Source organism: Pseudarthrobacter woesei (assembly GCF_055412745.1).
The window spans coordinates 57672-107844 of sequence record NZ_JBVAYU010000012.1 but is presented as its reverse complement, the minus strand read 5'-3'; the positions used below and the strand labels follow the sequence as shown (position 1 = coordinate 107844).

The following is a 50173-nucleotide window of genomic DNA, read 5'->3' as shown; positions in this document are numbered from 1 at the left end:
CGACTGGCAAAGGCAGGGCACGATGGGCGACGAGGTGGAAGCCGGCCCTGAACGCGTTCGCCATCACCTTCGAAGGAAGAATCAATTAAATGCCAGCCACGGATCCACCGTTAAACGGACACTCCCGGGCGGCGTTCTCAGACTGGGTCTTGAAGTCGGCCTCCGGCCCCGTGAGGAAGGGCATATGTCGCTGGTGCCGCGCAGGAGGCGGGTGGGCCCGGCATTATGACCATGAACTCTTCATTGTCATGTCTCATGACCTCGTGGACACTTCCTGTCTCATGACCTCGTGGACAGTTGATGTCTCATGGCTTCGTGGACAGTTCGTGCGGGGTTGTTGTCCTGGTGTCGGTTCTGCGTGGATAGCTGATTCGTTTTCGGCGGGCTCCGGCGGGGTCGGCGGCGATGCCGGAGGGCTTGCCGTGGCCGACGTAGGGTGTTCCTCCAGGCGGCCTGGGGTGGCTGATGATCTCGGTGCCTTGCGGCCCGAAGAACATGATGGTGGCGTCGTCGTAGATGACGTGGACGGTTGCTCCGGTGTGTTCTTTACCCATCTGGAAATGGGTTCCCAGGATCGTGGCGCAGCCGTCCTTGCGGACGATTCGTTGCATGCTGCGGCGGTCTGATCCTGGAGCCGCGTCTGGTTCAGGCGGCGTGGGCGCTGGGGTTTTGGGGGTGGCGCTCCAGGCCTCATGCGGGGTCGTGCCGGGTGCCAGACCCTGGTGTTCGCGTTCAGTGTTGTAGTAGTGATCGAACGTGTCGATCTGGGTCTGCAGGGCAGCCATCGAAGGGGCCGGCGGCTGCCCGTGCAGGTATCGGTGCAGGGTCTGGTGGAAGCGTTCGTTCTTGCCCTGGGTGGTGGGCTTGTAGGGCTTGCCGGTGATCGGCTGCACGCCCTTGGCCTTGAGGAATTCGACCAGGGCACCGGTGCGGCCACGCCGGGTCGGGTTCAGGGCAGCCCCGTTGTCGGAGAGGAATTTCTGCGGCACCCCATGGCGTTCGATGGCCAGGGCCACGACGGCGATCGCGGCGGCGCTGGTTTCCCCGCTGGCTACGAGGGAGGCCAGCGCGAGGCGGGAATGGTCATCGATGAGCTGGAAGACCGCCACCTTCGTCCGGTCGGCAAGCATCCACTCCGTCGAGTCGATTTGCCAGCACGCGTTCGGCTGCGGATAGACGAAGCGCTTGTAGGCGCTGCGCGGCTTCTTCCGTGGTTCCGGCACCACCACTCCGGCCCGGGAGAAGATCCTGGCCACGGTCGCCCGCGACGGCGGCGTGAAGCCCAGCCGGGTCAGCTTTGCCACCACCGACAGCGGACCGTGGTCGTGGCCGGCTTCCTTGAGTTCGGCCCTGGTGTCCAGCACAAGATCCACCATGACCTGGGTCGTCGCGGTGGGCATGGCCGACGGAACAGGAGGCCTCTTCTCCAGCGCTTTGACCGGCCCCACCCGCGCGGCCGCCGCACGGACCTGATAGAACCAGGCCCGCGAGACATCGTGTTTCCGGCAGAACGCGCTCACGGCACCGCGAGGGGCGTCCTCGGGCCATGTGGCCACAGCATGACGGACCTTGATATCCGGTTGGGGTTTGCTCATACGCAGCAGCAAACCCCACCCGAGTGTCAACGAGGTCCTGAGACAGAGTGTCTACGAGGTCATGAGACAGAAATGTCCATTAAGTCATGAGACTCCACACCATGAACTCTTCATCCGACCGGGTCCGACGACCGGGCGGCTGGCTGCCGAGCAACACGACGACCTCGAGGACTGGCTTGCCGGTCACCGGGAACGGGTGGAGGCCCGCGGTGAAGCTCTTCCTTTGCATCCGGTGATCGTGGAGTTCCAGGAACGGATTGCCGGCGATCCGGTCCGGCCAGCTTTCCCCGCCCCGTCGCAAACAAAGCTGACGCGGCCCGGGAACGCTTGGGGTTGACTAGTTCTTCCTGAGGTCGTTGAGGTGCTGTTGGAGACTGCGCCGCAGGGCCGCGTCGTCACCGGTACCGGGTTCTGCCATGGCGTCCAGCAGTTTTTCGGCCGTGGCCAGGACGGTGCGGCCGCGGGCGGTGAGCGTGATGATCGTGCTTCGGGCGTCGCTGCCGCGTTCTTTGCTCACGAGGACCAGGCTTTCAAGCCTGCATAGAACCTTGCCGAGGCTTTGCTTGCTGACCGACATGAGGACCGCCAGGTCGGAGATCGTGGCGGGCTCGAGATCGGCGACGGATTCCAGGGCCTCGAGGGAGCCCTGGGTCAGGTGCAGGTGCGCCAGTCGCCGGTTGATCTTCAGTTCCTCAAGTCTGGCTGTGACGCCGAGAATCCGGTAGGTGGGCCACGGAAGCGGCTCCCCTCCGTCGGCGTGGGCCATACGTGGGCTCCTTTGCATCGCTATTCACGCGGGGCGCCCTGCAACGCCGGGCTGCAGGTGCGGCGGAGCCGCCCCACGGATCAGTCCGAGGGGCGGCTCCGGATTACCACTGATTCCTCAGGCCTGCTGGACGTGGTCCTTGGCGTCCGCGGCGCTGACTTTGACGTCGGAGACGGCGCCCTGGCCTTCCTCCTGGACGTGTTCGGCAGCGTCGGCCGCGGTGGTCTTGACGTTTTCCATCGCTTCCCGGGCCGGTTCCTGCAGGCTCTGGGCGACGTCCTTGGCGGCGTCCGCCAACTGGGTCGTGACCGGTTCCGCCGCGGTCTTGAGCGCCTGTGCCGCCTCCCGTTCCTTGGCGCTGGCCGGTATGAGGGAGGAGACGAGCAGGCCGGCGCCGAAGGCGATCAGTCCCGCCGCAAGCGGGCTGCCCTGGGCTTTCACTGCGACCTTGTGGGATGCATCGCCGATTGCGGAGCCGGCGTCCCCAAGGGTGGATCCGGCGGCGGATCCGGCGTCACCGACCGCGGAGCCCACGCTGTCCACGGCATCCTCGGCTGTTCCCATGATTTTGTCCTTCACGCCGAAGACGGCGTCTTTGACCTTGTCGGTCTGGCGGTGGACGATGTTGGACGGGGTCACTTTGTCCGCGACCGCGTCCACGTTGGTGCCGAGGCGGGCACGGGTTGCTTCGATGTCGGCGCGGATGGCGTCAGGGTTTTCACTCATCGGTGGTCCTCGTTCGGTTTCAGGGTGGGTGGGATTTCCTGGAGGGTTGCTGCGGTCTGGGGCATGCCCTTGATCGTTTTGAGTTCCTTGCGGCCCCTGCTGGCCAGGATGGCCGCAACGATGCCCCAGAGGACGGCGACGATGACCGCGGACCAGCCGAAGCCGGTCCACTCCTCGCCGATGCCGTACCAAAGGGCGAGGGAGAGGAAGAGGAGCACGAAGTGCCCGGCGACTCCGGCTCCGGCGAGCAGGCCGCCGCCCTTGCCCGCGCGCGTAGCTGACTGCTTCGCCTCGATCTTCGCGAGTTCCACTTCCTGACGCATCAGCGTGGACATGTCGCGGGTGACATCTCCGAGCAGATCGCCTAACGAAGTAGCGTCAGCCTTGGCGTGGGCGGGGGTGGGGGGCGGCTCCGGTATCTGGCTGCTCACGGCCGGCGTCCTTCACCCTGGACAAAGGGATCGTTAGAATCACGCAGCGGAACCCCGGCCGGACCGTCAAACCCGGGTCGCGCGGTCTCGCCGTATACGGTTTCAGGGTAGACCGGAGCGGCAGAGGGGGTCCCCCCGTAAACGGGCGCGCCCGCCCCGTAGGCGATGCTGCTGCCCGGAACCGGGGACTGGACGGGCTGCGGGGGAAGGGCCGTGCCCGTTGTCGGAGCCGCAGTCGGGGCTCCGGCCTGAAGGCTTTTACCCAGACGTCCGGCGAGAATCCCGGTCCCGGCGGCAAGGAGGAGGAAGGCCCCGGGCCGCTGCCGCGCGAAGGACTTCACTTCATCCAGTACGGAACCCGGATCACGGTTCTCCAGCCATGACGCAACAGAGGCCGAGCGGTCCGCGGCCTGACGGACGATGTCCGCGGCGACCCCCTGCTCGTCCGGTGCCCCGGCCATGGTCTGCAGCTCTTCGGAGATCTTGCGGATCCCTTCGGCGGCCTTCTGTTGCTGGGTTCCGGCCTGGGCCGTGAGGTCGGACTTGGCCTGGTGCAAAAGATCCCTGGCGTTGGTCTTCACCTCTGAGGCAACGTTGGCGACCTCGTCCTTCGCCGTTTCCGCCACCTCCTGCACGGCGTCCCCCGCGTGCTTAGCCACACCCGCGGTCTCCTCCTTGGCCACACTGGTCTTGGACTCGGCCGCAGGAGCACCCGAGGATACTCCGGGTTCGTAGCCTGCCGGAGGGACCTGCGGGGTCACGTTCTGCCATTGATTCTCGGTCATCATCGCTCTCTTTCGTTGAAGGGATAACCGCTGTGAGGATTCAGCACTCCAACAATAGTAAGCATGATTACCATTTTTAGTAAGTACCCTTGGTAATTTCTTGTCGACGCTTTCACAGCAGTGTGGAGCGCGCGCCGGCGAGGGATCTGCGTGCTTTCGCGCCGAGGGGGCTCTCCAGCGGGCCTGCTGCGGCCCCGGGCGCCACGACTTTTACGATTGGCGGCGGCCCCGGTGTCAGCCGGAGGCACCAGCAGAGGGTGGTACCGGGATCGCCCGGTCCCTGGACCAGGGCGGGAGGACCTGACTTGGCGGCCCGGTTCATAAGACACCAGCGCTGGAACTCGTTCCACAACTAAGGCAGCCTGGAACGCTTGCATCGACGGTGAATACCTCTTCGTCGTCTGAGGGACTTTTCCCGCAAGCGGGTCCGGTCCGGTCCGGGCCAACAGGGTAGCCTCAGGTGTTTCGATTTTTGGTGTGTCCCGGAAAGTACGGTCCCTACCCCAGTATCGGCAGAGCGGCAGGGGCGCTTTCAACCTTGACCAGTGTGTTCGCGTCCACGGACTTCACTTCCCCGTCGATCTGGTAGGGAAGCGGCTTGAGTGTGGTGAATTCGTAAGTGCTCACACTGGGCTGGTCACCCAGTCCCTGTGTGGTGGCGCGCAGGGCCGTCAGCAGTACCCGCCACTTGGCCATGTGCGGAAAGAGGACCACCTCGAATTTTCCGTCTGAGGGGTGACTGTCTGCGTCGCTGAGTGTGGCGTACTTCGCCATCTCGGGAATGTTGGCGAAGACGAGGCTGTCGAGCTTCCGGCGTTTTCCGTCTGTCTGGCGTATTTCGAACGGTTTGAACTTCGCGAATGACCGGATCACGGAGACCATTTCCTTGATGGCGCCCTTGCTGCCCTCTTCAATATCGATCGCCATCACCGGTGTCAGACCGAATCCGATGTAGGAGTGCGCGTAAACCGCCGGCGCGTCCTCTCCCGGTCCCGTGTGGATCCGCAACAGGTCGATGTGCCGCACGTTGCCCTCGGCGATGGCTTCTTCCAACGGCTTGGTGCCGGTGGTCCGCCGGTGATCATTGGCGTTCCCTGCCGCCATGACAGCACACACCGCATCCGGGTTCCCGCCCTGCACAACACCGTTGACGACTTCGTTATAGCCCCCGTCGCCGCTGACGGACACGACAAGAACGTGGCCGCCGGCGCTGGCGGCCTCGCGGGCCAACTCAACGGCGTGCCCGGCATGACTGGTCGGTTGAAGCCTGAGATCCACCGTGTAGGTCAGGAGCTCGGTCAGCCGGTCCCGGAGTTTCTCCGCGAGCTGGGGCGCATCCCCGGTGCTGTTGGGATTGAAGATAATGACTATTGATTCGAACATCCGTGCAGAATCCATGGTGTGCTCCTGGTTCATAACTGGCGGCTGCCTGAAGGGCGCCGGATTCGGGGAGACGCGCGGATGAAATCCTGGCTGATTTCACCAGATGTTGCCGTAGCGGCCCTCGACCGTGCCTCGGCGGGGGCAGAGCGCTCATGCCAGTCGCGTGCCGGCCTGACTCCCCCAACGGTGCAGCTGTTCAGCTGTTCAGCTGTTGCCGGCGTAAACGAGGCTGTCGGGATCCGCTTGGCTCGCTGGAGCATCCGCGAGCCCCTGCGGGGACAGGTCAAGGTCGTTCAAGCTCGGTCGTTCCCCTGCTGCTGCCGGGCGTGCGGCCTGGTGTGCATTGTCGCTGTTGGTCACGATGTCTCCGTGTTCTTGGTTCACTGCAGAACCGAATAGGAGCCAGCCCGTCATGAGTGGGGTATCTCCATCTGAAATCCGCACCGGCACCGCAGAACCCGGGTCCGGAGATAGACACTCAGGAACTCCGTCGGCCCGGCCTGAGTGGAAACCGGCCAGTGCACGCCCCGAAGCTCGGGGTCTGCAGGCGACATAGGCTCCTGGCAGTGGACGTAAGCGGCGCCCCGGTGCACGACGTCGCCGTTGTCCTCGTTCCGCTCCGGGAGTGCCGCGATGAAGGCTGCGGTGGTCGCCAGGACACGTGAACCGCGGCACTGCGTGCAGGTGATGGCGGCGGCCAGTGTCTGCTGCTGCGCGTTCAGGGTGGTGACGGAGTCAACAAGGAGGTGCCCGTCAGTGTCGCATTTCGGACACCAGAGGCGCCGGCCGCGGGGCTGGTGGGAATCCCGCGGCAGATATGTGGGGGAGGTCGTCGACATCCGGATCAGACCAGACCCGCGTAGCTGGCGAGCATGTAGTCCGCTGCGGCCGGGCCCTTCATGCGGAGGCCGGTGCGCTTGGGATGGATCCGTTTGATCTTCATGGCCGCCCAGAAGGCTTCCTCTGACCGGGGCGCCGCCTGGGCCAGGAAACATCGTCGGCTGTAGAGACCATAGAGGCGGTTGCGCCAGAGGGCGCGCTCGGCTTCAGGGTCGCGGGTGGTGGCTTCCTGCCGGAACTGGTCGTACTGCGAAGCTGCCATGGGTGGCTCGTTTCCGCTCGGTGCGTTTCATGCCGCCGTTCGGCTACAGCAGCTAAAGCTTCAAGGCCGTGCACAGGGCGCAGAAGCAGGCTCCCGGACGGATGCAGACTGCAGGTCCGGGGATAAAACTTTTCGGGTCGATGGATCCTGGTGCGGCCGCCCTTCCGGGGGCGGCACCAGGATCCATCGTTGTTCGGCAGCACCCGCAGCCGAACGCTGCGCAGGTGTTATACGTGGTTGTGGCTGTGGTCGCGGTTGCCGGCCTTGGCCAGGCCTCGGGCCACCATGAGACCGACGGTCAGCCAGGTAATGAGCTGCATCGCGTCATGGGCGTTGAAGACATCCACACCGTTCTCGCTGCGGTCGTCCCCAACAACGGCAGCGGTGATGATGGTGGCGAGGACGGCGGCGACGTACACGGCGAGCTCAAGGGTCCTCGCGGAGATCTTCATGTCGTTCGCGTTCCGGGTCGTGTCGGTTCGGGCGTTCTGGGGGTTGTTCGCAGTCATGGTGTGTCCTGGGGTGAGAGGAGGGGTGATGTGAGGCCGGAATGGCCGAGCAATCAGGGTTCCGCTTCGGAAACGGTGATAAACACCTTCCTACAACGTAGACTCTACCTGTAGACTACATAATAAGCAAGCTTGCTTACTTTCCTCTGAAGAGGGCTTGACCACAGCCACAAGAACGGAAACCCATGTCACCCGAAGAGAATCCGGTGCCCATAACGGGCGGCGGCCGGAAGAAACGGCTCAGTCGGGAGATTGTCCTGTCCGCCGCCCTGGCGCTCGTTGACGCGGAGGGACTCGATGCCCTCACCATGCGCCGGCTCGGGCAGGAACTCGGGCGGGATCCCATGGGCCTTTACCGCTACGCCGCAAACCGTGCAGCCCTGCTGGACGGGGTCTCGGAGCTGGTCCTGAACGAACTGGCCATCTTCCCGGATGACCCGGACTGGCAGGCACAGCTCCGGCGCATCGCCCACGACCTGCGCGAGATCGCGCTCCGGCACCCCAACGTCGTTCCCCTCCTCGTGACCCGCCCCCTGTCCACGCCCCTGGGCCTCCGGCCGCTTGGAACGCTGCGGCCCCTGGAACAAATCCTGTCGCTGCTGATCGACGCCGGATTCGCCCCCGCAGACGCCCTCCATGTCTACCGCGCCTACTACGGGTACCTCTACGGCCACATCCTCAACGAACTGCAGGAGCTGATCGTGGACCCGGACGAAAACGAAGCCCTCCTCCGCCTCGGCCTGCACCGACTGCCGCCAAAAGACTTCCCAAGGCTCCGCGCCCTCGCCCCGGTCCTCGCCGACTACGACGGCGAAGCCGAACTCGACCAGGGAATCAACATCCTCCTCTCAGGCCTCCCCGCGCGCCTCTCCCCCGGGCCTGACCAGCCAACTCTCTGAAAGGCACCAACCATGTTTCTACTCTTCGGCCTTAAAACGCTCCTTCGCGACCTGCCTGGACGGATGGCGACGTGCCAGTACTGCGGCCAATTCGTCCACCATCAGCTGCAGGAACGCGCCACTAAACTCACCCTGTTCTTCATTCCCGTCTTCACAACGTCCAAAACCTTCAACATCGCCTGCACCAACTGTGGTCAGAGCTCCACGATGAAGTCCAGGCAGAAGAACGCCCTCCTCAGCTAGCAGTGCCGCCCATCGCTGTCGACGATCCGGAACCCCGCAAGCTGGCTCCACCGCTTTGAGACGATGGAGCCAGCCTTGGCGGGATCGGCATGACGCGCACGCCGGTTGGCCTGCCCCCAACTTTGGTTGCCCGGGCCATTCCCCTGGCCAGAGTAAGCCGGGCACACCCGTCAGGCAATAGCTCTCATATGACTCGAAATTTCATCGCCCCTATGGTCTCTGGGTCCCGCCGCATCCCCCATTTGCGACAGTACGACACAACCGGAATGCCCCGCGCGGGCCTCCCCGGAGGGTCGCGCGGGGGCATTTGCATATGACAGTCTGGGTCAGGACCGTTGTGACGGCTTGAACCACGACCCCGGAGTTCCGAGAGGAAAGCTACTCCTCTGACAGGCGTCGCTCCTGACGGCGTACGACCTTAGCGAGCACCAGAGCCTAACGCGGGACAGGAAAGCGGCCATGACAGGACACCAGGGAACTACAACATAATCCGGCGTGGCCGACTCTCATCCCCACATCGACGCTTCGGAATAGTCACACTCCAGACCCGGCAAAAAACAATTCCAGTCAGCACCGAATCATCGCCGCTTGATACAGAGGAGTGCCGTTAATGGGATAGTCCCTTTCAGCGGGTGGCAGTAACACGGTCCCGGGTGAGCAGGAATCCGAGGGCGATCATGCCCACCCCAAGGAAGAGGTGGAGCCAATTATCGGCTGTGTTGAGGGGGACGAAGTTGGCGGCCGAGTCGGAATTGCCGGTGATCAGGCCATAGATCCACAGGACCAGGTAGATGGCGCCGCCAATGATGAGGTAATTACGCGCGCCACCGGCGCTGCGTGCCGCGGCGAGTCCGGCAGCACCGAAGAGCAGGTGGACGATGTTGTGCAGGATTGATACCTGGAAAACCCCAAGTAGCATGGCCGTGGAACCGTGACCGGCCACGGCCATGGTGTCGTACTGGCTGGTGACGCCGGGAACGAACCCGAGGACACCGACAAGCAGGAACACCGCTCCAACGACGGTGGCAGCTTTTTGGACAGTTGTTCGCGACCCGGCGTAACCCGCGACCCGCGGAGATGAAGCGGTCATGGCATCCTCAGATTCTTGTATCGGTTCCGAGGCTAAATCTGGAGCTTCAGCCCCGCTAATGATCCGATAGTAGCCATGCAGACTTGCTTTGTCAGCATGGCCACAACTCTTTATCCGCGTCGCCTGAGGATGCTTACGCCCGCCCTGACAAGCACCCGGCAACCCTGTCCTCCGGTGGGATTCTCCTGGCCCCACCCCGGACCGCTGGCCGGTCCTCCGGTTCGGGACCTTGGCAAGGCAGGGCGGGCACGGAGCGAGGAAGGACGCCGCTGCCGTCATTCGTGAGGTTCGTTATTGGTTTTCGGGTGGATCGAGCCGCTCCGCGCAGGTAGCCAGAAGGACGACTTCCAGGCCCCGGATCTGTCCCAGGCCCCGTCCAGCATCCGCTATATCTTTCCCGGATCGATGCCCCGATAGACGCCGGAGAGCACGGTGAGGGTTTTCCAAAGCCCGGCCGAAGCCCCTCTCCCCGCAGGGAACAAACACTGGCCCGGCGACAGGATAATAAGTACCCTTGCCATTGGGGGCCTTTGACGGCCTCAACGGCGGGCATATCCGTCCGCCCAAGCCCCGGTCATTCAGCGCACCACCGGTGACGCCGAGACCCCGGAATACGAGGAGATCATCATGGCAGGGAATCTGTTAGCCCGTTCGGTCCACGATTTGTCCGCCGCTGCGTGGTTCGGCGGTTCCCTGATGGGAGCCATCGGCCTCAATGGCGCCACGGCGGAGGCGAAAGATCCGGCGGAACGAACCCGCCTCTCCAGCCTGGGGTGGGCTAAGTGGGCACCCGTGCAGGCCGGTGCGTTCGCAGCCCACGCCCTGGCCGGCCTGGCAGTCATTGGCGGGAACAAGGAACGCGTGGCCGGCCAGGCCGGTGTTACCGGGCTTACCGTCCTCAAGACCGCCGTGACCGTCCTTGGGGCTGCGACCACCCTGTACGCCGGAATCCTGGGAAATAAAGTCGGCGAGCTCTCCGACGCCGGCGCCGAAGGAGCCACGGAACCACACCCCGGGGCACCCGAGGAGCTCAAGACAGCCCAGAACCAATTGCGGGTCCTGCAGTGGAGCATCCCTGCGTTCGCCGGCACCGTCATCGTGCTCGGAGCCCGGCACGGCGAGATGCAACGCCCCGGAAATGTCTACCAAGGCCTCCTCAAAAAACACACCTAAGAAGAACTGCCGTCCGGGATCTTGGCGGCGGCCGTCCACGGACAGACAGCAACGGCCACGCCGGAAGGGCGCCTCCACCCGTCCTGTGAGGCTCAACGGGCTTCTTGTCTTGCGCCTCCAAACCATCCCTGCGCCGGAGAGCCCGGCGGCGACATGTCAGGCGAAATCAAGCCTAAGTGGACAGCGGGCTTACGCCCGGGAGGGAGCGGGATGAAAACTACCCTGAGCGGTGCAGCCGGTGTGGCGTTCGCAGCACTGTTCAAGGTCCTGAAGACCCTGCGGCCCGACCGGCCTATCCACCCCGCGGGCGTGGCCCTCACCGGAACGATCGAACGATCCCCCGGGACTACCGGCAGCGGGATCCGGTGGATCGATTCCCCCGGCAGCGAAGCCGTTACAGCAAGGCTGTCCCGCTCCATCGGCACGCCCCCCGAATGGCCGGACATCCTCGGCCTCGCCATACGCATCACGACCGAAACCGGCCATGCCGATCTCCTCTTGGCCTCCACCGGAATGTCACGGGCGGGCCGCTGGTTCCTCACCCCGCACCAAACCGCCAGCACCAGCGCCTTCACATCTCTGATGCCCTACAAAGGAACAAACGGACCAGTCCTGCTTGCAGCACGCCCCGCCTCGACCACGCCGCGGCTTTCCTCCTCACCCCAGGCCTTCAGGAACGCCCTGGGCACCGGCACCTGGACCCTCAGGCTTTACCACGCAACACCCGCCGGGCCCTGGACCCCGTTCGGGACCCTCACCCTGGCCATCGACCCCGATACAGCCGACACCCGGACCCGATACGACCCCACCACCCACCCACTGCCCGACGCCGGAACCTACAACTGGGCCAAAAACCTCCGGGCACCCGCCTACACCACCGCCCGGACACCCCCACCACGTCCGCGGCACAACCGCATGGGACATTCCTAGAGCCCGCCCAATCATCCCGCTCCACACCGCGCCAGCCGCGAAGGTCCCTACACGGCTCGCCTCCGAGACCGCGAATTGACTTGAAGCCCAATCCAAATAGGCTGGAGCGGTCCGTCCCCCTCAAAAGGACGGACCCCGCCCGGTCCAGGCGTGCCGCTCAAGCGCCACACCTCAACCGGCGCGGCGCGAGAAAGGTCCCCTGCTGCAGCAGCGCGGCACGGGGCTTTTTCGCCAGCTACCGCGAAGGATCCTGCGTAGCCGTAGCTCAGGACCCGTCACCTGCTCTTCAGCTTTCCTTGAGCCGCCGGCCCCCGGGAAGGTTCTCACCCCAGGACGGGTACATCGCACCGTCATTGTGTTCGACTTCGCGGCGGGCCGTCTCGGCTTCGATGGCTTTCGCCACGAAGTGACTCCAGGTGTTATCCCCTTCGGCGTAGCTGGTCGCCCGGTACGCGGCCCGCGCCCGGTTCCGCAGCGTGGCGGGGATACTCACCGTCATATTCGCTTTTTCGGTTTCCTTGGGTTCATCCTTCCTTGGTGTCACCGGTCGGTGTCCGGGCAGCATCCGTGCCAGCGGAGCCTCTGCGGCCGATACTGCTGTGCGTCGTGGCGGCAAACCCAGTGCGGGTCGACTGGGTGTCGGTTCGGCGCTCACGCGCTGACCTCCTGGGATTCAGCGACGGCGATACGCCGGGTCACTTCCGTGGCGACTGCGTGCAGGTCTTCGGCCACACTGGAAGCCGACTTTGGTCCGGCATTGCCGGCCTTCGCTTCACCACGCAGGACCTCCCACCATTTCGGCCCCTTACTGAGCTCCCGCTCGAGCTCGTGCGCCAGCAATCCACGCTCACGGCACGCCTGAGTCTGGCCTCTGCCTGGCGGATGCTCATCGGGAACAGCACTTCGTCTGTGCCAAAATCGGCGGTTAGATGGTCACGGGTGACCTTGTGAACCTGCTTGGAATTCGTCCCGGTGCCGACGAGAACGACGCCCAGCAGGTCCAGAGAGGGATTGAGGCCGACGACGCTGTCCATGCGGTGCCGCGACAGCGGCGACACCCTTACGGCTGGACATGTCCGTCTTCAGCGGTACCAGTGCGTAGCGGGCAGCTGCAACCGCCGCAGCCTGCAGGGGCTCATTTCCGGGCGGGCAGTCCAGCAGAACCAGATCGTACTCCCCCGCGACGCTGGCAAGCAGTTTGGCCAAGGCCAGCTGCGCAGCGTCGCGATCCTTCTGGGCTTTGGCTCCAAGGAATGCCGCGGCATCGTCGAGATGGGGGCCGCCGGCAATGACATCAAGATTGGCTCGGACGCCGGTCAGGAGGTCGGGTTCTCCCCCGAAGCATAGCGAAGCCGCCAGACTTCTGCCGCCATCACCTTTGTCGGCATAACCGAGGTCCTCGGCGAGGTTTCCCTGAGGGTCGAGATCGACGAGCAGCACACGCGATCCACCCTCGGCGAGGAGTCCACCTACGTTGGCCACCAGGCTTTCCAGGTCTCCCTGCGGTTGCGGCGGAACTGCTGGCGGGGTTGCAGGGGCGGCCGTGATGACGCTGCGGGTCCGCGTTTTTCCGGCCGATGCCGGCTCGAGGCGCCGCTGTTCCGGATGCGTGAGTCCTTTAACCACCGAACACGACCGTGAAGTCGTCCGCGTCATACCCGGGCGTCAGCTTCGGCTCCGGCCGCGGTGCGGCAAAGTGCTCCTGTACCTTTTGGAAGACCTCGTCAATCCGCGGCCGCAGATACGGTGCCATTGACGACACCCGCCGGTGGCGGGTCACGGCCATCACCTCGGGCAATGTCAGATTCGGGTCCGTTACCATCCGGTCGATGGTCGTGTGCCGTAGATCATGCAGCGACCAGTCCGTTCCCAGCGCCGTGTTCGCGCGCTGCAGGACCCTGCGCGCCGCGTAATAATTCAACGGCCGCGGCTTCCCATGCAGGGCACGCCAGATCGGCTCGCCCGGTCCAGGGGTGCCGTGCTCATGGAAATATGCCACCAAGTGCTGCAAGGACTCCGGAGAGGCGGGAACCGGTTCCAGGGTCCTGGACCCTTTTGAAATAACCCAGACCCGCTGCATGGCCCAATCCACCTGATCACCCCGGACACCGAGAAGCTCGTTCGCCCGGGCACCCGATGACAGATAAAGGCTCACGAGCGCCCGGTCCCGGCTTGTCCGTAAGGCACCGATCAGCTCATCAACCAGATCATCCGGAATGGACCGCGGCGCCAGCACGGCCGCCTTCTGCCTTAACGGCGCACGACGCATTCCCGGGGTCTCCTCCAGCGGGCTGCGGTGCGCCAGTCTCGCCCGGCGGCCCGGACTCTCCGGCACCGGGTTCGTCACCGGCCCGCGGCCAAAGCGGGCATGGAACGCGTAAAAAGAGGCCAGAACGGCCAGGGCGTGATTGATGGTCGCCGGCGCATACCCCTCACCCAGCGGCCGCTTCCCGGTCCGCGGATTCATCAACAGGGACCCGCTCCCCCGCCGCTGAGGATTCACCGCCGAGCGCATCCAGCCCACCATGACCTCGACCTCCAGACGGCCTGCCTGATCCCACGGGAGCCCGATGAGCTCCAGCACCCGCCACCAGCGCAGCAGGTCATTGCCATACGAACGCACGGTCACCGGGCTCATGTCCGTCAACACGAGATCGCGAAGAAGCACCGAGAAAACCTCGATCTCGCGCCCCGCCTCGTCGACCACGGCGTAGGGCAGCAGGCCTGCCGCGTTCTTCCGGACAGCGCCAATGCCGGGTAACTCGATCTGACCCTCGAGCAGCTTCAGCCGCATTTCGTCCACGATGACCACCTCTCCGGAAAGCCTGGGTTCAGTCTCCCAGAAGTTCAGTCAACAGGACGCTTTCCATCTCGCGGTTATTGGCTATCAGGGTCTTCCGCTCGGCTTTCTGTTCCTCGGTCATCGGGCCTTTCTGGGCCTGGGTGCCGCCGTCGTAGCGTTCGTACTTCGGGGTGAAGCCCCGGTCCTTCCAGCCGGTGATGACGGGGTTGGCTTTGTGCTGGCCCCGGTAGTCGGTGCTGATCAGGTAGGCGTTGGCGTCCTCGTCGGTGGCCGGTTCCCCGTCGGCCCGCTTCGCGGCCGAGACGTACAGGTTCTCTTCGTTGGCGTAGTGCCCGGCGTCCTCGACGATGGTCTTGCCCTGGGCTTTCAGCTCGGCGGTCAGCGCCGCGAGGGCGGCCGCGCGGTCGCGGCGGTCCCGCAACTGTTGGGTGACGTGTGCCAGCATTTCCGGTTCATCGGCGATGACCGATTCCAACTCCTCCACCGCGTCACCGTCAGTGGCAAACTCGGCCAGAATCAGGGCCGCTTCAATCGTGTACCCCTTGCCCAGGGCGGCGGCTCCGGCGGTCGAGGATTTGGCCCTCAGTGCCCCTTCCACGGTGGTCTTGGTGCGCCCGGTCTTCTTCGCGATCACGGCGGCTGACACTCCGATCAGGGACAGCTGGTGGTAGGCGTCGGCCTCGTCCGCTTCGGTCAGTTCGGCGCGCTGGATGTTGTCCACGACCTGGGTCACGATACGTTCGGCTTCCTCGGGGGACTCGATGATCATCACCGGGATGCTGGTGCGTCCGGCTTCAACGGCGGCGCGGGTGCGGCGCTGTCCCATCAGGTCGTGCACCACGCCGTCGTCTTTGCGGTGGGCGATGACGGGTTCCATCACGCCGTGCTCTTTGATGCTGGCAATGAAGTCAGCGGTCAGGGCGGCGTCTTTGCGGACGTTGGTGTCCACGGTCAGGGTGGCCGGGTCGAGCATTTCGAGGGTGGGTGTGGTGTTCATGGTGTTGCTCCTTTTTGCAGAGGATTCCGGTGGGTGGGCGGCTCAGGTGACCGGCCAGCTTCCCCTCTCCCCCCGTTGTTTTTTGGTTGCTGGCAAGCTCGCTTGCTCGGCGGCCGACGGAGCCCTGTCTACCCGCAGGGCAAGGTGCGGGAAATTCCCTCAAGGAAATCAGCGACGCAGGAGCGCCGGAGGGACATTTCCTGGACCGCAGGCCCCGACGAAGGAGGGGCTAGACGGGGTGGAGCGGACGCCTAGAATCCGAAGGACAGCAACCAAAAGACGGTAATACTGGAAAAGGTCTTGAGCCGGCGTGACTCAGCAAAAAACTGACGTGCCTGGCGGCACTGTCTTACCGACGATCTGTCCGCCGGCTCAAGGTCCGTCAAAGGGGTGTGGAGCCAGGCGGACATGACTTCATAGGAGCCTGACACGACCAGTCCCATTACCGTTTTGTCTGCCCACCTGGCTCGCGCCCCACTCACCAGCCATCAATCTAACTGGGGGCAACTTCCATCTTGGCAACCGATCTAATCACCGTCATCGCCGGTATCGATACTCACGCCGACACACACCACGTGGCCGTCATCAACGAGCACGGCAAACCCCTCGCGGACAAGGAATCCCTGGCCGTCGGCTCCGGATACCGGAAGATCGTGGATTTCATCACCAGCCACGGCACAGTCACCGCCGTAGGGGTCGAAGGAACAGGATCCTACGGGGCTGAAATCGCCAGGACCCTGCGCGGTGAAGGTCTTTGTGTGCTGGAAGTGAACCGTCCAAACCGGGCCGTGCGCCGGCTGAAGGGCAAATCCGACCCGCTGGACGCCTACCAAGCCGCCCAATCAGTCCTCGACGGCCGGACCAAATCCATCCCGAAAGCCAAGGACGGTCCCGTTGAATGCCTGCGAATCCTGCGCGCCGGCCGCACCTCTGCCGTCAAGGCCCGCACCGCAGCCATCAATCAGATCAAGGGCCTGCTCGTATTTGCCCCGGATAAACTCCGGGCGAAATACCGCGGGCTTGGAACCTCTGCGATGCTCACAGCCCTGCAGCGTGCCAGACCTTCGGGTCACATGGCTGATCCCGAGTACGTGTGCCTGCTGACTTTGAAGTCTCTGGCCACCCGCTGCCAGTCGCTCGCGGCAGAGATAGCCGCCGCGGACGCGGCGCTCCAGGAAATCCTCGATACCTACGCGCCGATGCTCTGCGACCTGCCAGGTGTCGGAACGGAAGTAGCAAGCCAACTCCTGGTCACCGTCGGAGACAACCCCGACCGCATAGGAAATGAGGCCCAGTTCGCCGCCCTGGTCGGGGTCGCGCCGATACCAGCATCCTCGGGCAAAACCACCCGTCACCGGCTCAGCAGAGGAGGTGACCGCAACGCTAACCATGCCTTGTATCAGGTCGTCCTGGTCCGTATGGCGTCGTGTCAACGGACCAAGGACTACGTGGCCAAACGCACTGCGGAGGGCAAGAGCAAACGGGAAATCATGCGCTGCCTCAAACGCTACGCTGCCCGGGAAATCTACCGCCAGATCACCAACCCCCAAGCAGCCCCAGACAACACCGACCTGCGACAAAAGCGCACCACACTCGGTCTCACCATCACGGTCGCAGCCAGCGAACTTGCCCAGTGGCCCTCCAAGATTTCCCTCCTGGAACGGGGCCTGCTCCGCAACGACACCCTCGCCGCGGACTACCGTCAATGGCTGACCGAGCAGACAGCTGCAAGGATGCGCCAACAAGACTGCTAAGGCCGGCCTGCTCCAAGATCCATCTCAGTCTTTCCCCTCCCCGGGGTCGGCCCGGCCGATGCCTGACGTTGGCGCCCGCCGCGCAGCTCGGCGGCGGTGTGCTGGTGGGTTGGGGCGTGGCCGTTTCCCTTCAGGTTGGGCTGCCCTTCCCCGGTGTTGATCAGATTGCGCAGGCTGCCGCCCAGGTAGCCGCCCCACGCGTTGGAGCACACCTCGTAGCACTCATACTGCGGAACCAGGCCGACGTGGGTGAAGTGGACCTCGGTCCCGCCCTCCATTTCAGAGATCTCGAAGACGACCCGGGTGTCCTTCCACTCGGCCTGGTCTTCGACGAAGTTGAAGTAATTGTCCAGGACGAGCCATGCAACTCTCCGGCCGGGCACGAGTTCCGTGACCCGGATGCAGCAGCGGTGCACGTCCTGGTAGTGGTAAGTGAATTCACCACCGACCTGGTCGGTGACGCCCTCGACCTCTTGCGACCACCAACCGCGGACTTTTGTGATGGCCTCAAATGCTTCCTGCGGAGTCCGCTCCACGGCGAAAGTCGTGGTGAAGTCCAACATCTCGTTACCTCATTCTCGAGTGCGCGCCCACATTTGGGCATGGTTGGGCACGACCGCCACGGATGTGGCGACGTTCAGCCGTGAGGCGTCAGCCTTCGCGACTATGCTGGATTGCTTCGGCGATTCCCTTGATGCGCTGCAGCCTGGCGTCCCAAGTGGCCCCGACCGATGACAGTTGCGCGACAGCTCGGGCGAGCTGGGCTTGGCTCACCTCGTAGATTCGCTCCCTTCCCAAACTCGTGACGTGGACCATTCCGACGCGGTGGAGCACGGCAAGGTGTTTGGCGACCGCCTGCCGCGTGACCGGCAGCTGCCTACTCAGCGTGGTTGCTGTGCCGCCGCCGTCGTTCAACAGCAGGTCAAGCATCCGTCGCCGAGTCGAATCCCCCACCGCCGACCAGAGATCGTCGTCGACGGTCACGCTCATGGCGCCGATACCAGCCGGCCGACGTAGGAAACGAGTCGGGGCAGGAAGTAGTCCCAGCCGCGGACGTGATCCCGGTAATGCTCCTCGAGCACGGCCAACTCCCAACACTTCTCCCTGAACCCCGTCTCGGTAAAACGCAGCCGCGTGCCCCTACCCGACGGGATCAGGTCAAAGCTCACCAGGAGCGAGTTGGAAGGCGTCGCGGTCTCACCGTCGTCGTACACCCACCGGAAGGAGAAGCGGCGAGACGGGCTGGCTTCCACCACCAGGAGAGTAACGATCTTTGCCCCCGGCGCAGACCTATCGCCAAACGAGATGACCCCCGTCGCCCCGGGCACCGGTTCGAGCTCGGCCTCATCCGGCCACCACTCCCGCAGGTGCTCAGGCGTGGTGATGACCTCGTACACCACCTCAGGCGTGGCTTCAATGTGGATCTCCCGCTCGATGCTGCCGTACTCCATCCTGCGCTCCTAACTTTTAGCAACCTTTTGTTGCACAAACTATAGAGCACCGCTGAGGTATGTGCAACGATTGGTTGCTCTTTTTAGTCACCAGTGGAGAGCCAATCTTCTGAGGCAAACTCAAGCGCCCCAGTGCGACTCCTTGGAGTCGGACCCCAGAACTGTTACTTTACTTGACGGCTAATTAACTGAGCGGTAAAATACAACAGTGAAGAGATTCCGGATGATGTCATGACAGCGGCAGGGAGTCAGAAGCTCGACGCGATGTTCAGCGCGCTCTCCGATCCAACGCGGCGGGCGATCGTAGCCCGGCTCGCCGTCGGCGACGCAACAGTCAATGAACTGGCGGAACCGTTCAAGCTGAGCCTGCCGGGCATATCCAAGCACCTGAAGGTGCTTGAGCGGTCGGGGCTGATCAGCCGGGGCCGACACGCTCAGTTCCGCCCCTGCCACTTGGAGTTGCAGGCCCTCGATGCCGCTGCCGGTTGGATCGAAGAGAGTCGGCGTCTTTGGTCGGAGCGCTTCGACAAGCTCGACCAACACCTCCGCACCCTGCAAGAACCACCGATTGGAGATCCCCATGAATGAGAACACCCTGCGTTTCACCCGCACCTTCGAGGCGCCACGGCAGCTGGTTTTCGACTGCATGATCGACCCCGAACATCTGACTCACTTCTGGGGTCCCATTGGAGTCACCACACCCTCGGAAACAATTACCGTAGACGCCCGCGTCGGCGGGGTCTTCACGACCATCATGGTCAACGGCGCCGACGGCAGCACCTACCCAACCAGTGCAAGATACCTTGAGGTGAGCCCACCAGAGCGGTTGTCGTGGATCGAGGACCGATCGGGGATGACCGTGACCATCACCTTCACCGAACTCGGGAACCACCGAACCCAAGTCGACATAGAACAGACCAAGGTGCCGTCACCGATGATGAATGCCGATGCCCAGGCCGGATTCCTCACGTCCCTGGACCGGTTCGACGCCTACCTCGCTCAGCTGACCCGAGCCGATCGATGAGCGCGGGCAACGACCTGATGGCGACCATCGCCGCCGAGCGGCGGGCCTTCAGCAATATCCTGGAAGCCCTGCCCCAACAGGACTGGAACACCCCCTCGCTATGCACGGGCTGGCGGATGCGCGAAGTTGTCGCGCACATGACCATGCCCCTGCGCTTTTCGACCCCGCGGTTCATAGGCGAGATGCTCCGTTCTCGCGGCAACTTCGCCCACATGGCCGATCGAGTCGCCCGCCACGACGCCCAGGAACCCATCAGCACACTGCTCCACCGGTGGCGGACGAATGAGGACACCCGGTGGAAGCCCCCGGGTGGCGGCCTCAAAGGGGCCCTCACCCATGACATCGTTCACGGCCTGGACATCACAATCCCGCTGGGTATCAGACACTCAGTTAGTGAGGCCAGCTTGCTCACGGTCCTCGACCAGGCAACCAGCCCGCTCAGCCAGAAACATTTCCGGCTTGACCTGACCGGCATCCGCCTTGAGGCCGACGATCTCGACTGGGCCTTCGGAGCTGGCGAGCCGCTCCGCGGTTCCGGCCACCACCTCCTGATGGTCCTCATGGACCGCAAGCTGCCCACCGGCGTCCTCGCCGGCCAGGCAAGTGATCGGTTCACAACTGCCTGATCCAGCCCCGACCACCCTCGCTGCACAGACACTGTCGACGCGCGGACGTTAGGCGGTAGGAGATCCGCTCCCTTAGGACGGCAGCCCTCCCGAACTTCATGACCCCGCTGCCCCGAGGAATTGCCGACCGTTCAACCCCGCGTGCTGAACAGTTTCAGGATTAGGGCTTTTCCGATTTGACGCCTATAGGAGCATCGTCGTAGACAAACAGGGCCAGGGTGGGCCGGAGCCCTGCGACGGACAGCACTGGACCCAACAGCCGGCCGCGCCAGCGGACGCCCTCCAAATCGGTGCCCGCAAGTGATGTCCTCCCCGGACCGAACGGAACGCCAGCCCTTCGAACGGAACACAGGGGGCTTGAAATCCTAACCCTAAGCATGCTTACTATGGAGTCATGGCCGGATTGATCGGCTGCCAACCAGATGGTTCACCCCGTGCTACCCTTCAATCCGGCGGAACGGGCCGACCTTGGTTGCAGGGTTCTTCTTTGCATCATTGGCCCGCCACGTTGCTGGACCGGGTACTTCCGTCCTGCTGGCATCGGAATCATCCTTCCCGATTATCGAGGTCGCCATCAAACTCGGCGCGGTGCATCTGGTCTGGACATCATTATTCGCGGGCTTACCACGACCCTGCGGAGGCCGTGCCCGCATTGCGCGCCATGTCGTGGCCAAGATTCAAGACACGGAGCGACAAGTCCTCCGGCTGCGAGTCCGCTGCCGTCCAGTCCTCCGACGTCGGGTCCCCCTCCGAACCGACCATGGGCGCCGCCACGCGAGTATTTTCTGTAGCACCGGGCCCCTCCGTAGGACGCGGATCCGAAGGCTGCGCTCCCGGGCAGCTTCGGAGAACAGCAGACCATAGACCTTCCACTGTTCCCACGGCCGCTGTGGCGCCCGTTGGTCCCGACACCAGCCAGCCGTCGCTGGTAGCGGCCACTTTCGGGGCCCCGGGCCACGTTTGGCAGACGCTGTTGATCGTTTGGGCGACAATGAGATGCTGCCGCATCGTTCGGTTCGGCCCCAGTACGGGGTCGCTCACAACACTTCGTCCGCACGCGCCGCACATGTGGGGTGTCCTTTCCTAGGGCATGACGTCGCCGGAATTTGGCCCCAGCGTCTGACCGACATACAGGTTGCCTCCCGGATCGCTGGCGAGAAGCAGCGCCGTCGGCGCCACCTCGGCCGGAATGCCGAAGCGCAGCAGCGGCAGTCCTGCACGCTTCGCCGTTTTCCAGTCCTCGGAGATTCCTTCAACCAAGGGCGTCTCAATAGGGCCTGGGGCTATGCTGTTGACCAGCACGTTGTCTGCGGCGGTTTCCAGTGCCAGAGCCTTGGTCAGTCCTACCACCCCTGCTTTGGCGGCGCTGTAGTGGCTGAGCCCGGTTCCGCCCTTGATGGCCAGCTGGGAGGCGATGTTGATGATGCGGCCCCACTTCTGCTGCCGCATTCCCCCCACCACCTCCCGGCAGCACAGGAAGACGCCCGTCAGGTCAACGGCAATCGTCTCGTTCCACATGGCCAAGGTCATTTGCTCCAGCGGTGATTCGGTCAGCAGGCCCGCGCTGTTCACGAGAATGTCGATGCTTCCGAGTTGCGCCCGTGCGGCGGTGAAGGCCGCCTTGACGCTCGCTTCGTCGGAGACGTCGACGGCGATGTTTCCCTCCTCGCCCGACCGGTCGAGGACGGCCACTCTGTCGCCGTTGGCGATAAAGGCTTCGGCGATGGCCTTGCCTATGCCGCTGGCTCCGCCTGTGACCACTACAGCGCGACCCGCCGCATTTCGGGAGGCGTCAGGGTTGTTCATTCTCGTCCTTCCAAGGCCGTTCAGGCGCGCATCTTGATGGTGAGACCGCCGTCGACGATCAGGGACTGACCGGTGACGTAGGAGGCATCATCGGAGGTCAAGAAGCCGATCACGCTGGCGACCTCCCCAGGCCGTCCGACCCGGCCCCAGGGTATTTCCAGCCCGGCGCGTTGCAAGCCGTCAGGACCGAGCGAGTTCACCGGGTCCAGGGACTGGGGCGTCTCAATGAGTCCGGGAATCACGGCGTTGGCGCGGATGCCGCGCGGTCCCAGCTCGGCGGCGACGCTGCGGATCAACCCGAGCACGCCAGCCTTGGCGGCCGCGTAATGGGCATGCTCCTCCCACCCGTAGACTCCTCCGGCAATGGAGGACACGGCAACCATCGATCCACCGCCGGTCATCCGCGCGGACCCGGCTCGCAGGGTCCGCAGTACGCCGGTAAGGTCGACGTTGAGCATGTCATCCCAGCGCTCATCGGTCATCTCCCCCAGGGGCGAGTTGCGCAGGATTCCTGCGTTGGCCACCGCGTAGTCCAGACGCCCGTACTCCGCCAGGGCGCGTTCAGCGAACGCATCAACGGACGGTGTGCTGCGGACATCCACTTCGTGGACAACTCCTTGGCCGCCTGCGTCCTTCACCAGACGGAGGGTTTCTTCCGGGTCGTGCGGGTCACCGGGAAAGGTGCCCATCACCGAATGCACGCCCCGGTGGGCGTAGTGGACCGCGAGCGCCCGTCCAATGCCACTGGCAGCTCCGGTGATTACGGCCACCCTGGTTTCCGGTGTCATGCTTCGACTTCGTGCGGGTGGTCCTCGAGCAGGGCTTCAACGGGCGGCTTGGCGGCGATCATCAGGAGGCCGGAGAACAACGTTCCGGCGGCGCCGACCCACAGGGCTGCAGCGCCAGTTCCCGCGCTGGCTGCGGCAGCTGTGAACAGTGCACCGCCGAGAATGATGCCGGGCTGGCTCATCGCGCCGATGAAGGCGGTGCCCGTGGCTCGGCAGCTGACGGGGTAGCACTCGGCCATGAAGTACTGGATTGCAGCGTAGGGTCCGACCAGGAAGAACAGTCCGGCTCCATAGGTGACGATGATCATGAAGGGGCTCGTGGCGAAGGGGCTGAGCATGATGCTGAACGAAATGCCGGAGAGAATCCAGCCGCCGATGATGGTCCGTTTGCGGCCGATCTTGTCACCGAGCCATCCGTGGAAGACGTAGCCGAAGTAGGCCAGCATGTTGATGACGATCAGCATCCAGAAGGCGTCGGAGAGTTCCACGCCCTTGGCGTTCTTCAGGACGGAGCTGCCGAGGATGCTGAAGATCATGATGCCGAAGAAGTTGAAGATCCAGGCCAGCGAGAAGACGATCGTGTTCCGGCGCAGGTGCGGTTCCCAGATGCGCTTGAGCGGGGCCGCCGAAGAGTGTTCGACGCCGTAGGAGCGGGCCAGTGCGTGGGCTTCCTCGGTCTTGCCGCTCTTCTCAAGTTCGGTCAGCTTGTGGTGCAGCTCGAACTGAGGTGTCTCCTTTAGCTTCTTGGCAATGGCCCAGACGATGATCACGGCCGGAATAGTTGCCATGAGATAGAGGGCGCGCCATCCGAGGGACGGGAGGAAGGCGAGGGCAAGGGCACTGGCGAGCAGGAAGCCCAGCGGCCAGCCGCCCTGGATGAAGGAGTAGTGGAATCCGGGGCGCTTGCGCTTATCGGCGACTTCGGTGACCTGGTAGACCTCGTTCATGTAGGTCGCGTTGACGGCCTGCTCCGAGAATCCGAGCCCGCCGAAGGAACGCACCAGCACGACCAGGCCGTTGCTGAGGAACGGGATTCCGGTCGGGATCAGGGCCGTCAGACCGGAGACAACCGCGGTGCCGCCGACGGTGACCATCATGCCTTTGCGTCGGCCGAGCCGGTCGATGACGGGGCCGACGCCGAAGCAGACGATCGCGGTGCCGACGGCGATCCAGGTGTTGATTGCGTAGGCTTCAGTTTCGGTCCAGCCAAACTCTTCCTGCATGGCCGGCAGGAGGGTTCCGAAAAGTCCGTAGTCGAACACAGCTACGGTCCAGGCCAGCAGGGCCAGCACGGTGGCGGTGGTCGTGTGGCGCTTGGAGAATACCGGGAAGCGGCGTTTCTCGTTGGTGGCGGGTTTAGTCAGGTCGATGGCGGGCTGCTGAACGGTCATTACTGGTTTTCCTTTCGGGGGCTGCGGGCGAGGAAGGAGTCCGCGATTTGGTCGAATGTGAGCCAACTGACGCCTTCGTGGGAGTTGATGTGTTCGATGAGGCGTTCGAGCATGAGCAGGACCTGGGGGCGGCCCGAGACATCCGGGTGGATGGTCATGGTGAAGACGGCCTGGTCCATTTCGCGGTACACCCAGTCGAACTGGTCGCGCCACATTTGTTCGATGTCCCTGGGGCTGACGAAGCCGTGGGAGTTCGGGGAGGCCTTGATGAACATCATGGGAGGAAGGTCGTCCAGGTACCAGTTGGCCGGGATCTCGACAAGGTCGGTTTCCTTGCCCCGGACGAGCGGCTCCATCCAGGTTTCTGCGGCTCTGGTGTAGTCGATCTTCTTCCAGCTGTCGCCGACACGCACGTAGTAGGGCTCGAAATCGCGATGCATCAGGGAGTGGTCGTACTTGATCCCGCGTTCGAGGAGGATCTCGTTGGTGACCGGGGAAAATTCCCACCAGGGTGCGACATAGCCGGTGGGGCGACGGCCGGAAACCTTTTCGATAAGTTCGATCGACCGGTCCAGGATGGCCGTCTCCTGCTCGCGGGTCATGGCGATGGGGTTTTCATGCGAGTATCCGTGCACGCCGATTTCGTGCCCCGCGTCCACGATCATGCGGGTCAGGTCCGGAAAAGTCTCGATCGAGTGGCCGGGCACGAACCACGTGGCGGGAAGGCCGTACTTCTCGAAAAGGCGGATAAGGCGGGGGCCGCCGACCTCGCCGCTGAACAGGCCGCGGGAGATATCGCACGGGGAATCCTCGCCCCCGTAGGAGCCGAGCATTCCGGCTACGGCGTCCACGTCGACGCCGAACGCGACTTGGATGTCCTTAGTCATGAGATTTACCTTTCACTGCGCTGGTTGTTGAGGTTTTGTGTCGTTGGGTTTTGGTTTTGGGGTGGAACTAGTGCGGGAGCGTGCCCCGGCGGGCGAAGGTTTCCGCAATGCGGGCCGCGGGGGTGTCCAGCCGGAGCAAAAGGCTCAGGAGGATCAGCGACTGGGATGGTCTGAGCAGCCCGGAAGGTATCGCACCGGCCGCGCGCAGATCGGCACCTCCGCCGTCGCCGTACCGGGGAACGACGGCGCCGGCCTCCACCCGCGTGCTTGTCACCACCACGACGCCGTCCGCGGTAGCGTCCGCGATGTCCCGGCACAGCGCGCGGTTGGCGTTGCCCGTTCCCGTTCCCTGGAGCACAACCCCTGCCGCCCCGGCCTGCAGGGAAGCCCGCAAGAGGGTCGAATCCGCTCCGGGATAGGAAGCAACAAGGTCCACACGCGGCGAACCGGCGCCGACGCCCGGCAACGGCAACGGGACAATGCCGGGCCGTGCTGCGCGCATGCTGACCTCGCCGGAGTCGGACAACGAGCCTGCGGTTCCGAAATCCGGGTTGGCGAAGGCATCGAGCCGGGTTGTGTGGCTCTTCCGGACGCCTGCCGCCGGGAAGATCGTCCCGGCAAACGCCAGAAGTACGCCCTTCCGGCGTGCCTGCGGGGAACCGGCGAGGGAGATCGCGCGCGACAGATTTCCGGGACCATCCGGCATCCGGGAGTCGGCCGCCTGCTGCGCTCCGGTGAACACCACGGGACGGGGATCGTCGTGGGTGAGGTCCGCGAGGTACGCAGTTTCCTCCATCGTGTCCGTACCGTGGGTGACGACGACCCCCAGAACGCGCGGGTCGGCCAGCGCCTGCCTGATGCTGGCGCAGATGGCGATCATGTCATCGACCGTCAGCAGGTACGACCCCTTCCGGAGAACATCGACCACGCGGACCGGATGAGGGGCCGCAACCCCCAGGCTGGCGAACACCTGCTCTCCCGTGTCCGCCGCCACGGCGGCTCCCCCGGCCTTCGACGAGCGGGAGGAAATGGTTCCCCCGGTCGCCAATAGCACAACGTAGGGGGCGCCCAATTGTGTGACAGTCATTTGAACTCCGTTTGTCCTGCATCTGTTGCCAGATGCGTACCCAATCGATTGGGTCATGGGATAAAAAGTACCTTTGCGATGTTTCCCGAAGACGCTTCCGGTGTTTCGACGGAGATAACTTTTCGCCGTCTGGCACCGGAGCCCCACCAACCCAATCGATTGGGTTGGTGGTGAAAATGACTATAGAATGTGAGGTGCGCCACGTCAAGGGCTCCCCAACCAGAGCTCGGCACTTTATCGGGCAGTCTTGGTGATGTCTTCTTTTTGAGCTGAGGCAGGGAAACGCATGGAAGAAACCACCGCCGGGGAACGCACGGTGACATTGAAGGATCTGGCGAGCGAGCTCGGCATCCACCCCTCGACCGTGTCCAGGATCCTTCACTCTGACTCCGAGGTGGCGCGGAGCGCGGCCTCCGTTGCAACTGCCGAACGCGTGCGTGATCTGGCCCGGAAGCGGGGCTACTCCCCGGACCCCCAGGCTGCCGGTTTGCGGACACGGCGCACCCACCTCTTGGGTGTCATCGTGCCCCGGCTTTCGGACCTCGTACTGGCCATAATGTACGAGGGGATTGACGAGGCCGCGGCGGAGTTGGGCTATTCGACGTTTGTTATGAACTCCCGGGACGACCCGGAGGAACAACGACGGAAGACGGACACTATGCTGGCCCGGCGCGTGGACGGGCTGATCATAGGTGACGCACATCTGGACAGTGGCCTGTTGCGGGAGTTGTCAGCCCGGAAGGTGCCGTTCGTGCTCATGAACCGCCGCGTCCCCGGCTACCCGTCTGCCACCTGCGACGACGTCCTTGGAGGCGAGCTTGTGGCCGACCACCTGTGGAGCCAGGGGCATCGGAACGCCGCTGTCATCGCCGGCGAGCCCTACGCCAGCACGGCTGTTGACCGGACGGCCGGCTTCGTGGACCGCTGGCGTTCACTGGGCGGAAAAATCCCCATTAAGGCCGTGGTGTGGTCCCGTTTCGATACCGCCGGCGGACGGGAAGCGGCTGAGAATATCCTGACTCACTGCCGCCCACGTCCGACGGCGCTGTTCGCTGTCAATGACTTTGCGGCAATCGGTGCCATGGGAGCACTAAGGTCCCATGGCCTCACTGTTGGCGACGACGTTGCGGTAGTTGGATTCAATGACACCTCGCTGGCCGCGGAGCTTCCCATCCCGCTGACCTCCGTCCGCTCGCCCATGCTGGACATCGGGCGGACAGCGGTGCAACTCCTGAAGCGCGTGCTGGACGGCGAAATCGTCAAGCCCGTCAGACTGGAACCGAACCTGTGCGTGCGGGAAAGCAGCGCCCGAGGCAACACGGGATGATAGTCACCTTGAAGTTCCTCAGCCCGAGTTCCCGAGCACGGTTCCCCTGCGGGATACCTCATTTCGATGCCGCGACGATGCCCAAGGCGAGCAAGCAAGTGGCGCGCACTTCGCCGTCGGAGAAATCCAGTTTGAGGAGCTCCTCGATTTTCCGCAGCCTGTAGCTGAGCGTGTTCCGGTGGATGAAGAGCTCCTCGCAGATCTTCGCGGAATTCCCGCTGAGGCGCAGATAAGCATCGAACGTCTCCCGCAACGCGCTGCCGCCGTCGGAGGCCAACGGGGCCAACAGCCGCTGGCACATTGCCACCAGGCCCGGGCTGTGCAACCCCCGCACAATGCCGGCGAGATCGGCCAGCGGCGCCTGATGCACGCCGGCCGGCCCAACGTTACGGCGGGCAAGCTGCAGCGCCAGCGGCAATTCGCTGAGGCTCAGGGATTCGGAGACGACGACGGACAATTCCGGAGCGTCCCGGCGGTCTTCCCGGGTCCTGTTGCATGCCTCGCGTCCGTGTCGACGGTCGAGATCACCCGGTCCGGGGCGACTTTCCGGGCGATCCGCAACCGCCCGTCGGTGCCGTCAGAGCCGTCCGCGGGCTCGACGTCCTGCCCGGCCACCAGCGCGAACAGCGCGTACGCATCCGCTGCCTTACCGTCCAGAGTGTCCGGATTCACCGCGGCCAGCAGGGCTATCGCGTCCGTGACCAGGGCCGACACCAGGGCATTCCTGGCCTCCTCGTCGTCCCAGGCGATATCGGGTTTGCCGGTGCGGGTGTAGTCATAACCCGTGGCATGAGCGGCGGTCAGCTCCTTGCCGCCGGGCACGTCGCGGCCGAACCGACGGACCGCGGCAATCAACTGCGGGACCGTGTCCTGCCGGGCCACCGCGTCATCGAGGACCGTCGAATCCACAGCGCGACGGCAGTGGCCCTTGAGCACACCCGTGGACGCGACGACATCGGCGATCGCGCCCATGACCCGGTGCGGATCCGAACTCGCCGCGAGCCGCTTACGCCAATACGTCAACGTAGTCGGGGGGAACGCGGTCTCGTTCAGGCGATATCCACAGGCGGCTTTCCACCGGGGGTCATACGTTAACGCCTCCGCCGTTTCCCGGTCCGAGAGCCCCTGCAACGCTTGAAGCACCAGGACCGAGCCGATCACCGGCGCCGGTACCGAGGGGCGGCCCCGACCCGAAGGGAAAGATCCTCCATCATCGAGTCCGGAAAAAACGCTCCCGATGATCGGCCAGGAACGCGAAAACGCTGCCCGGGACCAACAACTCCCCGGCCAGCGCCTCCACGTCCAAATACCCGCGATGAGTACCCTCGCGACCCTGCATGAAACCAGTCATAAATCACCAGATCCAAAAGTCCCACGGGCGCGCCTTAACCCAGCAGATTATTCAGCGCACTCCTAGGCCAACCCGTTCAGACCCTCACAGCGGATCTGAACGGGTTTCCCTACCTCACGGGCCACTTCCAGTAGCGGTCGAGCGACCAGGAGAACCGGGCATGGCAGCGGGCTTCAACCCGGTGCCGAGCTGCTTTTCATCCTTCTGCGCCTGGCGTGGGGCGAACGGACCGGGCCGTCAGCGGGCCGTCGGAGTTTCGTCAACGTCCGGCGCTGGGGATGCCACCGCCGTGGCCACTATTCGTGGTCATCGGTGACCAGCAAGATCTTGCCGGTCCGGTCCGCTTCCTCGAACCGATCCTGGGCTTCGAGGGCACGGTCTAGGGAGAAGGTGCTGTCCGTTGTCGTGCGAATCCTTCCGGCGCTGACCAACGGCCAAACGATCTCCTGGACCTGACGCATGATCTCGCTCTTCTCCTCGACCGGACGCGGGCGCAGCAGGGTGCCGGTCACCCAGCCGTTCTTGCCCATAAGCCGGTTTAATGGCAGGGTGCCGGCGGCACCACTTTGGAGGCCAATGACAACCATGCGCCCGCCCCGAGCCAAGGCCTCGACATTCTTCTCGAGGTACTTCGCACCGACGACGTCGAGGATGACATCTACCCCTCGCCCGCCGGTGACATCTTTCACGCGCTCGACGAAGTCCTCCTCGCGATGGTTGAAGGCCGCCTCCGCGCCCATCTCGAGGCACAGCTCGACCTTCTCCGCACTGCCGGCCGTGGCCAGCGGCCGGGCCCCGAGCGCGGCCAGCAACTGCAGGGCGAAGGAGCCGACCCCGCCGGTCCCGCCGTGGACGAGAACCCACTCCCCGCTCTTCACCCCGGCCTGCATCACCAGGTTGGACCAGCATGTGGCAGCCACCTCGGGCAGGCCGGCGGCATCGGTGAGGGAGACGCCGTCAGGCACGGTAACGATCTGTCCCGCCGGGACGACCACGTATTCGGCATAGCCCCCGCCGATCAACAAGGCGCAGACGGATGTGCCGAACGCCCAATCGTCGACGCCGGCCCCGGTCTCCTCAATCGTCCCGGAAACCTCCAACCCCGGCCCCTCGGGAGCACCCGGGGGCATCGGGTAGTTGCCGGCCCGCTGCACTAGGTCTGCCCGGTTGATACCGGCCGCGGCTACCCGGATCAGGACCTCGCCGGGTCCCGGAGTGGGGATGGGCTCCTCGACGACGGACACGACCTCCCGTCCGCCGGCACCCGTGTACGCGATGGCCCGCATGGTGGGGCGGGTGGTTTTCTGCATCTCGATGGTCATCATTCCTCCGTTGATTTCGAGGGCACCCGACCGGGTGCCGGATGGTTTGACCTACATGTTCCCCGCCCAGGGTGGGACTGGTATGCCGCGGCCGCCGTATTAGGTTGCCGGTGCTGTTTCCCTGATGCCCCGATCGATCCGTCCGAGGTTCTCGGTTGATGTGGGGCGTTGCCGGGGCAGGAAGCTTGCCAGTACCGCAGCAGTAAGGGCTGCTGCGGTGGCAATCCAGAAGATGTGTTCAAAGGCCCGGAAGGACGGGTGCTCTGTTCCCTCAAGGGTCAGGGTGGTGGAGGCCAGAAGCACGGCTCCTGCTGCGCTGCCGACTGTCGTTCCGATGATGCGCAGAACGGCATTGAGGCCGTTCGCAGCGGCGGTAACGGTCATGGGGACGGATCCCATGATCAGGGTCGGCATCGCGGCATAGGCGATGGCATTGCCGGTGCCGATGACAGCGGCCCCCAGCATCACCATCCAGAGCTCCTCGGTCAGGAAGAGGCGGCCGGCGTATCCGGCGGCAGACACAAGGGCGCCGATGATCAGGGCCGTCTTGGCGCCGTAGCGGCGGGTGCCCAGGGCGGACACCGGACTGATGATCATCATGGCCAGCCCGGTGGGAACCATGCAGAGACCGGCGGCCATCACGCTCAGGCCGAACCCGTACCCGGCCGCCTCGGGCATCTGCAGTTGCTGAGTGGTGGAGAGCAGGTTGGAATACATCGAGTAACCCACGAGCACCGCCACCATGTTGGTCAGGAGCACGGGCCTCCGGGCGGAGGTTCGCAAATCGAGCATCGGCTGGCTGATTTTCAGTTCGACCGGAACCCATACTGCCAAGCCGACGACGGCGGTTGCGGCCGCTATCAGCGTTGGTGCACTGGTCCAGCCCCAGGTGCCGCCCTTGGTCAAGGCAAGTAGCGCCGCGGTCAGGGCGATTGAGAGCAGGATGGCGCCCCCGTAGTCGAACCTGCCCGGGGTGCGCGCGCGAGATCTCGGCATCACCAATGGCGTCAACGCGATCAGGACGATGCCGGCTGCGGCGGCGCTCCAGAAGATGGACTGCCAGCCGAGGAGCTCATACAGCACACCGGCCAGTGGAAGGCCCAGCGCGCTCCCGAAACCCAGGGTGGCGCTGATCATCGCGACGGCCGGGGCAAGTCTTGTGCCGGGCAGCTCTTCCCGAAGGATGCTGATGCCCACGGGCACGAGCGCTGCTGCGGATCCTTGGAGCGCCCGGCCGGCGATCATGGCCGGAAAACCCAGATCCAGCGCCGCCAATGCTGAGCCGACGGTCATCATGATCAGGCAGGCGAGCATGATCCGGCGCTTGCCCACCATGTCTGCCAAACGGCTCAGTACCGGGGTGGCCACCGCGCTGGCCAGCAGTGTGGCCGTGAGGATCCAGGAGGCGTCCTCGACGGTGATTCCGAGCAGGCGCGGCAACTCGGGAAGCAGGGGAACGACCGTGGCCTGCTGGAGGGTGACGGTTGTGCCGCACAGGCAGAGCACCGGCACAAGTAGTCTGCTGACAGCCCTGGGCTTGGATGCTCTGCCGTTCCCGCGAAGAGGCATTCCCTTGGCGATCAGCGGGCGGTGGGGCTCTGTTGCTTGTCGGCATGCTGGGCAGCCGGCGCCCCCTCACTCGGTCCCGGTGATGCCGCGAGGAGCGCTGCAGGCTCACCGCCGTCGGACGTAGCCTGCGGATCTTCCTCCTCCGCCACCGGTGATTCCGGGGAAGCCTTGGTTCCGGCAATGCGGCGCCGGAACCCGCTGACGGCCTTGATGGCGATGCCGGCGAGGATCAGGCTGAAGATGATTGCCGCGGCCGGATCGGTGACGAAGATGTCCAGGCTGCCGCCGGAAATCAGCATGGACTGGCGGAAGGATTTCTCCAGGATCGGGCCCAGGACGAACGCCAGCACCAGCGGGCCGGCGTCGAAGCCTGTCTTGGACATGATCCAGCCCAGGACGCCGAAGGCCAGCACAATCCACATGTCAAAGGACGTGTTGTTGATCGAGTAGACGCCGATCAACACGATCAGCAGGGAAAAAGCGACCAGGATGCCCTGGCGCACGCGCAGCAGCTGGATGAAGATGCCCACGAGCGGAATGTTGAGGATGAGCAGCATCAGGTTGCCGATGTACATCGAAGCGATTACGCCCCAGAAGAGTCCGGAGTGATCGGTCATCAGCCGCGGGCCCGGGGTGATGCCGTGCATCAGCAGGGCGCCGAAGATCATTGCCAGCACCACGTTGGAGGGAATACCAAGCACCAGAAGCGGAATGAACGCCGTGGTCGAGGAGGCGTTGTTCGCCGTTTCCGGTCCCGCCACGCCTTCGATGGCGCCCTTGCCGAACCGGCTGGGGTCCTTGGCCCGGCGCTTCTCCAGCGCGTAGGAGGCCAGGGAGGAGATGACACCACCGCCGCCGGGAAGGATGCCGATAAAGAATCCGAGAACCGAGCCTCGGCCGATGGCACCGGCGGAGTCCTTCATGTCCTTCCGCGAAGGCCAGATGTTCTTGATCTTGGTTTTGATGATCTGGGCTTTTTCGGTCTGCTCGAGGGATCGCAAGAGTTCAGCGACGCCGAACAGGCCCATTGCCACGGCCACGAAGTCCAGGCCGCTCAGCAGCGGCGCCTGACCAAACGTGAAACGTGCCGACCCGTTGATCGGATCCTGCCCGACCGTGGATAACAGCAGGCCGACGGCGGCCATGCACACGCTCTTGATTGCGGATCCGGTGCCCAGGGACGTGACCAGGAACAGGCCCATGACCATGAGGGCAACAAAGCCGGCCGGACCCATCGACAAGGCGATCTTGCCCAGCCCGGGGGCCAGGAACGTCAGGCCGATGACGGCCACGGTGCCGCCGATGAAAGAACCTATGGCGGCGATGCCCAAGGCCGCACCGGCACGGCCCTGTTTGGTCATCTGGTACCCGTCGAAGGTGGTCACCACCGAGGCTGCCTCGCCCGGCAGGCGCAGCAGCACGGAGGTGATGGTGCCCCCGTACATCGACCCGTAGTAGATGCCGGCCAGCATGATGATCGAAGCGGTCGGATCCATCGTGTAGGTGATGGGCAGCAGCAGCGCAATCGTCGCGGTGGGGCCCAGGCCCGGCAGGACACCGATTGCGGTCCCCACCACCACCCCGATCAGGACGAACAGCAGGTTCACCGGGTCTAAGGCGACCGAGAAGCCTTCACCGAGGTTGCTCAGGATATCCATGTCAGAGTCCGTTCTAGACGAAGGCGTCAAGCGCCAGGTCGGCGGGGAAGGGTACGCCGAGAAGCCGGTCGAAGATGACGTAAAGCACTGCCGGGCCGGCCACAGCGAAAACTGCCGTCCAGCGCCACGACTCCCGGCCGAAGACGCGAAGCCACAACAGGAGCATCAACACGGCAGGGATGAAGAAGCCGATCAGTTCGAAGAGCACCACGAACGCGGCAAGGCTGGCGATGCCGGCCATTACCGACACGCTCCTGCGGCCCCAGGCCTCCAGCGGCTCATGTCCCGGCCACACGATCAGTGCCGCGGCGCCGAGGATGATGGCCAGCGAGATGACGAACGGCCAGAGGCCCGGGGCAGGATTGTGCAGGGTGCCCAGCTTCAACTGCCATGACCCGGACGCCGCCCCGAGGCCCAGTGCGAGCAGGACGAGCGGAGCGATTCTGCGCTGCCAGCGCAGGGCGCCGGTGCGGGGCCTTCCCGGTTCCCGGATTTCGGCGGCCGCTTCCACGGGAGAGGAAACCATGGGTTCACCCTTCTTCGTGCCAGCCGTCATGGCCGGCGGTTGAGTCTTTGTTTTTTACTTCGCCAGGAGGGGCTCGTAGCGGGTGCGCATGTCAGCGAAGACCTGCTTGGTCGCTCCTGCGTCGGAGAAGCTGTTCGGCACGAACCGGTCCCCGATCTGGCTGATGACCTTGGCGTCCTTGCTGCAGGTTTCGATACCGTCTTCGAGCTTGTCGGACACGTTCTGCGGCAGGCCCTTGGGGGCGAAGAGTCCGTAGACCGAGGTGGTCTTGACGTCGAAGCCGGCCTCCTTGGTCGTGGGAGCGTCGGGGAAGGCCTCAGAGCGCGCTTCACCGGCAGCAGCGAGCGGGACGATGGCGCCGTCCTTCACCTGGGCCTCAACGTCGACGTAGTCGTTGACGAATCCGGCGTCGATATGGCCGCCCAGCAGGTTGGTGATGAGTTCGGCGCTGCCGGAGGTGGGAACCAGGGCGAACTCAATGCCGCTCTCCTTCTGCAGGCGCTTGAGTTCAACGGCCAACGAACTGGTGGCCCCGGGAACACCGACGGAGATCTTCCCCGGGTTCGCCTTGGCGGCGTCGAACAGCTCCTGCAGGCTCTTGTAGGAGGAGTCCTTTGGCACAGCGAAAAGGGTGGGGATCGCTGCCATGGTGCCGAGGGCCTGGAAATCGTCCTGGGAGTAGGCCAGGTCGTTGCTCATCGGGTTCAGGACCATAGGCCCGTTGGTGCTAAGGCCTACGGTGTAGCCGTCGGGCTTGGCGCCGGCCAGCTTTTGCATGGCCACTGCACCTGCTCCACTGTCAAGGTTCTCCACCACGAAGGTGCCGCCCAGCAGCTTTCCGAGGCAGGCCCCGTAGGCACGGGCTGTCGTGTCGGATGGACCTCCCGCAGCGTATGGCATGACGAACGTAATGGACTTGGTCGGGTAGCTCTCGGTCGATGCTTTGGAAACACCGGAGCAGGCAGTAACGGTAAGGGCAAGGCCGGCGACAGTGACGGCAGCGGAGAACACGCGAGTCTTGTTCAAGGTAACCTCTGATGGTTTCGGGCTGAAGTTGAGAGTGCACTCCGCAAGGAGTGTCCTCTCAGTAAACAGGAATGTGATCCCGGGCACAACTACCACGGGTGATTTTAATCATTCATTGCGAGATGCGGACTCGAGCCGGGAGACGCTCAGCGCCGCCCGGGGTTTCATGAAGGCGTCCCACAGCGGCCCCGTTGAGAGCCACCGCAGAGGATCCATCAGGGCCAGGCTGCGCGGGACGAATACCTTGCGCTGCCTCGCGGCCATCGCGCCGACGAGCAGGTCGGCGCAGGTGTCCGTGCTGGACACCACGCTGAAGGGCCACGGAAGGGAGCGGCTCTCCCCGGCCCGGCTTCCCGCCCCGGAAATCATGCCGGTGCTCACCCATGCCGGATGCGCGACGCCCACGTCAACGCCCTTATGGGCCAGTTCCAGCCGCAGCGCCCCGCCGAAGGCCTCCACGCCCGCCTTGGAGGCGGCATACGCGTTAGCCCGCGGAACATTCTTCAACGCGGCAGCCGAACTCATGAGTAGGTAATAGCCCCGATTTGCGGTGACCTCCTCCAGAGTAGCCTTGACGGTCCTGATCACTCCGCCAAGATTGACGTCGACGATCCGCAGCAGGTCCTCGGCGCTGGAAGCGGCTACGGTGGAGGCACTGCCGATCCCGGCGCAGGCAAAGACGATGTCCAGCCGACCGAAGTGCTCCACTGTCCGTTGGGCCGCAGTCTGTAAGGACACGAGGTCCGTCACGTCCGCTGCCGTGGCCAGGTGGCCGTCACCCAGCCGGGCAACGAACTGGTCCAGGGCTGGCTGGTCGCGGTCAACGAGGGATACGAATGCTCCTGCGGCGGCCAGGCGCTGGGCCGTGGCCGCGGCGATACCTCCGGCACCGCCAGTGACCAGTACCACCTTGCCCAGCAGCCTGTCCGGCCCCGGAAGCCGGCCCGCCCCTCTCCCGCCCGTCTTCGGAGGATTCAAGGATTGGAATCTCATCCCATGTACGACCCTCCGTTGACGTCAACCGTGACGCCCGTGACGAAGCCGTTTTCGGCCGCGGCCAGGTATTGGACGGCCTGGGCGACATCACTGGCATGCCCCAGCCGGCCTACCGGGATGCGGCTGAGATAGTTCTGGTTGACTTCATCGGAGACGCCGGCGGCCATGCCGGCGTCGATCCGTCCGGGTGCGATGGCGTTGACGGTGATGCCGTATGGTGCCAGTTCCCGGGCGAAGGAGCGGGTCAGGCCCAGCAGGCCCGTTTTGGTCGCGGCGTAGTGGACGCCGCCGAGCCTGCCGCCATCACGTCCTGCCAGGGAGGACATGTTGACGATCCTGCCGAAGCCGGTGTTCTTCATGTGCGGTACCAGCGCCTGGATACCCAGGAACGGGCCCGTGAGGTTCACTGACAGAACGCTCGTCCACTCGTCCAGGGGGACTTCATCACCAGGGATCTTTTGTCCATCCCGTTTCGGGGAGATGCCGGCATTGTTGACCAGCACGGCAGGTGTTTCCGGGGTGGCCTCCACCGCCTCGGCGATCCGCTTCCAGTCGCCGGGCTCGGTGACGTCGCAGTGCATTATCTGCAGGGATCCGCCCTGCGGATCCAGGTCCGCCCGGAGGCCGGCCAGTGCGGACTCCGAGGCATCCACGGCGATCACCCGGTCCCCGCTGGCCAGGAATGACTCCACGATGCTGCGGCCGATGCCCCCGGCCGCGCCGGTAACGACGGCTGTTCGGTGGTGCTGCTTACTCATGCTTTCTCCGTTCTTCGTTGAACGGGAGGCGGCCTTCTTCTCAGGCAGTCTTCCCGTGGGGCAGTTAGCGCATTCCGGCAAGGGCTTTTTCCCGGGCTTCGTCCGGGGCTCCGGCCAGATAGGGTTCAGGGTCAAAGGGTGCGTTGACCTGGCGGAAGGTATAGGCCGGTTCCGGCCACAGGGTGGTCAGCCGCCCGTTGCGGTGGTCAACGTACCAGCTGCTGCAGCCGCCGTCGAGCCATACAGTGCCCTGCGCCAGCTGGTCCACACGGTCCATGAAGGCATCCTCCGCTTCCCTGCTCACCTCCAGTGCCGGCACCGCGGCCTGATCGCGGAAGTTCACCGCACCCATGATGTAGTCGATCTGTGCCTCGGCGATGTAGACGGCGGAGTTGTGGCCCAGCCCGGTGTTCGGCCCGTTGATGATCCACAGGTTCGGGAACCCGTGCACGGCCGTGGTGGCGTAGGCCTGCATGCCGTTGGCCCAGCGTTCACTGAGCGGCTGGCCGTCGCGGCCGAAGATACGGTAGGCAATGGGCAGATCCGTCGCTTCAAAACCGGTGCAGGCAATGATGACGTCCAGTTCGTGGCTGCCCCCGTCCCCGCCGAGGACACGGTTGCCCTCCATACGCGTGACGCCGCCGGTTTCCAGGCGGACGTGGTCCTGCGTGAACGTGGAGTAGTAATGGCTGGACTTCAGGACCCGCTTGCAGCCGAACGTGTAGTCCGGGGTCAGCTTGCGGCGCAGTTCCGGATCCTCAACCTGCCGGTGCAGATGGTCCAGGGCAACCTGGGCTGCGGCGTTGACCAGCGTCGGGGTGCCCCGCCGCTGGGCGTAGCGCTCCTCGTTGGACCAGAACATTTCCTCGCGCAGTTCCTGCATCACCTCGGGCATTTTGCGGAAAAGGCCCTTTTCCTCGTCGGTGTAGGACCGGTCCGGACGCGGCGTCACGTACGGGGCGGAGCGCTGGAACACAACGACCTCCCCGGCGATCTTTGCCACTTCAGGCAGGACCTGGACGGCCGTGGCTCCCGAGCCGATGATGCCCACCCGTTTGCCCGTCAGATCAATCCCGTCATTCCATTGGGCTGAGTGGAACACTTCGCCGGAGAAGTCACCCAGTCCCTCGATGTCGGGCATCTTTGGCTCGGACAGATGCCCGACGGCGGTCACCAGGGTTTTGGCTGCAAACTCACCCTTGGGGGTGCTCACTTTCCACAGCGCTTCCCCCTCATCCCAGCGGGCATCGGTCAGTTCGGCGCCGAACACGATCCGTTCAAGGAGGTTCTCTTCCCGGGCGACGCTGCGCAGGTAGTTCAGGATTTCCTGTTGGGGGGCGAACATCCGGGACCACTCAGGGTTGGGGCGGAAGGAAAACGAGTACAGCAGAGACGGCACGTCGCAGGCGGCGCCGGGATAGTGGTTGTCACGCCAGGTTCCGCCCACGTCCTCCGCCCGTTCAAGAATGATGAATGACCGCTCGCCCTCGCGGGCCAGTTTCGAGCCCATGCCGAGGCCTCCGAAGCCGGTGCCGACGATGATGACATCGACCGGCGAACCGGACGCGGGATGTCCCATAGGGGTACTTTCCACTGTTCCTCCAATGTGTGTGTTGTTGTGTGCTGGTCCCGAAAGGCTAGACAAAGAGTGCTTCCCGGATCCCGCCCGCAGGAGCAGCGGCGGGGTCCGTTACGAATTCGTTGATCAGCTGGAACAGCTGGGCCGGGCGCTCCTGCGGGACGGCGTGACCACTGTCGATGACCGCGTAGCGGGCGTTGGGAAGTCCTCCGAAGAGGAGCTGGGTCTGCCGGGCCGGCACCATCTGGTCGTGGGCGCCGGCGATGACCAAGGACGGGGCGGTGATAGCTGCAAGCCTGCCGCTCAGATCGGCGACGGCGTTGAGCTGCATCTGCCCGGCGATCCCGTCCGGGAAGGTGCGGGCAGCAACCAGGGCCTGGATGTCGGCGTCGCCGCGGCCGGCAAGGAAAGGGTGTCCATAAACTGTCCAGGTGACGAATTCCCGCAGGAGGTCCTGGTCCGACTCGAAGAGCCGCTTCCAGATACGGTTGCGAAGCCTTTGCTGGGTGTCGGCCCTGACCCAGCCGGCCACCAGGGTCAGGCTGGACACGCTTTCGGGGCGGGAAGCGGCGAGGTCGGCCGCGACCAGGGCGCCCAGGGAGTAGCCGACGACATGGACCGGCTGTGCTGGAGCGCGCTGGTCGATGACGGCGGCGACCTGCTCCGACAACCCACCGAGGGTCAGTTCCCCGTCGGGGCTCTGCAGGTCAACGGCCAGGACACGGTACCGGGCGGCAAGCATGGGAAAGAGGGTGCGGAAATGAGTCTTGGCGCTTCCGCCCGTTCCGTGGACCAGGACCACAGTGTCCCGGGAGTCCTCCGGTGCAAGCGTGTCATGGAAAGGAACCGAGAGGCCCATGACGTGGACGGCACCCTCGTGTGCATCTGGATGAATCTTCAATTCCAATCCCTTCGAATTTGACTGGCCGGTGTCTATAGCGGATGAGGGAATCCACCCGGGTGCAGGAAACGCGTAGTGACGCGATCTTGAAAGTGCACTCCGTGCGGATTACACTCTCATAAAAGCATAGGAGTGATCCGAAACACAATCCCTGGAAGGGAAACAATGAAGATTACCGGCGCGGTCCTTGAGACCATCGGCTCCCCCCGTCCGTACGCCCAGTCCCGCCCGCTTTCCGTTGCGGAGCTTGACCTCGCCGGGCCGGGGCCGCAGGAAGTCCTGATCCGGATGGAGGCTGCGGGCATCTGCCACTCGGACCTCTCTGTCGTCAACGGCGACCGCCCCCGTCCGCTGCCCATGCTGCTCGGCCACGAGGCCGCCGGTACGGTCGTCAGTGTCGGCGCGGGTGTCGATGACCTTGAACCGGGCCAGCGGGTGGTCACGGTTTTCCTGCCGCGCTGCGAGGAGTGCCCCAACTGCCGCACCGGGGGCAAACTGCCTTGCAGCGTCGGAACGGAATCCAACGGGGCCGGAACACTGCCCGGCGGACCCACCCGCCTGACGCGCGCCGGCCAGCCGGTCCGTCACCACCTCGGAGTCTCCGGCTTTGCAACGCATGCCGTGCTCAGCCGGCGCTCGGTTGTTCCGGTCGGAAGCGACGTACCGCCGTCGGTCGCTGCACTTCTTGGCTGCGCCGTGCTGACCGGAGGCGGGGCCGTCATCAACGCGGGCAACCCCCAGGAGGGGCAGGACATCATGATCGTCGGCCTCGGAGGAGTTGGCATGGCAGCGCTGCTGACCGCCGTCGCAGTCTCCTCAGCGTGGGCTGAACCCGCCCGGATCATCGGCATCGACGCGAACCCGGCCAAACTGATCGCAGCGCGGGAACTGGGGGCAACAGAAACGTACTCTCCCGGTGAAGCCGAAGAACTTAGCATCCGCGCCGACCTCGTCATCGAGGCAGCGGGCCACCCCCGGGCCTTCGAAGCCGCCGTACAAGCCACGGCGCCCGGCGGCATCACGGTGACTGTTGGACTTCCAGCTCCCGGAGCGCTGTCATCCATTGAACCGCTCGGGATTACAGCCGAAGCCCGCACCATCATCGGTTCCTACCTGGGCTCCGCAGTGCCCGCCCGCGACATTCCGGTCTACGCTCAGATGTGGCGCGAAGGAAGGTTGCCGGTCGAAAAGCTGGCCTCGTCGGTGATCACCCTGGACCAGATCAATGAGGCGATGGATGAACTCGCCGATGGAAACGCCATCCGCCAGATCGTGATGTTCAATTGAAGTTGTTGGCACCAGGACTTACAGCCCGGCGGCAGCGAACGGCCACCCCGTACCAACCGCTGACAGGGGCGTAAATAAAGGATGAAGACGACGACTTCGGAGACCACGGCGTCCGGTGCCCACGTCGGGCTACGTGAGAAGGCCCGACTGGAGCGCTACAGGAACATCCGCGCCGCAGCTGAGCAACTCTTCAACCAGCGAGGCTACGAGCAAACTACCACCAAGGAAGTGGCCGAACTTGCCGGGGTCGGGGAAGCGACCCTCTTCCGCTACGTCAGTAACAAGCACGAGCTGCTCCTTCTGGTTATCGGCGAACGCATGGACATGGCGATTGAGGCCATCGAGGACGCAGACAAGGAAAAGGCCGCCCATACTTCCACTGCATGGGATTACGTCGAGCGGATCTACGCCATCTTCCGGGCGCGGGCCCAGTTCTACTCAACCGATCCGGAGAACGTCACCAGCTACCTGCACTACGGCTTCAAGGCCGGCAGCCAGCTCGGTGCCCAAAGCATCGCCCAGGGCGACAGGATCATCGCTCTGACATCATCGATCCTTGATAGTGCAAGGGAAGCCGGACACCTCACCGCCCACGTCGACTCAGCGACAGTCGCGCAGAACTGTAATGGCACATATATCCACGAAGTCCTGCGCACCCCAGTCCGCGCATTCCGGCCAGAAGACCTCTGGGAGAGACTCCACGAACGCCTGCGTGTGCAGGTCGAACCACTCTTCCGGCTCTAGAAGATCCAGTCCCAACCAGGCCGCGTGCTACATCCGCGGCCACGTAGACCTGAGGGCACACGCCCAACTGTTCACAAAGACAAAGCCTCCAAGCCCGTTCCGTGCAGTCACCCGTACACAGCTGCCCCACATGGAGCAATAGGCGCCGCGCAGATGGAACTTGGGGCAAGACATACCTCTGAACAAGGTTTAGCCAGCACTAGTGCCCACATGGCGCCAACCCTTGACTCCTGGGTCATTACGTCCCGCTCGGCCTCAGGCGCCCAACTCGACAGCTAACGACAGCTATTGAATTCGCGAATACTTTCTACAGGGCGTCTGAGGCGCTGCAACGCCCCGCGACCGCGCCGTCGTCGTACGCGCCGAACACGCCATGGAAGCGGCTTCCGGCGCACAGCGAACACGGTAGCTTCCAGCAGAGCAAAGGGACTACCGGCGTCATGCCGCGCCAGCGCATCCCGTCCATGAACGACCAGAAGCATCTTCGCTGTTTTTCATTCTGATCCCCATCATCGCTGGGCAGGACCTCCGCGCAACCAGGGCGCACTGCGCCGGTCGTGATCCAACATTTCGCTCGGCGCTCCTCCGTCGCTTGTTTCCTCGCGAAATGTTGGCTTGCTCCCGGTTCCCCACGTTGCACTCCGGCCCCTCGTACCCAGCGGTGACTCCTCTATCAGAACGACGCCGAAATCTGACGAGCACGACCGGTGCCTGCCAGTCGCTGAAGGAGAAGGAACATGGAAACGTTCACCATCAAATCGCCCGCCGACGTTCTCAGCTTCGTCGGACACACCCTGGGGTTTTGGCCCCGGGAAAGCCTCGTCTGCATCACCCTCGTCGACAACCACGTCGGAGCCACCCTGCGCGTTGACCTGCCGAAGCCTGGAGCAGAAATCAGCTATTCACAAACCATCGCCGAATACTTAGCCCATGACGCCAAAGCCGCCAGCGTTGTCTTCGCCCTGTACACATCGGTGCCCGCCCAGTCCGGATATACCAGGCCGCACGCCGCAACCATCGCAGCCCTGACGGGCGCCCTCGCCGAGCGGGGGATGACCATCCGTGACGGGCTCCTCGTGGGAGACGATGCAGTTTCGCAATACGACGGCGATCCCACGGCCGGACCATCGCTGCCTCTATCGTCGACGCAGTCCAGCCAGATCAACGCCGAGTTTGTCTACCGCGGCAGCACCATCGCCCCTACCAACCGCATCACTTTGCCGGCCTCGAACAAAGAAAACACAGACCGCGGACGCCGTCGAAAATTGCGTGAAATCGATGCAGAGCCTCAACAGCCGAGACGCCATGGACAGGGCCCGGACGCTGTGGACGGAAATGCTGGAGGCGAAATCCTTCCCGGCCGACGAGCGAATCATCAGCCTGATCGCAGGTCTCCAGTTCCCCACCATCCGGGATCAACTCATGGCAGACATCCCCGGAATCGACGAACCCGTGGACCGTGTCCTCCTGGCCCAGACGCACAGCAAGCCACACTGGTCACGGGTCGACTGGGCAGAGCAGCCGCTGCTACACGCATGCACACGCAGCAGCACCAGACCCCCTCCTCCTTGCAACTCGCCCTCGAGGCAGGCCCCGGCTACCGACTGGCCAGGCTCAGCGAGCTCATGATCAGCTCGCTGATCATCAGCTCGCTGAAGAGTCCATGTCATGCCGTTCCCCCGTGTTCCTGCATGAACAGGTATCAGAGCGGAAAATCCGCACAGGCCGCAACCCAAGATCAATCCAAAGAATATTCAGCAAATCATGTTGTAAGCGGCCCTGGCCACCATGAAGTAGTGAACGCGAAAACCCAACGGAAGGACGAACGAGGATGAACACCCAGAAGAGACCCCACAGGGCGGCACCCGGTCCGCCGTAGACAGCCGCTCCCCCACACAACCGAATAAGCCGTTCCGGGACCCCACACACCCCGAACATCAGATCAGAGACGAGAGTGTGGACACTGTCCCCACGAAGAAACACGAAAAAAGCCACTGAACTGCGGAAACACTGTGCCCGAGGTGGGACTCGAACCGGGTTCCAGTCCCTGCAAACACTGGACTCCCGCCGAAACATAAGGAATCCGGCCCAGTCCGGCCCCGGTACGACCCAGTCCGAGACCCAAAGTGTGGACACTGTCCACACCCCCACTTCTCCCCACCAGAGGCCTCCCCCAAACAGCTGCACCCCGCAGTGACAGGGCGCGGCGCTTCTTTGCCCTGAAAAACTTGATCCTGCCGGAGAAGTTCACCCGCGGCTGCAACCGGGTCCTGCCCGCGCTCGGTGCGGCCGCCCGGACACGCCCGCACGGCGCAGTAAGTCTCCAGGCTCTGCATAACGATTCCACATCCCCTTCATTCCAACCGACACCCTCCTGGACGGTTTGGGGCACCGCTTGAAAAGGCGCACCCGTTGCTCTGGACAAATGGGGCGATTAGGTCTATGTATCTGTTTATAGCCTATTGCGTTGACGCCCGTCCGCAGAGGCCCTCCCAGCTCAAGCAGACATGAGGCAACCGGGTAAACAACCCCAAGGTTGCTGCCGGAACCTCACCCGATAACGCTGCAGTGCCGATCATAGGAGGTCAAGATGCCAGGATTAATTCGTATGAGCCTCGACTCACCCGAGGAGACGCGTCCCTTCGAAAACGGAAAGGGCCAGCTCCAACTCGTCAATCTGGAACAGGGCGCCGTGGGCCGAGCCACGTTCCTGCCCGGATGGCGCTGGTCCGAGCATGTCAAACCAATCGCCAAGACCGAAAGCTGTCAGGCCGCCCACTTGGGATACTTCATTTCCGGTCGAATGAAGGTCGTTATGAACGACGGCGAAGAAATGGAGTACGGCCAGGGCGATTTCGCCATCATGGCACCGGGGCATGACGCCTGGGTCCTTGGAGACGAGCCCTGCGTCATCATCGACTGGCAAGGATTCGCCGACTACGCCAAGCCATAAAACAGGAACCGAGCAAACTCCGCTTTTCAAAGGGGTGGAGCTGCAAGTCCTGAACATAGCGGCAAACACGGTGCGGCACCAATGCGGCGGTTACGCTGCGGCACGCCCGTACCCATGGGGTCCGGCTGGATGATTCTGCCAGCCGGAACCTCAATTTTGATCCCCTAACGCCCAAGGTTTAGCTGGGAATACGAAAGTGTGTTTCGTCAACTTTACGTCGGCCATTTCAGCGCTTGTAATTCGGCCGTGTGGGCCCGGTTTCCTGCCCTCTTGGTGTTCGGCCTACTTCATCAGGGCATTTTTGACTCTGTAGGACTCCCCGCGGAACTGCAGGAGTGTACCCGCAAAAGCCCGTGGATGGGGGCGGTTTCTGGGGCTAAACGGTAGTTTCAACACCATGACCGGACTCCTCATCTGATGCCCTCGCGTATCCACGAACGACCGCCGCGATCGCACAGGCGATCGGTAACGATCCGGTCTGGGTCGTCGCAGCGCTGCTCGCTAAGCATGCGTTGACGCCCGCGGGGGCAGAGATCGTCGGGGGTCCACCACCGAAACCGCGGAGGACAGCGACGCCGGATACCCGGAAGCCGGATGCGGCGATGACGGGAAGAATGATGGCTGCGGCGGCGGGTTACTGGTGGGAAGGCCATGGCAACAGGTTCCACCAGTTCCTGCAACTCGCCTCGAGGCCGGCCCCGCATGCCGATTGGCCAGGCTCAGCGAGCTCATGGTCTGCTCCGGATCAGTTGCCATGTCATGCCGTTCCCCCTGCAGTCCTGCATGAACCTGTATCACAGCTGAAATTCCGGGCCGGCCGCAACCCTGGGTCGATCTAAAGAATAATCAGAAAGTCATGTTGTACGCGGCCCTGGCCGCAATGAATTGGTGAAAGCGAAAACCCGACGGAAGGACGAACGAGGATGAACACCCAGAAGAGACCCCACAGGGCAGTACCCGGTCCCCATAGGCATCCGCTCCCCCACACAACCGAATAGGCCGTTTCCGGGACCCCACACACCCGGAACATCAGATCAGAGGCAAGAGTGTGCACAATGTGCACACGAAAAAACACCAAAAAGGTCCCTGAACAGGGAAAACACTGTGCCCGAGGTGGGACTCGAACCGGGTTCCAGCCCTTGAAAACACTGGACTCCCCCGGAAACATGCTGAGTACGGGCCAGTCCGGCACCGGTACGGCCCAGTCCGGGACCCAAAGTGTGGACACTGTCCACACCCCAATTCTCCCCACCAAGGCCGCCCAAACTGCCGCACCCCGCATTGACAGGGTGCGGCATTTCTCCGTCGCGACATTGTTGAACAAGCCGTAGGACTCCACGTGCGGCAGCAACCTTGTCATGTCCTCGCTCAGTGCGGGCTCTTGGACAGACCTCGCAAGGCTGTCGGTCGCTAGGCTCTGCATTACGATTCCACCTCCCTTCATCCCTTTCATGGTCCGATGGGCCGGCAGCCGCATGACCGGGCGGCGCCCCACAAGAGCCCCTCCCCGCGTATTCACCAGAGACATGCTCCAATCAGGGAATCATAGCGACGGCACCATCCTCGGCCGGCGGCACGGTGGAAGCCTTTGGGACCCTCGCCCCCAGAAGACGGAATCTGAGATAGGTGGATGAGGGTTCCGTGGCTTAACGTCCGGGGCCAGTGCTCGCCGCATCACGGCACTGAATGGGCGGCCTTTTCTGGATGACGCCGCTCACAACCTCGCACGACCGATTTCGCACACCGTTCTCAGGGTTGGCCTCACACCTGCTAAGTGACGGAAGATCCAATATCGGTAGTTCCTCGCCAGCCGTAAGGCGTCAATATTTACGCAGCAGCCGTCGTTAGTGCTTTCGCATTTGGTGAACAGCAGGTTTTCTGACCAAGACGGAATGCGACACCGCATTGGATAGACCTGCCTGTCGGGCCTGGCACTCGCCCAGTACGCCGCCGGGCAGGTTGCCACTGACCGTGTACCCACACATCTCCCCGGCGGCGAACAACGCAGATGTGGACCACGGCCTGTTCGACCGGCCACACGGTCCGCGATGGCGAGGATCACGGGCCGATGACAAGGGCCACTAAGACCCGGCCAGCACAGCTAATTGAGTCCATGCCTGTCCAGTCGGGACGGTGCCGAACGAATCAGCGCGACAATGCGGCCAGTCCGGAACCTCGGCTTGCGTCAACTACGGATCCAAGGAGCCGTTCCAAGCGGGGGTGGCGGTTGCCCGCCTCCTCGTGGGTCATGGCCGAGGTGTCGGCAACGACATCCGCGAAGCTGCCGTTGCGTTGGTAGGCTTGCCGCTGCCGGGTCGCGCCCGTGCCTTGATCAAGTATCCGTTGCAGTGACTCCACCACGAACGCTGCGTCCCCGGTCTCGTCGAGGGCGTCCCGGACATGGTCTAAGAGCGCGGTAACAACATTTCTGGCCGTATCAGGCTTGTGGGCAGTGGGGTGGAGCAGGTTCCCGCCGACACCGAACCGGCTCGCCCGCCAGGCTCCCTGGCGCAGGATCGCGGCGGGAACCATGTCCGGAGCCTGGCCTCCCTTCCATTCCCTTGCGGCGGTCTCCACCAGAGCCCGGACCAGGGCAGCGATGACGACGGCGTCACGGACGTCAGAACAGACATCGGACACCCTCACTTCGACAGTTGGATGCCTGGCAGATAGGCGGGCGTCAAAATCCGGACTGGTGACCACCCCGGTGGCCGCCAGGCCCTCCACCAGCCGGTGGTAGGCGTCCGCCGACCCGAAGACGTCCGACGGACCGGCCGTGGACCACCGGTTCCAGGCCTGCGTACGGAAGCTGGCGTAGCCGCTGTCGGCGCCGTTCCAAAAGGGGGAATTCGAGCTTAACGCTATGAGCGGCGGGAGCCAGGAGCGGATCCGGTCCAGGATCGCGACGCCTTCCTCATCCGAGCCGACTGATACATGGACGTGGTATCCGCACGTCAGCTGCTCGCGGGCCGTTACGGCAAATTTTTCCAGTAGTGCATCGTAACGGAGGTTGCGGGTGTGCTGCGGAGCGACCGGCAGCGGGGAGGTGGCCAGGGCAGAGATCCTGGCGCCCACTGTCCGCGCCAAAGAGTCTGCGTAGGAGCGGCCGGCGCGTATTTCGGCGGCCAGTGCGCTCAGGCTGCTGTGCGGCCCGGTGATGACTTCGAGTTGTTCCTGCTGAAGTTCCACGGCCAGCATCGGGTAGGCGGAAGGAACCTGTGCCCGATCGCCCGAGTTATGAAGGCGCAGTACCTCTCCGGCCAAGGACAGGGGCCTGCCGCTGTGGGAATCCACGATCAGAAATTCTTCCTCGACACCAAGAGTACGCACCTACTAAGTGTGGCGCACAAACCACCGGTGGAAGACCATATCCGGCAGTCACCGCCCCACCGGGGACTCCGACGGAAGCAACACTTCGTGGCGCTGCAGGCCAGACACTGGCGACTCTCTCGAACAGGCAGGATTGGACGGCGGGAATGAAGTTCGAGCGGCACAGGAATCAATGCCCACGGCGAGCTGGCAGGCAGGGCTGAAGTCCAATTCGGCCAGCCATATCTGGATCCGGGCGTCTACTAGTCGTAGATGACCGCCTGGCCCCGACGTTTCAGGTCGGCGAGGCCCTCTCGCATGGCCTGCAATTGATCGGGCGAGTGCCCTAACCAATCCACGAGTTCACCGACGACCACCACCGGTTCCCGAGTGCGGTAAGACCGGGTCGGATTGCCGGGGAACTTCTTATCCGTCAGGTTGGGGTCATCTTCGAGGGGGCCCGCCGGTTCCACGATGTAGATCCGTCCACGGCCTTCCCCTGCGGCCAGTTCAGCCCCCCACGTCGCGGCATCCAAGGTTGCCGTTACGTAGACGTGATTCGCGGTCCTTCCTTCTTCGAAGTTCGAGCCGCGTCCGGGCAACAACAGGTCACCCACTGCCAGGTCCGCTTTCGTCCCGTGAAACAGGGCCCCCGACTCATGGACTTCAAATGGTTTGGGCTCGTTCGTCATACCACCCCTACAAGTTCGATTCAAAATCTTAGCCCGGCCGACCCCGTGCAGCAACAAAGCTCTATGAGGTGAGAAAAGCGCCCGTAAGCCGGTCCCCCCACCGGTGCAAGCGCCACCCAAAATTTCCAGATCACGACCGCCACTATCGCATTGGTGATCGGTAAAGATCCGGTCTGGGTCGTCGCCGCGCTGCTCGCCCAGCCTGCGTAGACGCCGGAGAGGTAGAGATCGTCGGGATCTGATTGAGGGCAACGTGGCCAGCTCCCACCGCCATAGCAGCGAGGTCAGCGACGCAGGATGCGACGATGACGGGAAAATGATGGCTGCGGCGGCGGGTTAACTGGTTGGAAGGCCATGGCAGCGGGGACCACCAGTTCCTACGACTCGCCCTCGTGGCCGATCCCGCCTACCGACTGGCTAGGCTCAGCGAACTCATGATCTGCTACGGATCAGTTGCCAAGTCATGCCGTTCCCCCCGCGTTCCTGCATGAACGGGTATCAGAGCGGAAATTCCGGACAGGCCGCAGACCTGGGTCGATCCAAAGAACACTCAGGAAATCATGTTGTGCACGGTCCCGGCCACCATGAAGTGGTGAACGCGAAAACCAAACGGAAGGACGAACTAGGATGAAGACACCCCAAGGGACGATACCCGGTCCGCCGTAGAGAGCCGCTCCCCCACACAACCGAATAGGTCTATCCGGGACCCATACACCCGGAACATCACATCACATCACATCACATCACAGGCGAGAGTGTGGACACTGTCCACACTAAAAAACACCAAAAAGCCCCTGACCTGCGGAAACACTGTGCCCGAGGTGGGACTCGAACCGGGTTCCAGCCCTTGAAAATCCGCCACTCCCCCGAATACATCGCCAATCCGGCCCAGTCCGGAACCGGTACGACCCAGTCCGAAGCCCAAGGTGTGCACATTGTGCACACCCTCATTTTTGCCCAATCCGTTGCCGGGCCCAGAAGTCTCCCGTGACAGTGCGGGCCACGACAGTTTCACGCTGCGCGTAACGTGGCTCCGCTCTGGCCTAATATTCTCCGAAGCGCCGGTGACGACTGCCATCAAACACCCACCGAGGTGGCATTGCACAGTTTGTGAGCCGACATGGGTCATGGCTGTTCGTTCCTCCTTTCCGAACATCTCATAGGCAAACGGGAACGTAGCGGCATGACCGACGCTCACTAGCCGCCCTTACAAAAAGTGGGGAATCCAAGGCTCTGCGTTGCGCCGTTGCTAATGCTTGGGATGACCAATCCGGGGTGTTTCGGCCCGCGCCACCCTGCACGCCCAGTTGGTGCCCGGAAGGCGTCGCGGCCAGCCTGGAGAACCTGGCAGCCAGGTTTCCAAGCAGGACGTCATGGACAGCCACACCTTTGAGGCGCAAGCTACCGCGGCCGGCCCTGACCCCTGCAGTGAATGGCAAGCTGGCCTTTGTGGCCTGTGGCTCACTATGCTCGGCCCAGGAGCGGCGCTATGCCCGGATCGATCACCAGCGCACAGTCGCGGGGGCAAGTATGAGGGCTATGTATTCCGTCAGCAATACGGGGGAAAACACACCCGGGGCGCGGCAGTCGGCGCGGAACGTCCGCTGATCAGTACTCGCCCTTGATCACGAAGTAGGAGCCCGCGGATAACGCCCGCCAGCTTTGATTTCTGGCGGGCGAACTTAGAACGTGAAGCCAGTTCCTCTGGAATCTCCCTGCCTTCGGCCAGTTTGAATCCGACCGCGCGCTTCCCGCCGTCCTCGATGCTGTACAGACGTTGATCGACAGCCCCGACTCGTAGAACACGTAATCAATCCGTAACCCGTCGACCTTGAAGGCGGTCGCTTCCAGCGGGCGGGAGCCGATGACAATGTCACGCTCGTCCCTTAGAATGCGGCTCACCCGGTCGCCCACCCCCGGAACCTCGCT

General features: G+C 63.8%; 45 protein-coding genes and 3 pseudogenes (1 of these 48 running past the window's edge). 13 read left to right on the top strand and 35 right to left on the bottom strand.

The window, feature by feature from the left end; all coding sequences use genetic code 11:
- Window positions 1–305: 305 nt before the first annotated feature.
- From ACZYZE_RS15855 to ACZYZE_RS15820, 8 genes are all read right to left on the bottom strand, one after another.
- Window positions 306–1595, bottom strand: coding sequence for a DDE-type integrase/transposase/recombinase (locus ACZYZE_RS15855; RefSeq protein ID WP_463908767.1), 1290 nt, complete (start codon window positions 1593–1595; stop codon window positions 306–308).
- 337 nt (window positions 1596–1932) lie between these two features.
- Window positions 1933–2361, bottom strand: a complete 429-nt coding sequence (locus tag ACZYZE_RS15850; RefSeq protein ID WP_459319334.1) for a MarR family winged helix-turn-helix transcriptional regulator — start codon at window positions 2359–2361, stop codon at window positions 1933–1935.
- Window positions 2362–2478: 117 nt separating this feature from the next.
- The gene (locus ACZYZE_RS15845) at window positions 2479–3087 is read right to left on the bottom strand and encodes a DUF3618 domain-containing protein (RefSeq protein ID WP_459319335.1); all 609 of its coding nucleotides are present in this window, start codon (window positions 3085–3087) and stop codon (window positions 2479–2481) included.
- Window positions 3084–3518, bottom strand: a complete 435-nt coding sequence (locus tag ACZYZE_RS15840) for a phage holin family protein (RefSeq protein ID WP_463908764.1) — start codon at window positions 3516–3518, stop codon at window positions 3084–3086. The genes ACZYZE_RS15845 and ACZYZE_RS15840 overlap by 4 nt, the downstream gene beginning before the upstream one ends.
- Window positions 3515–4303: a hypothetical protein gene (locus tag ACZYZE_RS15835; RefSeq protein ID WP_463908762.1), complete on the bottom strand. Its 789-nt coding sequence runs from the start codon at window positions 4301–4303 to the stop codon at window positions 3515–3517. The genes ACZYZE_RS15840 and ACZYZE_RS15835 overlap by 4 nt, the downstream gene beginning before the upstream one ends.
- A gap of 498 nt (window positions 4304–4801) precedes the next feature.
- Window positions 4802–5701 (bottom strand): diacylglycerol/lipid kinase family protein, encoded by a 900-nt coding sequence (locus tag ACZYZE_RS15830; RefSeq protein ID WP_463908760.1) that lies wholly within the window; start codon window positions 5699–5701, stop codon window positions 4802–4804.
- Window positions 5702–6530: 829 nt separating this feature from the next.
- Window positions 6531–6788, bottom strand: a complete 258-nt coding sequence (locus tag ACZYZE_RS15825; RefSeq protein ID WP_463908758.1) for a hypothetical protein — start codon at window positions 6786–6788, stop codon at window positions 6531–6533.
- 227 nt (window positions 6789–7015) lie between these two features.
- Window positions 7016–7297 (bottom strand): hypothetical protein, encoded by a 282-nt coding sequence (locus ACZYZE_RS15820; protein WP_463908756.1) that lies wholly within the window; start codon window positions 7295–7297, stop codon window positions 7016–7018.
- Window positions 7298–7482: 185 nt separating this feature from the next.
- On the opposite strand from ACZYZE_RS15820, the gene ACZYZE_RS15815 reads away from it, so the two are divergent.
- Together ACZYZE_RS15815 and ACZYZE_RS15810 are read left to right on the top strand one after the other, a co-directional pair.
- On the top strand, window positions 7483–8196 hold the full coding sequence (locus ACZYZE_RS15815; protein ID WP_459319341.1) for a TetR/AcrR family transcriptional regulator C-terminal domain-containing protein: 714 nt from the start codon (window positions 7483–7485) through the stop codon (window positions 8194–8196).
- 12 nt (window positions 8197–8208) lie between these two features.
- Window positions 8209–8439: a zinc-ribbon domain-containing protein gene (locus ACZYZE_RS15810; RefSeq protein ID WP_463908754.1), complete on the top strand. Its 231-nt coding sequence runs from the start codon at window positions 8209–8211 to the stop codon at window positions 8437–8439.
- 625 nt (window positions 8440–9064) lie between these two features.
- Here ACZYZE_RS15810 and ACZYZE_RS15805 read toward each other — a convergent pair.
- Window positions 9065–9529, bottom strand: coding sequence for a DUF4383 domain-containing protein (locus tag ACZYZE_RS15805; RefSeq protein WP_463908752.1), 465 nt, complete (start codon window positions 9527–9529; stop codon window positions 9065–9067).
- Between the two features lie 627 nt (window positions 9530–10156).
- On the opposite strand from ACZYZE_RS15805, the gene ACZYZE_RS15800 reads away from it, so the two are divergent.
- Together ACZYZE_RS15800 and ACZYZE_RS15795 are read left to right on the top strand one after the other, a co-directional pair.
- Entirely contained in the window at window positions 10157–10702 is a 546-nt protein-coding gene (locus ACZYZE_RS15800; RefSeq protein ID WP_463908750.1) for a hypothetical protein, read from the top strand.
- Between the two features lie 210 nt (window positions 10703–10912).
- A complete protein-coding gene (locus tag ACZYZE_RS15795; protein WP_463908748.1) occupies window positions 10913–11632 on the top strand; it encodes a hypothetical protein in 720 nt (239 codons plus the stop codon).
- Between the two features lie 286 nt (window positions 11633–11918).
- Here the strand turns inward: ACZYZE_RS15795 and ACZYZE_RS15790 are convergent, their stop codons facing one another.
- The 4 genes and pseudogenes from ACZYZE_RS15790 to ACZYZE_RS15775 all read right to left on the bottom strand — a co-directional run.
- Window positions 11919–12131 carry a ParB family protein gene (locus tag ACZYZE_RS15790; RefSeq protein WP_459319344.1) on the bottom strand — a complete coding sequence of 71 codons (213 nt, stop codon included), beginning with the start codon at window positions 12129–12131 and terminating at the stop codon, window positions 11919–11921.
- Between the two features lie 434 nt (window positions 12132–12565).
- Complete coding sequence (locus ACZYZE_RS15785) at window positions 12566–13288, bottom strand: ParA family protein (protein ID WP_463908746.1); 723 nt, start codon at window positions 13286–13288, stop codon at window positions 12566–12568.
- The gene (locus tag ACZYZE_RS15780) at window positions 13251–14426 is read right to left on the bottom strand and encodes a tyrosine-type recombinase/integrase (RefSeq protein WP_463908773.1); all 1176 of its coding nucleotides are present in this window, start codon (window positions 14424–14426) and stop codon (window positions 13251–13253) included. The genes ACZYZE_RS15785 and ACZYZE_RS15780 overlap by 38 nt, the downstream gene beginning before the upstream one ends.
- A 67-nt stretch (window positions 14427–14493) precedes the next feature.
- Window positions 14494–15432: pseudogene (locus ACZYZE_RS15775) on the bottom strand (ParB/RepB/Spo0J family partition protein); the annotation flags it as partial.
- 515 nt (window positions 15433–15947) lie between these two features.
- Here ACZYZE_RS15775 and ACZYZE_RS15770 point away from each other — a divergent pair.
- Window positions 15948–17186 carry an IS110 family RNA-guided transposase gene (locus ACZYZE_RS15770; protein ID WP_463908744.1) on the top strand — a complete coding sequence of 413 codons (1239 nt, stop codon included), beginning with the start codon at window positions 15948–15950 and terminating at the stop codon, window positions 17184–17186.
- Here ACZYZE_RS15770 and ACZYZE_RS15765 read toward each other — a convergent pair.
- From ACZYZE_RS15765 to ACZYZE_RS15755, 3 genes are all read right to left on the bottom strand, one after another.
- Window positions 17183–17749, bottom strand: coding sequence for an SRPBCC family protein (locus ACZYZE_RS15765; protein ID WP_463908742.1), 567 nt, complete (start codon window positions 17747–17749; stop codon window positions 17183–17185). The two genes, ACZYZE_RS15770 and ACZYZE_RS15765, sit on opposite strands and share 4 nt — an antisense overlap.
- A gap of 88 nt (window positions 17750–17837) precedes the next feature.
- Window positions 17838–18176, bottom strand: a complete 339-nt coding sequence (locus tag ACZYZE_RS15760; RefSeq protein WP_459319348.1) for an ArsR/SmtB family transcription factor — start codon at window positions 18174–18176, stop codon at window positions 17838–17840.
- Entirely contained in the window at window positions 18173–18637 is a 465-nt protein-coding gene (locus ACZYZE_RS15755) for an SRPBCC domain-containing protein (protein WP_459319349.1), read from the bottom strand. Before ACZYZE_RS15755 ends, ACZYZE_RS15760 begins: the two co-directional genes overlap by 4 nt.
- Before the next feature lie 231 nt (window positions 18638–18868).
- Between ACZYZE_RS15755 and ACZYZE_RS15750 the strand changes: the two genes are divergently transcribed.
- From ACZYZE_RS15750 to ACZYZE_RS15740, 3 genes are read left to right on the top strand one after another with little or no spacing between them, the layout of a single operon-like run.
- Window positions 18869–19225 (top strand): ArsR/SmtB family transcription factor, encoded by a 357-nt coding sequence (locus tag ACZYZE_RS15750; RefSeq protein ID WP_459319350.1) that lies wholly within the window; start codon window positions 18869–18871, stop codon window positions 19223–19225.
- Window positions 19218–19661, top strand: coding sequence for an SRPBCC family protein (locus tag ACZYZE_RS15745; RefSeq protein WP_459319351.1), 444 nt, complete (start codon window positions 19218–19220; stop codon window positions 19659–19661). Before ACZYZE_RS15750 ends, ACZYZE_RS15745 begins: the two co-directional genes overlap by 8 nt.
- Complete coding sequence (locus tag ACZYZE_RS15740; protein ID WP_459319352.1) at window positions 19658–20287, top strand: maleylpyruvate isomerase family mycothiol-dependent enzyme; 630 nt, start codon at window positions 19658–19660, stop codon at window positions 20285–20287. The genes ACZYZE_RS15745 and ACZYZE_RS15740 overlap by 4 nt, the downstream gene beginning before the upstream one ends.
- A 1083-nt stretch (window positions 20288–21370) precedes the next feature.
- Here ACZYZE_RS15740 and ACZYZE_RS15735 read toward each other — a convergent pair.
- The 5 genes from ACZYZE_RS15735 to ACZYZE_RS15715 all read right to left on the bottom strand — a co-directional run bounded on the left by ACZYZE_RS15735 (window position 21371) and on the right by ACZYZE_RS15715 (window position 26246).
- A complete protein-coding gene (locus ACZYZE_RS15735; protein ID WP_463908738.1) occupies window positions 21371–22093 on the bottom strand; it encodes an SDR family NAD(P)-dependent oxidoreductase in 723 nt (240 codons plus the stop codon).
- Window positions 22094–22113: 20 nt separating this feature from the next.
- On the bottom strand, window positions 22114–22881 hold the full coding sequence (locus ACZYZE_RS15730; protein WP_459319354.1) for an SDR family NAD(P)-dependent oxidoreductase: 768 nt from the start codon (window positions 22879–22881) through the stop codon (window positions 22114–22116).
- Entirely contained in the window at window positions 22878–24272 is a 1395-nt protein-coding gene (locus tag ACZYZE_RS15725) for an MFS transporter (RefSeq protein ID WP_459319355.1), read from the bottom strand. Before ACZYZE_RS15725 ends, ACZYZE_RS15730 begins: the two co-directional genes overlap by 4 nt.
- Entirely contained in the window at window positions 24272–25159 is an 888-nt protein-coding gene (locus ACZYZE_RS15720; protein WP_459319356.1) for a polysaccharide deacetylase family protein, read from the bottom strand. The genes ACZYZE_RS15725 and ACZYZE_RS15720 overlap by 1 nt, the downstream gene beginning before the upstream one ends.
- A gap of 67 nt (window positions 25160–25226) precedes the next feature.
- A complete protein-coding gene (locus ACZYZE_RS15715) occupies window positions 25227–26246 on the bottom strand; it encodes an asparaginase (RefSeq protein ID WP_459319357.1) in 1020 nt (339 codons plus the stop codon).
- A 286-nt stretch (window positions 26247–26532) separates the two neighbouring features.
- Between ACZYZE_RS15715 and ACZYZE_RS15710 the strand changes: the two genes are divergently transcribed.
- Window positions 26533–27573, top strand: a complete 1041-nt coding sequence (locus tag ACZYZE_RS15710; protein ID WP_463908734.1) for a LacI family DNA-binding transcriptional regulator — start codon at window positions 26533–26535, stop codon at window positions 27571–27573.
- Between the two features lie 58 nt (window positions 27574–27631).
- Here ACZYZE_RS15710 and ACZYZE_RS15705 read toward each other — a convergent pair whose 3' ends face one another.
- From ACZYZE_RS15705 to ACZYZE_RS15655, 11 genes and pseudogenes are all read right to left on the bottom strand, one after another.
- Window positions 27632–28030, bottom strand: a complete 399-nt coding sequence (locus tag ACZYZE_RS15705; RefSeq protein WP_463908732.1) for a PucR family transcriptional regulator — start codon at window positions 28028–28030, stop codon at window positions 27632–27634.
- A 35-nt stretch (window positions 28031–28065) separates the two neighbouring features.
- Window positions 28066–28912 (bottom strand): annotated as a pseudogene (locus tag ACZYZE_RS15700) (transposase); the annotation flags it as partial.
- A gap of 308 nt (window positions 28913–29220) precedes the next feature.
- Window positions 29221–30210 carry an NAD(P)H-quinone oxidoreductase gene (locus tag ACZYZE_RS15695; protein WP_463908771.1) on the bottom strand — a complete coding sequence of 330 codons (990 nt, stop codon included), beginning with the start codon at window positions 30208–30210 and terminating at the stop codon, window positions 29221–29223.
- 135 nt (window positions 30211–30345) lie between these two features.
- Window positions 30346–31758: an MFS transporter gene (locus ACZYZE_RS15690; protein ID WP_463908730.1), complete on the bottom strand. Its 1413-nt coding sequence runs from the start codon at window positions 31756–31758 to the stop codon at window positions 30346–30348.
- Window positions 31759–31826: 68 nt separating this feature from the next.
- Entirely contained in the window at window positions 31827–33473 is a 1647-nt protein-coding gene (locus ACZYZE_RS15685) for a tripartite tricarboxylate transporter permease (protein ID WP_463908728.1), read from the bottom strand.
- 13 nt (window positions 33474–33486) lie between these two features.
- Window positions 33487–33999, bottom strand: coding sequence for a tripartite tricarboxylate transporter TctB family protein (locus ACZYZE_RS15680; protein WP_463908726.1), 513 nt, complete (start codon window positions 33997–33999; stop codon window positions 33487–33489).
- 54 nt (window positions 34000–34053) lie between these two features.
- Entirely contained in the window at window positions 34054–35025 is a 972-nt protein-coding gene (locus tag ACZYZE_RS15675; protein WP_463908724.1) for a tripartite tricarboxylate transporter substrate binding protein, read from the bottom strand.
- A 108-nt stretch (window positions 35026–35133) separates the two neighbouring features.
- Window positions 35134–36003, bottom strand: a complete 870-nt coding sequence (locus tag ACZYZE_RS15670) for an SDR family NAD(P)-dependent oxidoreductase (RefSeq protein WP_459319363.1) — start codon at window positions 36001–36003, stop codon at window positions 35134–35136.
- Between the two features lie 11 nt (window positions 36004–36014).
- Entirely contained in the window at window positions 36015–36779 is a 765-nt protein-coding gene (locus tag ACZYZE_RS15665; RefSeq protein WP_463908722.1) for an SDR family NAD(P)-dependent oxidoreductase, read from the bottom strand.
- 64 nt (window positions 36780–36843) lie between these two features.
- Complete coding sequence (locus ACZYZE_RS15660; protein ID WP_463908720.1) at window positions 36844–38358, bottom strand: flavin-containing monooxygenase; 1515 nt, start codon at window positions 38356–38358, stop codon at window positions 36844–36846.
- A 58-nt stretch (window positions 38359–38416) separates the two neighbouring features.
- Window positions 38417–39259: an alpha/beta fold hydrolase gene (locus ACZYZE_RS15655; RefSeq protein WP_463908718.1), complete on the bottom strand. Its 843-nt coding sequence runs from the start codon at window positions 39257–39259 to the stop codon at window positions 38417–38419.
- Between the two features lie 165 nt (window positions 39260–39424).
- Here ACZYZE_RS15655 and ACZYZE_RS15650 point away from each other — a divergent pair, with 165 nt between their 5' ends.
- The 4 genes from ACZYZE_RS15650 to ACZYZE_RS15635 all read left to right on the top strand — a co-directional run bounded on the left by ACZYZE_RS15650 (window position 39425) and on the right by ACZYZE_RS15635 (window position 44243).
- Window positions 39425–40546, top strand: coding sequence for an alcohol dehydrogenase catalytic domain-containing protein (locus tag ACZYZE_RS15650; RefSeq protein WP_463908716.1), 1122 nt, complete (start codon window positions 39425–39427; stop codon window positions 40544–40546).
- A gap of 81 nt (window positions 40547–40627) precedes the next feature.
- The gene (locus ACZYZE_RS15645; protein ID WP_463908714.1) at window positions 40628–41290 is read left to right on the top strand and encodes a TetR/AcrR family transcriptional regulator; all 663 of its coding nucleotides are present in this window, start codon (window positions 40628–40630) and stop codon (window positions 41288–41290) included.
- Window positions 41291–42027: 737 nt separating this feature from the next.
- The gene (locus tag ACZYZE_RS15640) at window positions 42028–43125 is read left to right on the top strand and encodes a DUF4192 family protein (protein ID WP_463908712.1); all 1098 of its coding nucleotides are present in this window, start codon (window positions 42028–42030) and stop codon (window positions 43123–43125) included.
- A gap of 773 nt (window positions 43126–43898) precedes the next feature.
- Window positions 43899–44243, top strand: coding sequence for a cupin domain-containing protein (locus ACZYZE_RS15635; RefSeq protein WP_463908710.1), 345 nt, complete (start codon window positions 43899–43901; stop codon window positions 44241–44243).
- A 2145-nt stretch (window positions 44244–46388) separates the two neighbouring features.
- On the opposite strand, the gene ACZYZE_RS15630 is transcribed toward ACZYZE_RS15635, so the two are convergent.
- From ACZYZE_RS15630 to ACZYZE_RS15620, 3 genes and pseudogenes are all read right to left on the bottom strand, one after another.
- Complete coding sequence (locus ACZYZE_RS15630; protein ID WP_463908708.1) at window positions 46389–47573, bottom strand: glutamate--cysteine ligase; 1185 nt, start codon at window positions 47571–47573, stop codon at window positions 46389–46391.
- A 242-nt stretch (window positions 47574–47815) separates the two neighbouring features.
- A complete protein-coding gene (gene arr / locus ACZYZE_RS15625) occupies window positions 47816–48244 on the bottom strand; it encodes an NAD(+)--rifampin ADP-ribosyltransferase (protein ID WP_463908706.1) in 429 nt (142 codons plus the stop codon).
- Between the two features lie 1608 nt (window positions 48245–49852).
- Window positions 49853–50173 (bottom strand): annotated as a pseudogene (locus ACZYZE_RS15620) (DUF8821 family protein) (it continues 162 nt past the right edge of the window).

Bases quoted from the DNA above. Each gene is read 5' to 3' on its own strand.
- ACZYZE_RS15795 (WP_463908748.1), top strand. From the start codon at position 10,913: ATGAAAACTACCCTGAGCGGTGCAGCCGGTGTGGCGTTCGCAGCACTG.
- ACZYZE_RS15685 (WP_463908728.1), bottom strand. From the start codon at position 33,473: ATGGATATCCTGAGCAACCTCGGTGAAGGCTTCTCGGTCGCCTTAGAC.
- ACZYZE_RS15645 (WP_463908714.1), top strand. From the start codon at position 40,628: ATGAAGACGACGACTTCGGAGACCACGGCGTCCGGTGCCCACGTCGGG.
- ACZYZE_RS15665 (WP_463908722.1), bottom strand. From the start codon at position 36,779: ATGAGTAAGCAGCACCACCGAACAGCCGTCGTTACCGGCGCGGCCGGG.
- ACZYZE_RS15750 (WP_459319350.1), top strand. From the start codon at position 18,869: ATGACAGCGGCAGGGAGTCAGAAGCTCGACGCGATGTTCAGCGCGCTC.
- ACZYZE_RS15815 (WP_459319341.1), top strand. From the start codon at position 7,483: ATGTCACCCGAAGAGAATCCGGTGCCCATAACGGGCGGCGGCCGGAAG.
- ACZYZE_RS15755 (WP_459319349.1), bottom strand. From the start codon at position 18,637: ATGGAGTACGGCAGCATCGAGCGGGAGATCCACATTGAAGCCACGCCT.
- ACZYZE_RS15640 (WP_463908712.1), top strand. From the start codon at position 42,028: ATGGAAACGTTCACCATCAAATCGCCCGCCGACGTTCTCAGCTTCGTC.
- ACZYZE_RS15660 (WP_463908720.1), bottom strand. From the start codon at position 38,358: ATGGGACATCCCGCGTCCGGTTCGCCGGTCGATGTCATCATCGTCGGC.
- ACZYZE_RS15780 (WP_463908773.1), bottom strand. From the start codon at position 14,426: ATGCGGCTGAAGCTGCTCGAGGGTCAGATCGAGTTACCCGGCATTGGC.
- ACZYZE_RS15765 (WP_463908742.1), bottom strand. From the start codon at position 17,749: ATGTTGGACTTCACCACGACTTTCGCCGTGGAGCGGACTCCGCAGGAA.
- ACZYZE_RS15855 (WP_463908767.1), bottom strand. From the start codon at position 1,595: ATGAGCAAACCCCAACCGGATATCAAGGTCCGTCATGCTGTGGCCACA.
- ACZYZE_RS15785 (WP_463908746.1), bottom strand. From the start codon at position 13,288: ATGACGCGGACGACTTCACGGTCGTGTTCGGTGGTTAAAGGACTCACG.
- ACZYZE_RS15835 (WP_463908762.1), bottom strand. From the start codon at position 4,303: ATGACCGAGAATCAATGGCAGAACGTGACCCCGCAGGTCCCTCCGGCA.
- ACZYZE_RS15740 (WP_459319352.1), top strand. From the start codon at position 19,658: ATGAGCGCGGGCAACGACCTGATGGCGACCATCGCCGCCGAGCGGCGG.
- ACZYZE_RS15635 (WP_463908710.1), top strand. From the start codon at position 43,899: ATGAGCCTCGACTCACCCGAGGAGACGCGTCCCTTCGAAAACGGAAAG.
- ACZYZE_RS15800 (WP_463908750.1), top strand. From the start codon at position 10,157: ATGGCAGGGAATCTGTTAGCCCGTTCGGTCCACGATTTGTCCGCCGCT.
- ACZYZE_RS15820 (WP_463908756.1), bottom strand. From the start codon at position 7,297: ATGACTGCGAACAACCCCCAGAACGCCCGAACCGACACGACCCGGAAC.
- ACZYZE_RS15830 (WP_463908760.1), bottom strand. From the start codon at position 5,701: ATGGATTCTGCACGGATGTTCGAATCAATAGTCATTATCTTCAATCCC.
- ACZYZE_RS15810 (WP_463908754.1), top strand. From the start codon at position 8,209: ATGTTTCTACTCTTCGGCCTTAAAACGCTCCTTCGCGACCTGCCTGGA.
- ACZYZE_RS15825 (WP_463908758.1), bottom strand. From the start codon at position 6,788: ATGGCAGCTTCGCAGTACGACCAGTTCCGGCAGGAAGCCACCACCCGC.
- ACZYZE_RS15725 (WP_459319355.1), bottom strand. From the start codon at position 24,272: ATGACCGTTCAGCAGCCCGCCATCGACCTGACTAAACCCGCCACCAAC.
- ACZYZE_RS15735 (WP_463908738.1), bottom strand. From the start codon at position 22,093: ATGAACAACCCTGACGCCTCCCGAAATGCGGCGGGTCGCGCTGTAGTG.
- ACZYZE_RS15710 (WP_463908734.1), top strand. From the start codon at position 26,533: ATGGAAGAAACCACCGCCGGGGAACGCACGGTGACATTGAAGGATCTG.
- ACZYZE_RS15715 (WP_459319357.1), bottom strand. From the start codon at position 26,246: ATGACTGTCACACAATTGGGCGCCCCCTACGTTGTGCTATTGGCGACC.
- ACZYZE_RS15695 (WP_463908771.1), bottom strand. From the start codon at position 30,210: ATGCGGGCCATCGCGTACACGGGTGCCGGCGGACGGGAGGTCGTGTCC.
- ACZYZE_RS15845 (WP_459319335.1), bottom strand. From the start codon at position 3,087: ATGAGTGAAAACCCTGACGCCATCCGCGCCGACATCGAAGCAACCCGT.
- ACZYZE_RS15680 (WP_463908726.1), bottom strand. From the start codon at position 33,999: ATGGTTTCCTCTCCCGTGGAAGCGGCCGCCGAAATCCGGGAACCGGGA.
- ACZYZE_RS15850 (WP_459319334.1), bottom strand. From the start codon at position 2,361: ATGGCCCACGCCGACGGAGGGGAGCCGCTTCCGTGGCCCACCTACCGG.
- ACZYZE_RS15720 (WP_459319356.1), bottom strand. From the start codon at position 25,159: ATGACTAAGGACATCCAAGTCGCGTTCGGCGTCGACGTGGACGCCGTA.
- ACZYZE_RS15650 (WP_463908716.1), top strand. From the start codon at position 39,425: ATGAAGATTACCGGCGCGGTCCTTGAGACCATCGGCTCCCCCCGTCCG.
- ACZYZE_RS15760 (WP_459319348.1), bottom strand. From the start codon at position 18,176: ATGAGCGTGACCGTCGACGACGATCTCTGGTCGGCGGTGGGGGATTCG.
- ACZYZE_RS15730 (WP_459319354.1), bottom strand. From the start codon at position 22,881: ATGACACCGGAAACCAGGGTGGCCGTAATCACCGGAGCTGCCAGTGGC.
- arr (WP_463908706.1), bottom strand. From the start codon at position 48,244: ATGACGAACGAGCCCAAACCATTTGAAGTCCATGAGTCGGGGGCCCTG.
- ACZYZE_RS15745 (WP_459319351.1), top strand. From the start codon at position 19,218: ATGAATGAGAACACCCTGCGTTTCACCCGCACCTTCGAGGCGCCACGG.
- ACZYZE_RS15805 (WP_463908752.1), bottom strand. From the start codon at position 9,529: ATGACCGCTTCATCTCCGCGGGTCGCGGGTTACGCCGGGTCGCGAACA.
- ACZYZE_RS15790 (WP_459319344.1), bottom strand. From the start codon at position 12,131: ATGACGGTGAGTATCCCCGCCACGCTGCGGAACCGGGCGCGGGCCGCG.